At 59.9% G+C, this 53,820-nt stretch carries 67 protein-coding genes and 3 tRNA genes (2 of these 70 running past the window's edge); 51 read left to right on the top strand and 19 right to left on the bottom strand.

Annotated features, from left to right (window positions below; genetic code table 11):
* From dnaK to FBX99_RS16890, 7 genes are all read left to right on the top strand, one after another.
* Positions 1-1,240 carry the 3' portion of a molecular chaperone DnaK gene (dnaK, locus tag FBX99_RS16920; protein WP_144930228.1) on the top strand. It extends 677 nt beyond the left edge of the window, so the window shows 1,240 of its 1,917 coding nt (coding positions 678-1,917); its start codon lies beyond the left edge, outside the window; it ends in the stop codon at positions 1,238-1,240.
* A 284-nt stretch (positions 1,241-1,524) separates the two neighbouring features.
* A complete protein-coding gene (gene dnaJ, locus FBX99_RS16915) occupies positions 1,525-2,649 on the top strand; it encodes a molecular chaperone DnaJ (protein ID WP_047699393.1) in 1,125 nt (374 codons plus the stop codon).
* Positions 2,650-2,658: 9 nt separating this feature from the next.
* Positions 2,659-3,465, top strand: coding sequence for a 4-hydroxy-tetrahydrodipicolinate reductase (dapB, locus tag FBX99_RS16910; RefSeq protein ID WP_144930229.1), 807 nt, complete (start codon positions 2,659-2,661; stop codon positions 3,463-3,465).
* A gap of 257 nt (positions 3,466-3,722) precedes the next feature.
* Entirely contained in the window at positions 3,723-4,859 is a 1,137-nt protein-coding gene (gene carA, locus FBX99_RS16905) for a glutamine-hydrolyzing carbamoyl-phosphate synthase small subunit (protein WP_047699397.1), read from the top strand.
* A gap of 105 nt (positions 4,860-4,964) precedes the next feature.
* Positions 4,965-8,186 (top strand): carbamoyl-phosphate synthase large subunit, encoded by a 3,222-nt coding sequence (gene carB, locus FBX99_RS16900; RefSeq protein ID WP_144930230.1) that lies wholly within the window; start codon positions 4,965-4,967, stop codon positions 8,184-8,186.
* Positions 8,187-8,188: 2 nt separating this feature from the next.
* The gene (gene greA, locus FBX99_RS16895; protein ID WP_047699695.1) at positions 8,189-8,665 is read left to right on the top strand and encodes a transcription elongation factor GreA; all 477 of its coding nucleotides are present in this window, start codon (positions 8,189-8,191) and stop codon (positions 8,663-8,665) included.
* Positions 8,666-8,693: 28 nt separating this feature from the next.
* A complete protein-coding gene (locus tag FBX99_RS16890; protein ID WP_047699402.1) occupies positions 8,694-9,098 on the top strand; it encodes a hypothetical protein in 405 nt (134 codons plus the stop codon).
* Positions 9,099-9,108: 10 nt separating this feature from the next.
* Here FBX99_RS16890 and FBX99_RS16885 read toward each other — a convergent pair whose 3' ends face one another.
* Entirely contained in the window at positions 9,109-9,417 is a 309-nt protein-coding gene (locus FBX99_RS16885; protein ID WP_024779952.1) for a YhbY family RNA-binding protein, read from the bottom strand.
* Between the two features lie 105 nt (positions 9,418-9,522).
* On the opposite strand from FBX99_RS16885, the gene rlmE reads away from it, so the two are divergent.
* The 17 genes from rlmE to FBX99_RS16800 all read left to right on the top strand — a co-directional run bounded on the left by rlmE (position 9,523) and on the right by FBX99_RS16800 (position 26,420).
* Positions 9,523-10,173, top strand: coding sequence for a 23S rRNA (uridine(2552)-2'-O)-methyltransferase RlmE (gene rlmE, locus FBX99_RS16880; protein WP_144930231.1), 651 nt, complete (start codon positions 9,523-9,525; stop codon positions 10,171-10,173).
* A 192-nt stretch (positions 10,174-10,365) separates the two neighbouring features.
* Positions 10,366-12,276: an ATP-dependent zinc metalloprotease FtsH gene (ftsH, locus tag FBX99_RS16875; RefSeq protein ID WP_144930232.1), complete on the top strand. Its 1,911-nt coding sequence runs from the start codon at positions 10,366-10,368 to the stop codon at positions 12,274-12,276.
* An 8-nt stretch (positions 12,277-12,284) separates the two neighbouring features.
* On the top strand, positions 12,285-13,136 hold the full coding sequence (folP, locus tag FBX99_RS16870) for a dihydropteroate synthase (protein WP_144930233.1): 852 nt from the start codon (positions 12,285-12,287) through the stop codon (positions 13,134-13,136).
* 16 nt (positions 13,137-13,152) lie between these two features.
* Positions 13,153-14,490: a phosphoglucosamine mutase gene (gene glmM, locus FBX99_RS16865; protein ID WP_144930234.1), complete on the top strand. Its 1,338-nt coding sequence runs from the start codon at positions 13,153-13,155 to the stop codon at positions 14,488-14,490.
* A 66-nt stretch (positions 14,491-14,556) separates the two neighbouring features.
* Positions 14,557-15,312 carry a triose-phosphate isomerase gene (tpiA, locus tag FBX99_RS16860; protein WP_144930235.1) on the top strand — a complete coding sequence of 252 codons (756 nt, stop codon included), beginning with the start codon at positions 14,557-14,559 and terminating at the stop codon, positions 15,310-15,312.
* Between the two features lie 4 nt (positions 15,313-15,316).
* Positions 15,317-15,700 (top strand): preprotein translocase subunit SecG, encoded by a 384-nt coding sequence (gene secG / locus FBX99_RS16855; protein ID WP_055127902.1) that lies wholly within the window; start codon positions 15,317-15,319, stop codon positions 15,698-15,700.
* A gap of 21 nt (positions 15,701-15,721) precedes the next feature.
* Positions 15,722-15,807: transfer RNA gene (locus FBX99_RS16850), tRNA-Leu, on the top strand.
* Between the two features lie 99 nt (positions 15,808-15,906).
* Positions 15,907-15,983: transfer RNA gene (locus tag FBX99_RS16845), tRNA-Met, on the top strand.
* 139 nt (positions 15,984-16,122) lie between these two features.
* Entirely contained in the window at positions 16,123-16,581 is a 459-nt protein-coding gene (gene rimP / locus FBX99_RS16840) for a ribosome maturation factor RimP (RefSeq protein ID WP_047699697.1), read from the top strand.
* A gap of 59 nt (positions 16,582-16,640) precedes the next feature.
* Positions 16,641-18,122 carry a transcription termination factor NusA gene (nusA, locus tag FBX99_RS16835; RefSeq protein ID WP_144930236.1) on the top strand — a complete coding sequence of 494 codons (1,482 nt, stop codon included), beginning with the start codon at positions 16,641-16,643 and terminating at the stop codon, positions 18,120-18,122.
* A 27-nt stretch (positions 18,123-18,149) separates the two neighbouring features.
* The gene (gene infB, locus FBX99_RS16830) at positions 18,150-20,675 is read left to right on the top strand and encodes a translation initiation factor IF-2 (protein ID WP_144930237.1); all 2,526 of its coding nucleotides are present in this window, start codon (positions 18,150-18,152) and stop codon (positions 20,673-20,675) included.
* A 159-nt stretch (positions 20,676-20,834) separates the two neighbouring features.
* Entirely contained in the window at positions 20,835-21,230 is a 396-nt protein-coding gene (gene rbfA / locus FBX99_RS16825; RefSeq protein ID WP_041024990.1) for a 30S ribosome-binding factor RbfA, read from the top strand.
* 3 nt (positions 21,231-21,233) lie between these two features.
* Complete coding sequence (truB, locus tag FBX99_RS16820; protein WP_144930238.1) at positions 21,234-22,151, top strand: tRNA pseudouridine(55) synthase TruB; 918 nt, start codon at positions 21,234-21,236, stop codon at positions 22,149-22,151.
* Between the two features lie 142 nt (positions 22,152-22,293).
* Positions 22,294-22,563, top strand: a complete 270-nt coding sequence (rpsO, locus tag FBX99_RS16815) for a 30S ribosomal protein S15 (protein ID WP_039592311.1) — start codon at positions 22,294-22,296, stop codon at positions 22,561-22,563.
* Positions 22,564-22,738: 175 nt separating this feature from the next.
* Entirely contained in the window at positions 22,739-24,844 is a 2,106-nt protein-coding gene (gene pnp / locus FBX99_RS16810) for a polyribonucleotide nucleotidyltransferase (RefSeq protein WP_144930239.1), read from the top strand.
* Between the two features lie 125 nt (positions 24,845-24,969).
* A tRNA-Thr gene (locus FBX99_RS16805) sits at positions 24,970-25,045 on the top strand.
* Between the two features lie 163 nt (positions 25,046-25,208).
* Positions 25,209-26,420, top strand: a complete 1,212-nt coding sequence (locus FBX99_RS16800) for an integrase arm-type DNA-binding domain-containing protein (RefSeq protein ID WP_145132214.1) — start codon at positions 25,209-25,211, stop codon at positions 26,418-26,420.
* On the opposite strand, the gene FBX99_RS16795 is transcribed toward FBX99_RS16800, so the two are convergent.
* The 17 genes from FBX99_RS16795 to FBX99_RS28900 all read right to left on the bottom strand — a co-directional run bounded on the left by FBX99_RS16795 (position 26,390) and on the right by FBX99_RS28900 (position 35,469).
* A complete protein-coding gene (locus tag FBX99_RS16795) occupies positions 26,390-26,635 on the bottom strand; it encodes an AlpA family transcriptional regulator (protein WP_256664080.1) in 246 nt (81 codons plus the stop codon). The genes FBX99_RS16800 and FBX99_RS16795 overlap by 31 nt on opposite strands.
* Positions 26,636-26,638: 3 nt before the next feature.
* Positions 26,639-27,250 carry a hypothetical protein gene (locus FBX99_RS16790; RefSeq protein WP_145132212.1) on the bottom strand — a complete coding sequence of 204 codons (612 nt, stop codon included), beginning with the start codon at positions 27,248-27,250 and terminating at the stop codon, positions 26,639-26,641.
* Positions 27,240-27,845: a hypothetical protein gene (locus tag FBX99_RS16785; RefSeq protein WP_145132210.1), complete on the bottom strand. Its 606-nt coding sequence runs from the start codon at positions 27,843-27,845 to the stop codon at positions 27,240-27,242. The genes FBX99_RS16790 and FBX99_RS16785 overlap by 11 nt, the downstream gene beginning before the upstream one ends.
* 85 nt (positions 27,846-27,930) lie before the next feature.
* Positions 27,931-28,104 (bottom strand): hypothetical protein, encoded by a 174-nt coding sequence (locus FBX99_RS28905; protein ID WP_178111967.1) that lies wholly within the window; start codon positions 28,102-28,104, stop codon positions 27,931-27,933.
* Positions 28,101-28,481 (bottom strand): hypothetical protein, encoded by a 381-nt coding sequence (locus FBX99_RS16780; protein ID WP_145132208.1) that lies wholly within the window; start codon positions 28,479-28,481, stop codon positions 28,101-28,103. Before FBX99_RS16780 ends, FBX99_RS28905 begins: the two co-directional genes overlap by 4 nt.
* Positions 28,478-28,696 carry a CopG family ribbon-helix-helix protein gene (locus FBX99_RS16775; RefSeq protein WP_145132206.1) on the bottom strand — a complete coding sequence of 73 codons (219 nt, stop codon included), beginning with the start codon at positions 28,694-28,696 and terminating at the stop codon, positions 28,478-28,480. Before FBX99_RS16775 ends, FBX99_RS16780 begins: the two co-directional genes overlap by 4 nt.
* The gene (locus FBX99_RS16770; RefSeq protein ID WP_145132204.1) at positions 28,693-28,899 is read right to left on the bottom strand and encodes a hypothetical protein; all 207 of its coding nucleotides are present in this window, start codon (positions 28,897-28,899) and stop codon (positions 28,693-28,695) included. Before FBX99_RS16770 ends, FBX99_RS16775 begins: the two co-directional genes overlap by 4 nt.
* 39 nt (positions 28,900-28,938) lie before the next feature.
* Positions 28,939-29,793, bottom strand: a complete 855-nt coding sequence (locus FBX99_RS16765; RefSeq protein ID WP_145132202.1) for an SPFH domain-containing protein — start codon at positions 29,791-29,793, stop codon at positions 28,939-28,941.
* 115 nt (positions 29,794-29,908) lie between these two features.
* A complete protein-coding gene (locus FBX99_RS16760; protein ID WP_145132200.1) occupies positions 29,909-30,520 on the bottom strand; it encodes a 3'-5' exonuclease in 612 nt (203 codons plus the stop codon).
* Between the two features lie 64 nt (positions 30,521-30,584).
* Positions 30,585-31,616 (bottom strand): DNA translocase FtsK, encoded by a 1,032-nt coding sequence (locus FBX99_RS29610; protein ID WP_145132198.1) that lies wholly within the window; start codon positions 31,614-31,616, stop codon positions 30,585-30,587.
* Positions 31,617-31,625: 9 nt separating this feature from the next.
* On the bottom strand, positions 31,626-31,826 hold the full coding sequence (locus FBX99_RS16750) for a hypothetical protein (protein WP_145132196.1): 201 nt from the start codon (positions 31,824-31,826) through the stop codon (positions 31,626-31,628).
* A gap of 15 nt (positions 31,827-31,841) precedes the next feature.
* Entirely contained in the window at positions 31,842-33,464 is a 1,623-nt protein-coding gene (locus tag FBX99_RS16745) for a YqaJ viral recombinase family protein (protein WP_145132194.1), read from the bottom strand.
* Positions 33,461-34,204 (bottom strand): recombinase RecT, encoded by a 744-nt coding sequence (locus FBX99_RS16740; RefSeq protein ID WP_145132192.1) that lies wholly within the window; start codon positions 34,202-34,204, stop codon positions 33,461-33,463. Before FBX99_RS16740 ends, FBX99_RS16745 begins: the two co-directional genes overlap by 4 nt.
* Positions 34,205-34,248: 44 nt before the next feature.
* Positions 34,249-34,533 (bottom strand): hypothetical protein, encoded by a 285-nt coding sequence (locus FBX99_RS16735; protein WP_145132190.1) that lies wholly within the window; start codon positions 34,531-34,533, stop codon positions 34,249-34,251.
* Complete coding sequence (locus FBX99_RS16730; RefSeq protein ID WP_145132188.1) at positions 34,530-34,787, bottom strand: hypothetical protein; 258 nt, start codon at positions 34,785-34,787, stop codon at positions 34,530-34,532. The genes FBX99_RS16735 and FBX99_RS16730 overlap by 4 nt, the downstream gene beginning before the upstream one ends.
* Positions 34,788-34,911: 124 nt before the next feature.
* A complete protein-coding gene (locus FBX99_RS16725; RefSeq protein ID WP_145132186.1) occupies positions 34,912-35,184 on the bottom strand; it encodes a hypothetical protein in 273 nt (90 codons plus the stop codon).
* A 135-nt stretch (positions 35,185-35,319) separates the two neighbouring features.
* On the bottom strand, positions 35,320-35,469 hold the full coding sequence (locus FBX99_RS28900; protein ID WP_178111965.1) for a hypothetical protein: 150 nt from the start codon (positions 35,467-35,469) through the stop codon (positions 35,320-35,322).
* Between the two features lie 89 nt (positions 35,470-35,558).
* On the opposite strand from FBX99_RS28900, the gene FBX99_RS16720 reads away from it, so the two are divergent.
* The gene (locus FBX99_RS16720) at positions 35,559-36,242 is read left to right on the top strand and encodes a hypothetical protein (protein ID WP_145132184.1); all 684 of its coding nucleotides are present in this window, start codon (positions 35,559-35,561) and stop codon (positions 36,240-36,242) included.
* A gap of 324 nt (positions 36,243-36,566) precedes the next feature.
* On the opposite strand, the gene FBX99_RS16715 is transcribed toward FBX99_RS16720, so the two are convergent.
* Complete coding sequence (locus FBX99_RS16715) at positions 36,567-37,313, bottom strand: helix-turn-helix transcriptional regulator (RefSeq protein WP_178111963.1); 747 nt, start codon at positions 37,311-37,313, stop codon at positions 36,567-36,569.
* Positions 37,314-37,348: 35 nt separating this feature from the next.
* Between FBX99_RS16715 and FBX99_RS16710 the strand changes: the two genes are divergently transcribed.
* The 26 genes from FBX99_RS16710 to FBX99_RS16585 form a co-directional block, all read left to right on the top strand.
* The gene (locus FBX99_RS16710; protein ID WP_145132182.1) at positions 37,349-37,522 is read left to right on the top strand and encodes a Cro/CI family transcriptional regulator; all 174 of its coding nucleotides are present in this window, start codon (positions 37,349-37,351) and stop codon (positions 37,520-37,522) included.
* 2 nt (positions 37,523-37,524) lie between these two features.
* Complete coding sequence (locus FBX99_RS16705; protein ID WP_256664079.1) at positions 37,525-37,830, top strand: CII family transcriptional regulator; 306 nt, start codon at positions 37,525-37,527, stop codon at positions 37,828-37,830.
* 2 nt (positions 37,831-37,832) lie between these two features.
* Positions 37,833-38,615 carry a DUF1376 domain-containing protein gene (locus tag FBX99_RS16700; RefSeq protein WP_145132180.1) on the top strand — a complete coding sequence of 261 codons (783 nt, stop codon included), beginning with the start codon at positions 37,833-37,835 and terminating at the stop codon, positions 38,613-38,615.
* Positions 38,612-39,331: a replication protein P gene (locus FBX99_RS16695; protein WP_256664078.1), complete on the top strand. Its 720-nt coding sequence runs from the start codon at positions 38,612-38,614 to the stop codon at positions 39,329-39,331. Before FBX99_RS16700 ends, FBX99_RS16695 begins: the two co-directional genes overlap by 4 nt.
* Positions 39,324-39,560: a hypothetical protein gene (locus tag FBX99_RS16690; protein ID WP_145132176.1), complete on the top strand. Its 237-nt coding sequence runs from the start codon at positions 39,324-39,326 to the stop codon at positions 39,558-39,560. The genes FBX99_RS16695 and FBX99_RS16690 overlap by 8 nt, the downstream gene beginning before the upstream one ends.
* Positions 39,557-40,000, top strand: coding sequence for a RusA family crossover junction endodeoxyribonuclease (locus FBX99_RS16685; RefSeq protein ID WP_145132174.1), 444 nt, complete (start codon positions 39,557-39,559; stop codon positions 39,998-40,000). The genes FBX99_RS16690 and FBX99_RS16685 overlap by 4 nt, the downstream gene beginning before the upstream one ends.
* Positions 39,997-40,272, top strand: coding sequence for a hypothetical protein (locus FBX99_RS16680; protein WP_145132172.1), 276 nt, complete (start codon positions 39,997-39,999; stop codon positions 40,270-40,272). The genes FBX99_RS16685 and FBX99_RS16680 overlap by 4 nt, the downstream gene beginning before the upstream one ends.
* A 2-nt stretch (positions 40,273-40,274) precedes the next feature.
* The gene (locus FBX99_RS16675; RefSeq protein ID WP_145132170.1) at positions 40,275-40,535 is read left to right on the top strand and encodes a hypothetical protein; all 261 of its coding nucleotides are present in this window, start codon (positions 40,275-40,277) and stop codon (positions 40,533-40,535) included.
* Between the two features lie 11 nt (positions 40,536-40,546).
* A complete protein-coding gene (locus FBX99_RS16670; protein ID WP_145132168.1) occupies positions 40,547-40,918 on the top strand; it encodes a hypothetical protein in 372 nt (123 codons plus the stop codon).
* A 123-nt stretch (positions 40,919-41,041) separates the two neighbouring features.
* A complete protein-coding gene (locus FBX99_RS16665) occupies positions 41,042-41,293 on the top strand; it encodes a holin (RefSeq protein WP_145132166.1) in 252 nt (83 codons plus the stop codon).
* Positions 41,290-41,799: a glycoside hydrolase family protein gene (locus tag FBX99_RS16660; RefSeq protein WP_145132164.1), complete on the top strand. Its 510-nt coding sequence runs from the start codon at positions 41,290-41,292 to the stop codon at positions 41,797-41,799. The genes FBX99_RS16665 and FBX99_RS16660 overlap by 4 nt, the downstream gene beginning before the upstream one ends.
* A gap of 23 nt (positions 41,800-41,822) precedes the next feature.
* Positions 41,823-42,008, top strand: a complete 186-nt coding sequence (locus tag FBX99_RS16655) for a hypothetical protein (RefSeq protein WP_178111957.1) — start codon at positions 41,823-41,825, stop codon at positions 42,006-42,008.
* A 3-nt stretch (positions 42,009-42,011) separates the two neighbouring features.
* Positions 42,012-42,464 carry a lysis system i-spanin subunit Rz gene (locus tag FBX99_RS16650; protein ID WP_178111961.1) on the top strand — a complete coding sequence of 151 codons (453 nt, stop codon included), beginning with the start codon at positions 42,012-42,014 and terminating at the stop codon, positions 42,462-42,464.
* 70 nt (positions 42,465-42,534) lie between these two features.
* Positions 42,535-42,981, top strand: a complete 447-nt coding sequence (locus FBX99_RS16645) for a hypothetical protein (RefSeq protein ID WP_145132162.1) — start codon at positions 42,535-42,537, stop codon at positions 42,979-42,981.
* Positions 42,982-42,985: 4 nt separating this feature from the next.
* Positions 42,986-43,189 (top strand): hypothetical protein, encoded by a 204-nt coding sequence (locus tag FBX99_RS16640; RefSeq protein WP_145132160.1) that lies wholly within the window; start codon positions 42,986-42,988, stop codon positions 43,187-43,189.
* Positions 43,186-44,787: a portal protein gene (locus FBX99_RS16635; protein WP_145132158.1), complete on the top strand. Its 1,602-nt coding sequence runs from the start codon at positions 43,186-43,188 to the stop codon at positions 44,785-44,787. The genes FBX99_RS16640 and FBX99_RS16635 overlap by 4 nt, the downstream gene beginning before the upstream one ends.
* Positions 44,784-45,032, top strand: a complete 249-nt coding sequence (locus tag FBX99_RS16630) for a hypothetical protein (RefSeq protein WP_145132156.1) — start codon at positions 44,784-44,786, stop codon at positions 45,030-45,032. Before FBX99_RS16635 ends, FBX99_RS16630 begins: the two co-directional genes overlap by 4 nt.
* The gene (locus tag FBX99_RS16625; protein ID WP_145132154.1) at positions 45,029-45,868 is read left to right on the top strand and encodes a hypothetical protein; all 840 of its coding nucleotides are present in this window, start codon (positions 45,029-45,031) and stop codon (positions 45,866-45,868) included. The genes FBX99_RS16630 and FBX99_RS16625 overlap by 4 nt, the downstream gene beginning before the upstream one ends.
* Positions 45,869-46,049: 181 nt before the next feature.
* The gene (locus tag FBX99_RS16620; RefSeq protein WP_256664077.1) at positions 46,050-46,913 is read left to right on the top strand and encodes a phage capsid protein; all 864 of its coding nucleotides are present in this window, start codon (positions 46,050-46,052) and stop codon (positions 46,911-46,913) included.
* A gap of 44 nt (positions 46,914-46,957) precedes the next feature.
* Positions 46,958-47,482: a hypothetical protein gene (locus FBX99_RS16615; RefSeq protein ID WP_145132150.1), complete on the top strand. Its 525-nt coding sequence runs from the start codon at positions 46,958-46,960 to the stop codon at positions 47,480-47,482.
* 77 nt (positions 47,483-47,559) lie between these two features.
* The gene (locus FBX99_RS16610; protein WP_218570869.1) at positions 47,560-48,147 is read left to right on the top strand and encodes a hypothetical protein; all 588 of its coding nucleotides are present in this window, start codon (positions 47,560-47,562) and stop codon (positions 48,145-48,147) included.
* Positions 48,147-50,297, top strand: coding sequence for a hypothetical protein (locus tag FBX99_RS16605; RefSeq protein WP_145132148.1), 2,151 nt, complete (start codon positions 48,147-48,149; stop codon positions 50,295-50,297). The genes FBX99_RS16610 and FBX99_RS16605 overlap by 1 nt, the downstream gene beginning before the upstream one ends.
* An 11-nt stretch (positions 50,298-50,308) precedes the next feature.
* Positions 50,309-50,752, top strand: coding sequence for a GNAT family N-acetyltransferase (locus tag FBX99_RS16600; RefSeq protein ID WP_145132146.1), 444 nt, complete (start codon positions 50,309-50,311; stop codon positions 50,750-50,752).
* Position 50,753: 1 nt separating this feature from the next.
* Positions 50,754-51,278, top strand: a complete 525-nt coding sequence (locus FBX99_RS16595; protein WP_256664076.1) for a hypothetical protein — start codon at positions 50,754-50,756, stop codon at positions 51,276-51,278.
* A complete protein-coding gene (locus FBX99_RS16590; protein ID WP_145132144.1) occupies positions 51,278-53,296 on the top strand; it encodes a hypothetical protein in 2,019 nt (672 codons plus the stop codon). Before FBX99_RS16595 ends, FBX99_RS16590 begins: the two co-directional genes overlap by 1 nt.
* A protein-coding gene (locus FBX99_RS16585) for a hypothetical protein (protein ID WP_145132142.1) crosses the window boundary here: on the top strand, positions 53,293-53,820 show its beginning. Its footprint extends 1,404 nt past the window's final position; 528 of the gene's 1,932 nt are visible here — the first part of the coding sequence; the start codon lies at positions 53,293-53,295; the stop codon falls past the right edge of the window. Before FBX99_RS16590 ends, FBX99_RS16585 begins: the two co-directional genes overlap by 4 nt.

Below are 53,820 nucleotides of genomic sequence, written 5' to 3'. Positions count from 1 at the left end.
CCTCGGTGGTGAAGACTTCGACATCCGCTTGATCGACTACCTCGTCGACGAGTTCAAGAAAGAAACCGGCATGAACCTCAAGGGCGATCCGCTGGCGATGCAGCGCCTGAAAGAAGCCGCTGAGAAAGCCAAGATCGAACTGTCCTCGAGCCAGTCGACCGATGTGAACCTGCCGTACATCACTGCAGACGCCACCGGTCCTAAGCACCTGAACGTAAAAATCTCCCGCGCCAAGCTCGAAGCGCTGGTGGAAGACCTGGTTCAACGCACCATCGAACCTTGCCGTATCGCGATGAAAGACGCCGGTATCGACGTTGGCTCGATCAATGACGTGATCCTGGTAGGCGGTCAGACCCGTATGCCGCTGGTGCAGAAGCTGGTGACCGATTTCTTCGGTAAAGAAGCCCGTAAAGACGTGAACCCGGACGAAGCCGTTGCCATGGGTGCTGCCATCCAGGGCGCCGTTCTGGCCGGTGATGTGAAGGACGTTCTGCTGCTCGACGTCAGCCCGCTGACCCTGGGTATCGAAACCATGGGTGGCGTGATGACCGCGCTGATCGAGAAGAATACCACGATTCCTACCAAGAAATCCCAGGTGTTCTCGACCGCTGATGACAATCAGAGCGCCGTGACCATCCACGTCCTGCAAGGCGAGCGCAAGCAGGCTGCCCAGAACAAGTCCCTGGGCAAGTTCGACCTGGCCGAGATTCCGCCAGCGCCACGTGGCGTGCCGCAAATCGAAGTGACCTTCGACATCGACGCCAACGGCATCCTGCACGTCGGCGCGAAAGACAAGGCCACCGGCAAGACCCAGTCGATCGTGATCAAGGCCAACTCCGGCCTGTCCGAGGAAGAAATTCAGCAGATGGTTCGCGATGCTGAAGTCAACGCCGAGGAAGACCGCAAGTTCGAAGAGCTGGCCAGTGCCCGCAACCAGGGTGATGCTCTGGTGCACTCGACTCGCAAGATGATCGCTGACGCCGGCGAAAAAGTGACCGCTGAAGAGAAAACTGCCATCGAAGCGGCCGTGGTTGCCCTGGAAGCTGCCGTCAAAGGCGACGACAAGGCTGCCATCGAAGCGAAGATCGAAGAGCTGTCCAAGGTCTCCGCGCCAGTGGCCCAGAAGATGTACGCCGAGCAGGCTCAGCCAGCTGAAGGCGCCGCGCAGCAAGGCGAATCGGCCGAAAAAGCCGACGACGTCGTCGACGCCGAGTTCGAAGAAGTGAAAGAGCACAAGTAATCGCTTGTTGGTTGGCCGGTTGACTGCGTTTGTGCGGTGGCTGGTAGGATGTCGCCGCGCGGGAGCTTGCTCCCGCGTTGGCGTGTCTGGAACCCATGAATTTTTACAGCATGCGACAACGTTCGGGTGCTGATGGCGTAATCGGGAAAGCTCCTGCTTTTCGTTTTGGGCCTGAGACCGGGATCGCTGAATCGACGTGGTTGGGTCCGGGCCTGTAGGGGCTCAACGAGTTGGGCGAGGCTCAGGAGAGCTTTGCCGGACGTCCTAAAAGAGTGCAAAGACTAATGGCAAAGCGTGATTTCTACGAAGTATTGGGTGTCGAGCGGGGGGCCAGCGAGGCGGATCTGAAAAAGGCCTATCGTCGCCTGGCGATGAAGCACCACCCGGATCGTAATCCAGGCGATAAAGCGTCGGAAGAGCTGTTCAAGGAAGCCAACGAGGCTTACGAAGTGCTGTCCGACTCCAGCAAGCGCGCGGCTTACGACCAGTACGGGCATGCCGGTGTCGACCCGAGCATGGGGGGCGGCGGTGCCGGTTTTGGCGGGCAGAACTTCTCCGACATCTTCGGCGACGTGTTCAGCGATTTCTTCGGTGGTGGTCGCGGCGGTGCCCGTGGTGGCGCCCAGCGTGGCAGCGACTTGCGCTACACGCTGGAGTTGAACCTGGAAGAGGCGGTGCGTGGCACGACCGTCAATATCCGCGTGCCGACGCTGGTCAATTGCAAGCCGTGCGATGGTTCGGGCGCCAAGAAGGGCTCCTCGCCTGTCACTTGCCCGACCTGTGGCGGTATCGGCCAGGTTCGCATGCAACAGGGCTTCTTCTCGGTGCAGCAGACCTGCCCGCGTTGCCATGGTCAGGGCAAGATCATTTCCGACCCATGCGATTCCTGCCATGGCGAAGGGCGCGTCGAGGAATACAAGACCCTGTCGGTGAAAGTGCCGGCCGGCGTCGATACCGGTGACCGCATTCGCCTGTCCGGCGAAGGCGAGGCGGGTGCCCAGGGCGGCCCGACCGGTGACCTCTATGTCGTCATCAACGTGCGTGAGCACTCGATTTTCCAGCGCGACGGCAAACACCTGTTCTGCGAAGTGCCGATCGGTTTCGTCGATGCCGCGTTGGGTGGCGAACTCGAGATTCCAACGCTCGACGGTCGCGTGAAGCTGAAAATCCCCGAGGGCACACAGACCGGCAAGCAGTTCCGGATCCGCGGCAAGGGTGTTGCGCCTGTGCGCGGCGGCGGTGCGGGCGACCTGATGTGTCGTGTTGCGGTCGAGACGCCGGTCAACCTCAGCCGGCGCCAGCGCGAATTGCTGGAAGAGTTCCGCAGCTCGCTGGCGGACGACAACAGCCACTCGCCAAAAACCACCGGTTGGTTCGAAGGCGTGAAGCGCTTCTTCGGCGATCTGTAAGGAGGTCGCATGCGACGTATAGCTGTGATGGGCGCCGCTGGGCGCATGGGCAAGGCGTTGGTGGAGGCGGTGCAGCAGCGTTCGCCGCTCTCCGGCCTGACGGCTGCCATCGTTCGGCCCGACAGCACGTTGGTCGGTGCCGATGCGGGTGAGCTGGCGTCGCTGGGGCGCATCGGTGTGCCGATGTCTGGTGGCCTGGAAAAAGTGCTCGACGAGTTCGATGTGCTGATCGATTTCACCTTGCCGGAGGTAATGCTGAAGAACCTCGCCATCTGCCGCAAGAATGGCAAGGCGATGGTCATCGGTACCACAGGGCTGGACGCTGCGCAGAAGCAGTTGCTGGCCGATGCAGGCAAGGACATTCCGATCGTGTTCGCGGCGAACTTCAGCGTCGGAGTGAACCTGTCGTTGAAGTTGCTGGACCTGACTGCCCGAGTCCTGGGGGATGACGCCGATATCGAGATCATCGAGGCGCATCACCGGCACAAGATCGATGCGCCTTCGGGAACCGCCCTGCGCATGGGCGAAGTGATTGCCGAGGCGCTGGGGCGCGACCTGCAGGCCGTGGCCGTCTATGGGCGCGAAGGGCATACCGGCGCCCGTGAGCGGGAAACCATCGGTTTCGCTACGGTGCGCGGTGGTGATGTAGTGGGGGATCATACGGTGCTGTTCGCCACCGAGGGCGAGCGCCTGGAGATCACCCACAAGGCTTCCAGCCGGATGACCTTCGCCAAGGGTGCTGTCCGGGCCGCGCTGTGGCTGGATAGTCGCGAGCCTGGTTTGTACGATATGCAGGACGTACTCGACCTGCGTTGATGCCAATGAAAGCGGGGTTCAGTGTATACTGCGGCCCCGTTTGACACCGCTTCGCGACGCCCTGTCGCATTCCTCTGCCTTTAAGGCTCATTAGCGGTGGACCAAAAAAGCCTTTTTCTGTAAGCTACAGCTTTAGTGTGTCCACTAAAAGCGCGCAGAATAATTCAGTGAAAAAAGCGGGGTGACGTGTCCATACGTCACTCCGCTTTTTTACAACCTGCGATCGCCCTTTCAGGCTTTATTTACGGGAGGTCTTCTTGACTAAGCCAGCCATACTCGCCCTTGCTGATGGCAGCATTTTTCGCGGCGAAGCCATTGGAGCCGACGGTCAGACCGTTGGTGAGGTGGTGTTTAACACCGCAATGACCGGCTATCAGGAAATTCTTACCGATCCTTCCTACGCCCAGCAAATCGTTACCCTGACTTACCCGCACATTGGCAACACCGGCACCACGCCGGAAGATGCCGAGTCCGATCGCGTCTGGTCTGCCGGCCTGGTCATCCGTGACCTGCCGCTGGTTGCGAGCAACTGGCGTAATACGATGTCCTTGTCCGATTACCTGAAAGCCAACAACGTCGTGGCAATCGCAGGGATCGACACCCGTCGCCTGACCCGTATCCTCCGGGAGAAAGGCGCGCAGAACGGTTGCATCATGGCCGGCGACAATATCTCCGAAGCCGCCGCCATCGCCGCCGCCCAGGGCTTCCCGGGTCTCAAGGGCATGGACCTGGCGAAAGTCGTCAGCACTCAGAAGCAGTACGAGTGGCGTTCCTCGGTCTGGAGCCTGAAGACCGACAGCCACCCGACGATCGAAGCGTCCGAGCTGCCGTACCACGTGGTCGCCTACGACTACGGCGTCAAAGTGAACATCCTGCGCATGCTGGTCGAGCGCGGTTGCCGCGTGACCGTGGTGCCGGCGCAGACCCCGGCGGCTGACGTTCTGGCCCTCAACCCCGATGGTGTGTTCCTGTCCAACGGCCCGGGTGACCCTGAGCCTTGCGACTACGCGATCCAGGCGATCAAGGATGTGCTGGAAACCGAGATCCCGGTGTTCGGTATCTGCCTCGGTCACCAGCTGCTGGCCCTGGCGTCGGGTGCCAAGACCCTGAAAATGGGTCATGGTCACCACGGTGCCAACCACCCGGTCCAGGACCTGGACACTGGTGTGGTGATGATTACCAGCCAGAACCACGGCTTCGCGGTGGATGAAGCGACCCTGCCGGCCAACGTGCGTGCGATCCATAAGTCGCTGTTCGACGGTACGCTGCAAGGCATCGAGCGCACCGACAAGAGCGCGTTCAGCTTCCAGGGCCACCCTGAAGCGAGCCCGGGCCCGAACGATGTGGCGCCGCTGTTCGATCGCTTCATCAATGAGATGGCCAAGCGACGCTGACCGCGTGAAGCCCGAGGGCGGCCCCGAGTGCGGCGGCCCCCGCGGGCGCTTCAAAGATTGTTCGACGGCCTAGCCGACTGACCTGCGGATTTGAGTGACAAACCCATGCCAAAACGTACAGACATAAAAAGCATCCTGATTCTCGGCGCTGGCCCGATCGTGATCGGCCAGGCCTGCGAATTCGACTACTCCGGCGCCCAGGCTTGCAAAGCCCTGCGCGAAGAGGGTTATCGCGTCATCCTGGTGAACTCCAACCCGGCCACCATCATGACCGACCCGGCCATGGCCGACGCCACCTACATCGAGCCGATCAAATGGCAGACCGTTGCCAAGATCATCGAGAAAGAGCGTCCCGATGCGCTGTTGCCGACCATGGGCGGCCAGACGGCGCTGAACTGCGCCCTGGACCTGGAACGCGAAGGCGTCCTGGAAAAATTCGGTGTGGAAATGATCGGCGCCAACGCCGACACCATTGACAAGGCCGAAGATCGTTCGCGCTTTGACAAGGCAATGAAAGCCATCGGCCTGGAATGCCCACGCTCGGGCATCGCCCACAGCATGGAAGAGGCCAACGCGGTCCTCGAGAAGCTCGGCTTCCCATGCATCATCCGTCCGTCCTTCACCATGGGCGGCACCGGTGGTGGCATCGCCTACAACCGTGAAGAGTTCGAAGAAATCTGCGCCCGTGGCCTGGACCTGTCGCCGACCAAGGAACTGCTGATCGACGAATCCCTGATCGGCTGGAAAGAATACGAGATGGAGGTTGTCCGCGACAAAAAGGACAACTGCATCATCGTCTGCTCCATCGAAAACTTCGACCCGATGGGCGTGCACACCGGCGACTCGATCACCGTCGCACCGGCCCAGACCCTGACCGACAAGGAATACCAGATCCTGCGTAACGCCTCCCTGGCGGTATTGCGTGAGATCGGCGTGGAAACCGGCGGCTCTAACGTCCAGTTCGGCATCTGCCCGAATACTGGCCGCATGGTGGTCATCGAGATGAACCCGCGGGTTTCCCGTTCGTCGGCCCTGGCTTCGAAAGCCACCGGCTTCCCGATTGCCAAGGTCGCTGCCAAGCTGGCCGTGGGTTATACCCTGGACGAACTGTCGAACGACATCACCGGCGGCAAGACCCCGGCGTCCTTCGAGCCGTCCATCGACTACGTCGTGACCAAGCTGCCACGCTTCGCCTTCGAGAAGTTCGCCAAGGCCGATGCCCGCCTGACCACTCAGATGAAGTCGGTCGGTGAAGTCATGGCCATCGGCCGGACCTTCCAGGAGTCCCTGCAGAAAGCCCTTCGCGGCCTGGAAGTGGGTGTCTGCGGCCTCGATCCGAAACTGGACCTGAGCAACCCGGAAAGCATGAGCGAGCTCAAGCGCGAGCTGACCGTGCCGGGCGCCGAGCGTATCTGGTACGTGGCCGATGCCTTCCGTGCCGGCATGACCGTCGAGCAGATCTTCGGCATGAACATGATCGACCCTTGGTTCCTGGTGCAGATCGAAGATCTGATCAAGGAAGAAGAGAAGGTCAAGACCCTGGGCATGTCCAGCATCGACCGCGACACGATGTTCCGCCTCAAGCGCAAGGGTTTCTCCGACATGCGCCTGGCCAAGCTGCTGGGTGTGACCGAGAAGAGCCTGCGGGCCCATCGCCACAAGCTGGAAGTGTTCCCGGTCTACAAGCGCGTCGACACTTGCGCGGCCGAGTTCGCCACCGATACCGCCTACCTGTACTCCACGTACGAAGAAGAGTGCGAAGCCGCGCCATCGACCCGGGACAAGATCATGATCCTGGGTGGCGGTCCTAACCGGATCGGCCAGGGTATCGAGTTCGACTACTGCTGCGTACACGCGGCGCTGGCCCTGCGCGACGACGGGTACGAGACCATCATGGTCAACTGCAACCCGGAAACCGTGTCCACCGACTACGACACCTCCGATCGCCTGTACTTCGAGCCAGTGACCCTGGAAGACGTGCTGGAAATCGTCCGTGTCGAGAAGCCGAAAGGCGTGATCGTTCAGTATGGCGGCCAGACTCCACTGAAACTGGCTCGCGCCCTGGAAGCTGCTGGCGTACCGATCATCGGTACCAGCCCGGATGCCATCGACCGCGCCGAAGATCGTGAGCGCTTTCAGCAGATGGTCGAGCGCCTGAACCTGCGTCAGCCGCCAAACGCCACCGTGCGCAGCGAAGACGAAGCGATTCGCGCCGCCGCCAGGATCGGTTATCCGCTGGTGGTGCGCCCGTCCTATGTACTGGGCGGCCGTGCGATGGAAATCGTCTACCAAGAAGAAGAGCTCAAGCGCTACCTGCGCGAAGCGGTCCAGGTGTCCAACGACAGCCCGGTGCTGCTGGACCACTTTCTCAACTGCGCCATTGAAATGGACGTGGACGCGGTCAGTGACGGCAAGGACGTGGTGATCGGCGCGATCATGCAGCACATCGAGCAGGCCGGCGTTCACTCCGGTGACTCCGCCTGTTCGCTGCCGCCTTACTCGCTGCCGGCGCACATCCAGGACGAGATGCGCGAGCAGGTCAAGAAAATGGCCCTGGAGCTGGGCGTCGTCGGCCTGATGAACGTGCAACTGGCCCTGCAGGGCGAAGACATCTATGTCATCGAAGTCAACCCGCGCGCTTCCCGGACCGTGCCGTTCGTCTCCAAGTGCATCGGTGTTTCCCTGGCGATGATCGCGGCGCGAGTCATGGCTGGCAAGACCCTGAAAGAACTCGGTTTCACCAAGGAAATCATTCCGAACTTCTACAGCGTGAAAGAGGCGGTGTTCCCGTTCGCCAAGTTCCCAGGCGTGGACCCGATCCTCGGCCCGGAAATGAAGTCCACCGGTGAAGTGATGGGCGTGGGCGATACCTTCGGCGAAGCCTTTGCCAAGGCCCAGATGGGTGCCAGCGAAGTGTTGCCGACTGGCGGCACGGCGTTCATCAGCGTACGTGATGACGACAAGCCACTGGTTGCAGGCGTGGCCCGTGATCTGATCAACTTGGGCTTCGAAGTGGTTGCCACTGCCGGTACCGCCAGGCTGATCGAGGCGGCGGGGCTGAAAGTGCGCCGCGTGAACAAGGTGACTGAAGGGCGTCCGCATGTGGTCGACATGATCAAGAATGACGAGGTCACGCTGATCATCAACACCACCGAAGGCCGTCAGTCGATCGCCGACTCCTACTCCATTCGTCGCAATGCGCTGCAGCACAAAATCTATTGCACCACCACGATTGCTGCGGGCGAAGCGATCTGCGAAGCGCTCAAGTTCGGTCCCGAGAAGACCGTCCGTCGCTTGCAGGATCTACATGCAGGATTGAAGGCATGAGCATAACCAAGTACCCCATGACTGTTCAGGGCGCTCGCGCCCTGGAAGATGAGCTGGCGCACCTGACCAAGGTCGAGCGTCCGCGCTTGAGCCAGGCGATCGGTGAGGCCCGCGAACTGGGCGATCTCAAGGAAAACGCCGAATACCATGCAGCCCGTGAAGAGCAGGGTATGGTCGAGGCGCGGGTACGAGACATCGAAGGCCGCTTGCAGAATGCGGTGATCATCGATGTCACGACGATTCCGCATACCGGTAAGGTCATCTTCGGCACCACCGTGGAGATCGCCAACGTCGAGACCGATGAAAGCGTGACTTACCAGATCGTGGGTGAGGACGAGGCGGACATCAAACTCGGCAAGATTTCCGTTGGTTCGCCTATCGCTCGCGCCTTGATCGCCAAGGAAGAGGGGGATGTGGTGACGGTGAAGACGCCGGGTGGCGTCATCGAGTATGAGATTGTCGAAGTCCGTCACGTCTGAACGAAGGCGCCCGTTGCGTGCGGGCGCCATGCTTTGGCAGCTTGCCCAGATGCTGTGGGTTGGCGGCCTTTGGCTGCTGCACATCGGTCTGCTGCCGGTGCTGGGACGAATCGGCCTGGCACCGCTGCTGATCGACGAAATTGTGGGCATGCTGACGGCACTGATGGTGGCGTTCTCAGCAGTCTGTGTAATATTCCAGGCTTTGGTGCTGGTTCAGGCTGAGGGCCGTGCCAGCCTATGGCGCGACATTCGTGGGCAATTGCTGCTCATGTCGTTGTATGCCTGTGGAATGTTTCTGGCGGTGAGTCTCGGCTGGCCGGACGCAAGCCAGTGGCGGGTGTTCAGCTACGTAGTGTTGGGGCTTTCCGGATTGGTGCTGGTGTTGCAGCCGGTGCCTGGATGGAGTGGCAGGGTGCGCGAAGCGCACCCTTGACCCTTTGTCGTTACTTGAAGCGGTGAACGTTCGACAGTTGCTTGTTGACGCTGAAGTTCTTGCGGTAAAGCAATGCCATCTTACCGATGACCTGTACCAGGTCTGCCTTGCCGGTCTTGCACAGTTCTGCAATGGCAGCCAGGCGGGCTTCGCGGTCGAGGATGTTGAGCTTGATCTTGATCAGCTCGTGATCGCTCAATGCGCGTTCCAGCTCGGCCAGTACACCTTCAGTCAAGCCGTTGTCCGCCACAATCAGAACCGGTTTCAGGTGGTGGCCAATGGATTTGTATTGTTTCTTCTGCTCTTGAGTGAGCGGCATAATCTGACCCCTGCGTCTGATCTTGTAAAAAAGCGGCGGCCAGTTTACCCGAGCGAGTCCGGGACCGCCCACTTAATCACGACCCGTTTTATGTAGAGGTGGCCTGTGGCCCGTTCCAAGACTAGCCTGAACTGGCTCAAAGAGCATTTCAACGATCCATACGTCAAGATGGCGCAGAAGGACGGCTATCGTTCTCGTGCCAGCTATAAATTGCTGGAGATCCAGGAAAAGGATCGTTTGATCCGTCCTGGCATGACCGTGATCGACCTCGGCGCCGCGCCGGGCGGGTGGTCCCAGGTGACCAGTCGTCTGATCGGCGGTCAAGGACGATTGATCGCTTCCGACATCCTGGAAATGGACAGCATCCCTGATGTGACCTTCATCCAGGGCGATTTCACGGAAGACGCCGTCCTGGCAAAAATCCTGGAGGCCGTCGGAAATACGCAGGTCGACCTTGTGATTTCCGATATGGCCCCCAATATGAGTGGATTAGCGGCTGTCGACATGCCTCGTGCAATGTTTCTCAGCGAACTGGCCCTGGATCTTGCCGGGCGGGTTCTGCGTCCGGGCGGTGATTTTCTGATCAAGGTCTTCCAGGGTGAAGGTTTCGACGAATACCACAAGGGCATCCGCAAACTGTTCGACAAGGTGCAGATGCGCAAGCCATTGTCGTCCCGTGACCGCTCTCGCGAGCAGTATCTGCTGGCGCGGGGCTTTCGCGGAATTGAAGGCGCAGCCAGCGATGAGCGTCTTTAATACGGGTCGATAGTTTTTTTTGTCTCGCATTGCGAAAGTCGTGTAACGAAAATTACGCGGTCAAAGTTTCACAAAGGGTTACAGACGGCGCCTGCCAGAGTCGTAGGTAATGTAGTAAGTTAGGCCGGTGAATATCATGCGAAGCGCGCGCCAATAGCGGAGCTTGCTTCAGAGGGTAGTTAATTGAACGATATGGCAAAGAATCTGATCCTGTGGTTGATCATCGCCGCTGTCCTTGTGACCGTGATGAACAACTTCTCCAGCCCTAACGAGCCGCAGACCCTCAACTATTCCGACTTCATTCAACAGGTCAAGGATGGCAAGGTCGAGCGCGTTGCCGTCGATGGCTATGTCATCACCGGCAAGCGTACCGATGGCGACAGCTTCAAGACCATTCGTCCGGCCATCCAGGACAACGGCCTGATCGGTGATCTGGTGGACAACCATGTCGTGGTCGAAGGCAAGCAGCCTGAGCAACAAAGCATCTGGACCCAGCTCCTCGTGGCCAGCTTCCCGATCCTGGTGATCATCGCGGTGTTCATGTTCTTCATGCGCCAGATGCAGGGTGGTGCCGGCGGCAAGGGAGGGCCGATGAGTTTCGGCAAGAGCAAGGCAAGGCTGCTTTCCGAAGACCAGGTTAAAACCACCCTGGCAGACGTCGCTGGCTGTGACGAAGCCAAGGAAGAAGTGGGTGAGCTGGTCGAATTCCTGCGTGATCCGGGTAAATTCCAGCGCCTGGGCGGTCGTATCCCTCGCGGCGTGCTGATGGTCGGCCCGCCGGGTACCGGTAAAACCTTGCTGGCCAAGGCCATCGCCGGCGAAGCCAAGGTGCCGTTCTTCACCATTTCCGGTTCCGACTTCGTTGAAATGTTCGTGGGTGTGGGTGCCAGCCGTGTTCGCGACATGTTCGAACAGGCCAAGAAGCACGCGCCCTGCATCATCTTCATCGACGAGATCGACGCCGTCGGTCGCCACCGTGGCGCCGGCATGGGCGGCGGTCACGACGAGCGTGAGCAGACCCTCAACCAGTTGCTGGTGGAGATGGACGGCTTCGAAATGAACGACGGCATCATCGTCATTGCTGCCACCAACCGTCCAGACGTGCTCGACCCTGCGTTGCTGCGTCCGGGGCGCTTCGACCGCCAGGTCGTGGTGGGGTTGCCGGATATTCGCGGTCGTGAGCAGATCCTCAAGGTCCACATGCGTAAAGTCCCGATGGGTGACGATGTGGCTGCGGCGGTTATCGCCCGTGGTACACCGGGCTTCTCTGGTGCCGACCTGGCCAACCTGGTCAACGAAGCCTCGTTGTTCGCCGCTCGCGCCGGCAAACGCGTGGTGGAGATGAAAGAGTTCGAACTGGCCAAAGACAAGATCATGATGGGCGCCGAGCGCAAATCCATGGTCATGTCGGAAAAAGAAAAGCAGAACACGGCTTACCACGAGGCGGGCCATGCCATCGTCGGTCGCGTCGTGCCTGAGCACGATCCGGTCTACAAGGTTTCTATCATCCCCCGCGGTCGTGCGCTGGGTGTGACCATGTTCCTGCCGGAAGAAGATCGCTACAGCTTGTCCAAGCGGGCGCTGATCAGCCAGATCTGTTCGCTCTACGGTGGCCGTATCGCCGAAGAGATGACATTGGGCTTCGATGGTGTAACCACTGGTGCATCGAACGACATCATGCGTGCCAGCCAGATCGCACGGAACATGGTGACCAAGTGGGGCCTTTCCGAGAAGCTCGGTCCGCTGATGTATGCCGAGGAAGAAGGCGAAGTGTTCCTGGGTCGTGGCGGCAGTGGCCAGCATGCAAGCTTCTCCGGTGAGACGGCCAAGCTGATCGACTCCGAAGTGCGCAGCATCATTGACCAGTGCTACGGCACGGCGAAGCAGATCCTCACGGATAACCGTGACAAGCTCGACGCCATGGCTGATGCCTTGATGAAGTATGAAACCATCGATGCCGAGCAGATCGATGACATCATGGCGGGTCGTCCGCCCCGTGAGCCACGGGATTGGACCGGTGGTACGGGTACTCCTGGTACGCCTCCGGCGGTGCAGGGCGAGCGTCCGGAAGCACCGATCGGCGGTCCAGCTGCTGATGTCTAAGGCTTGAAATGACTTCTGTTCAGTCCTCGACCCGGTTGCCTTGTGGCAACCGGGTTCTTGATTTGGCCCATGTGCATGTCATGGGTATCCTCAATGTCACTCCCGATTCCTTTTCCGATGGCGGCCGGTTTGGTCAGCTCGATGCCGCGCTACGGCATGCCGAGGCCATGGTGGCAGCTGGTGCGACGCTGATCGATGTCGGCGGCGAGTCGACCCGGCCGGGTGCGCGTGCTGTCTCGCCTGTCGAGGAGCTGGAAAGAGTGGCCCCGGTGGTCGAGCGTATACGCCGTGAACTGGATGTCATAATCTCGGTCGATACGTCCACGCCGGCGGTCATGCGTGAAACGGCTCGGTTGGGAGCGGGCTTGATCAACGATGTCCGCTCCCTGCAGCGCGATGGAGCCCTGGATGCCGCGGCGGCTACCGGATTGCCGGTGTGTCTGATGCATATGCTCGGCGAGCCGGGAACCATGCAGAACGACCCTCGCTATGACGATGTAACCAGGGAAGTCGGCAAGTTCCTGGCCGAACGCATGAATCAGTGCGCGTTGGCGGGTATTCCTGCCGAGCGGGTGGTGCTGGATCCCGGTTTCGGCTTTGCCAAGACCCTGGATCATAATCTTAGCCTGTTCAAGCATATGGACGCCTTGCATGCCCTGGGTCGACCGCTGTTGGTCGGAGTGTCCCGGAAAAGCATGATAGGCAATGCCTTGGGGCGCCCGGTGGGCGAGCGACTGTTTGGTGGTCTCGCTCTTGCGGCCCTGGCTATTACAAAAGGTGCGCGCATATTACGTGTGCACGATGTGGCCGAAACGATGGATGTCGTGCGGATGATCGCAGCGGTAGATTCAGCCGAATAAGAATGACGGAGCGCTTATGAGCAAGAAATATTTTGGCACCGACGGTATCCGTGGTCGGGTCGGCGAATACCCTATTACCCCTGATTTCATGCTCAAACTCGGTTGGGCTGCCGGCATGGCGTTCCGCAAGATGGGCGCCTGTAAGGTGCTGGTCGGCAAGGACACGAGAATTTCGGGCTATATGTTCGAGTCGGCTCTCGAAGCTGGCCTGACCTCGGCGGGCGCCGATGTGATGTTGCTGGGGCCAATGCCGACACCAGCCATCGCCTACTTGACGCGCACCTTCCATGCGCAGGCGGGTATCGTGATCAGCGCCTCCCATAACCCCCATGATGACAATGGCATCAAGTTTTTCTCCGGCAAGGGCACCAAGTTGCCTGACGAAGTCGAGCTGATGATCGAAGAGCTGCTGGATACGCCGATGACAGTTGTTGAGTCGAGCAAGATCGGCAAGGTATCGCGGATCAACGATGCGTCGGGTCGTTACATCGAGTTCTGCAAAGGCAGCGTGCCCACCGGTACCAGCTTCGCGGGCTTGAAGGTCGTCGTCGATTGCGCCCACGGTGCAACCTATAAAGTCGCACCGAGTGTATTTCGCGAGTTGGGCGCCGAGGTAGTGGTGCTGTCCGCCCAGCCTAACGGGCTGAACATCAACCACAACTGTGGTTCCACTCATACCGACGCGTTGCAGGCGGCGGTCCTGGCCGAACAGGCCGATCTCGGGATCGCCTTCGATGGCGACGGTGACCGGGTTCTGATGGTGGATCACACTGGGGCTGTCGTTGATGGCGATGAGCTGCTGTTCATCATCGCGCGGGATCTGCATGAGCGCGGCAAGCTGCAGGGGGGCGTGGTCGGCACGCTGATGAGCAATCTCGGGCTCGAGCTGGCGCTTGCCGACCTGGATATCCCATTCGTGCGGGCCAACGTGGGTGATCGCTATGTCATCTCGGAGCTGCTGGAACGCAATTGGGTCATCGGGGGCGAAAACTCCGGTCACATCGTGTGCTTCGATCACACCACCACCGGTGATGCGATCATTGCCGCATTGCAGGTACTGATGGCGCTCAAGGCCCGCAACGAGAGCCTCGCGCTGTCGCGCCAGACGTTGCGCAAATGTCCGCAGGTGCTGATCAATGTGCGTTTTGGTGGCGGGGCGAACCCCATCGAGCACGCCACTGTCCAGCAAGCCAGCGAGCGGGTGACCCAGGCGATGGCGGGGCGTGGGCGGGTGCTGCTGCGCAAGTCCGGCACGGAGCCCCTCGTGCGTGTCATGGTCGAGGGCGAGGACGAAGCCCAGGTTCGCGGTTATGCCGAAGAACTGGCGAAGCTTGTTACTGAAGTTTCTGCCTGAATTCGGCTTGCCAGTCATGAAACGGTTGGGTAACATCTGCGCCCACTTTGACCGACGAGGTACAGCATGCGTCGCCCTATGGTAGCTGGTAACTGGAAGATGCACGGTACCCGCGCCAGCGTCGCTGAGCTGATCAATGGCCTTCGTCATCTGGCCTTGCCAAGCGGTGTTGATGTCGCGGTATTCCCGCCTTGCTTGTATATCAATCAAGTGATTGATGGCTTGAAGGGCAAGTCGATTTCGATCGGTGCGCAGAATTCTGCGGTGGAATCCATGCAAGGTGCGCTGACCGGTGAAATTGCGCCAAGTCAGCTGGTGGATGCAGGATGTTCTCTGGTTCTTGTCGGGCACTCCGAGCGCCGCATGATCATGGGTGAGCAAGATAAGGCCCTGATTCGCAAGTTTGCAGCGGCTCAGGCCTGCGGTCTGGTTCCGGTGTTGTGCGTAGGGGAAACCCTTGAGCAGCGTGAAGCCGGCAAGACCCTTGAAGTTGTCGGGCGTCAGCTGGGCAGCATCATCGAAGACCTGGGTGTCGGTGCTTTTGCAAAGGCAGTCATAGCTTACGAGCCGGTCTGGGCCATTGGCACCGGGCTGACTGCTTCGCCGCAACAGGCGCAGGATGTGCACGCCGCCATCCGCGCCCAGTTGGCGGCAGAGAATTCTGAAGTGGCACGAGGTGTGCGGCTTCTATACGGCGGCAGCGTGAAGGCGGCCAATGCGGTCGAACTGTTCGGCATGCCGGATATCGATGGGGGGCTCATTGGTGGAGCTTCCCTGAATGCAGATGAGTTCGGTGCGATCTGTCGCGCCGCGGGAAACTGAAAAAATGCTGGAAACAGTCGTAGTCGTTTTTCATCTGCTGGGTGCATTGGGCGTAGTTGCTCTGGTATTGCTGCAGCAGGGTAAAGGTGCGGATGCTGGTGCGTCTTTCGGTGCAGGTGCTTCAAATACTGTATTCGGAAGCCAAGGTTCCTCTACCTTTCTTAGTAAGTTTACTGCTATACTTGCCGCCGGTTTCTTCATGACCAGCTTAGGGTTAGGTTACTTTGCTAAAGAGAAAGCTCATGAGCTGACTCAAGTAGGTTTGCCAAGCCCGGCGGTATTGGAAGCGCCAAAGCAACAACCGGCTTCTGATGATGTCCCGGTGCTTCAAGAGCAAAAGTCGGCCAACCCGGCGACTGACGTGCCTCCAGCTCAAGAGCAGAAGTAAGAAGATTTCAAACGCTGTATTGCCGAGGTGGTGGAATTGGTAGACACGCAACCTTGAGGTGGTTGTGCCCATAGGGTGTAGGGGTTCGAGTCCCCTTCTCGGTACCAATTGAATCAGGAAAGCCCGCAATAGCGGGCTTTCCTGTAGGTGGAAGGGTTACATTGACCCTGTAAAGGATCGGTCGTATACTTCCGCCCCAGCTTTGTCGCGGGATGGAGCAGCCTGGTAGCTCGTCGGGCTCATAACCCGAAGGTCGTCGGTTCAAATCCGGCTCCCGCAACCAGTTTTAGGGCCCCTTCCAAGGGGCTTTTTGTTAGCTGGACACTTTATAACGCCGCTGTTCAACGGCGTTTCAGGGATGGGCGATTCGCCCATTTTTTTTTATTTGCACAGCATGCACAAACATGCACGAGGGGGTTCAGGTGTCGAGCAAGCTAGAACAGTTGCAGGCCTTGTTGGCCCCGGTGGTCGTGGCCCTTGGCTATGAATGCTGGGGTATTGAGTTTTCGGCTCAAGGTCGCCACTCACTGTTGCGCGTTTATATCGATAAGGAAGGCGGCGTGTTGGTGGATGATTGCGCCATCGTCAGCCGTCAGATCAGCGGTGTGTTGGATGTTGAAGATCCAATCAGCACCGAATACACCCTTGAGGTTTCCTCGCCCGGCATGGAACGCCCACTGTTCAACCTTGAACAGTTCGCTTCGTTTGCCGGTGAACAAGTGAAGATCAAGCTGCGCTCGCCCTTCGAGGGTCGACGCAACTTTCAAGGCCTTCTGCGCGGTGTAGAAGAACAGGATGTCGTGGTGCAGGTAGATGACCATGAGTTCCTGTTGCCGATCGATATGATCGACAAGGCCAACATTATTCCCAGTTTTGACTGATACGTGCCAGATACTGCGGATCCCGCGGATCCAATGGCTTGCGAAAGGCGAGGCGTACGATGAGCAAAGAAGTACTGCTGGTTGTTGAGTCGGTATCCAATGAAAAGGGCGTACCGGCTAACGTTATTTTTGAAGCGCTGGAGCTGGCTCTGGCCACTGCTACCAAGAAGCGGTTTGAAGACGAAGTTGATTTGCGTGTGGAAATCAACCGCCACACCGGTTCCTATGAGACTTTCCGTCGCTGGACGGTAGTAGAGGAAGCCGATCTGGATGATCCGGCTATCGAGACCTGGCCGAGCAAGGTTGCGCAAACGCATCCTGGTGCCAAGGTCGGTGATGTCGTCGAAGAAAAGATCGAGTCCATCGAGTTTGGTCGCATCGCTGCACAGACTGCCAAGCAGGTCATCGTGCAGAAGGTCCGCGAAGCCGAGCGCGCGCAAGTGGTTGACGCTTATCGCGAGAAGCTGGGTGAGATCATCTCCGGTACCGTGAAAAAGGTCACCCGCGACAACGTGATCGTCGACCTGGGCAACAACGCCGAGGCGCTGTTGGCTCGTGAAGACATCATTTCTCGCGAAACCTTCCGGGTGGGCGTGCGACTGCGCGCGCTGCTCAAGGAAATCCGCACCGAGAACCGCGGCCCGCAGCTGATCCTGTCGCGTACCGCGCCGGAAATGCTGATCGAGCTGTTCCGCATCGAAGTGCCGGAAATCGCCGAAGGCCTGATCGAAGTCATGGCTGCCTCCCGTGATCCGGGATCGCGTGCCAAGATCGCGGTCCGCTCCAAGGACAAGCGCATCGACCCGCAAGGTGCCTGCATCGGCATGCGCGGTTCGCGTGTCCAGGCCGTATCCGGCGAGTTGGGCGGTGAGCGTGTGGACATCGTTCTCTGGGACGATAACCCGGCTCAGTTCGTGATCAACGCAATGTCGCCAGCCGAAGTGGCGGCCATTATCGTTGACGAAGATGCCCACGCCATGGACATCGCCGTTGGCGCAGACAATCTGGCTCAGGCCATCGGCCGCGGTGGTCAGAACGTGCGTCTGGCCAGCCAGTTGACTGGCTGGACCCTGAACGTGATGACCGAATCGGACATCCAGGCCAAGCAGCAAGCTGAAACCGGTGACATCCTGCGCAACTTTATCGAAGAGCTCGAAGTCGATGAAGAACTGGCGCAGGTGCTGGTGGATGAAGGCTTTACCAGCCTGGAAGAGATTGCCTACGTGCCGGTGGAGGAGATGCTCAACATCGACGGCTTTGACGAAGATATCGTCAACGAGCTTCGTGCTCGGGCCAAGGATCGTTTGTTGACCAAAGCCATCGCTACTGAGGAAAAGCTGGCAGACGCCCATCCGGCCGAAGACCTGCTCTCGCTTGAGGGTATGGACAAGGATTTGGCGATGGAACTGGCGGTGCGCGGCGTAATTACCCGCGAAGACCTGGCCGAGCAGTCTATTGACGACCTGCTCGACATCGACGGCATTGACGATGATCGTGCCGGCAAGTTGATCATGGCCGCCCGAGCCCACTGGTTCGAGTAATTAGGCGCGGCCTGAGGAGAGAAGTGCATGACGCAAGTCACGGTGAAACAACTGGCCGATGAGGTCAAAACACCGGTAGAGCGCCTGTTGCAGCAGATGCGTGAGGCAGGTCTGCCGCACACCGCCGCCGAGGAACATGTGACCGACAGTGAGAAGCAGTCCCTGCTGACCCACTTGAAGAGCAGTCACAAGGCGAAAGTGGAAGAACCGCGCAAGATTACTCTGCAGCGTAAAACCACCAGCACCCTGCGTGTTGCCGGTAGCAAAAGCATCAGCGTAGAAGTACGCAAGAAGAAAGTTTTCGTGCAGCGCAGCCCGGAAGAAATCGAAGCCGAGCGCAAGCGCGAGCTGGATGAACGTCGCGCAATAGAGAATGCCGCGCGCCAGAAGGCTGAAGAAGAAGCCAAACGCCGCGCCGAAGAAGAAGCGCGTCGTCAGCCTGCCCCAGTCGCTGCGCAATCCGTTCCGGCGGAAGTCGTCGCGGAGCCTGCCCAGGTGGCTGAGCCCGTACGTGAAAGCGCGCCGGTCCTGGAGGCAGTACCTGCTCCTGTGGCTGATCGCAAGCGCGACGAGCCGCGTCGTCCGGACAAGCCGCGCGCCGACGAAAACCGTCGTGGCGGTGGCGATGGCGAGCGCAAGAACGCTCCACATCGTGCTTCGGTCAAGGAAAAGGCGCCGGCACCACGCGTCGCTCCGCGCACCACCGACGAAGAAAGCGACGGCTTCCGTCGTGGCGGTCGCGGCAAGGCCAAGCTGAAGAAGCGCAACGCCCACGGTTTCCAGAGCCCGACCGGCCCTGTCGTGCGTGAAGTGAAGATCGGCGAGACCATCACTGTGGGCGATCTGGCCCAGCAGATGTCGGTCAAGGCTGCCGAGATCATCAAGTTCATGTTCAAACTGGGTACCCCGGCCACCATCAACCAGGTACTGGATCAGGAAACTGCCCAACTGGTTGCCGAAGAGCTGGGCCACAAAGTGACCCTGATCAGCGACACCGCCCTGGAAGATTCCCTGGCCGAGTCCCTGAAGTTCGAAGGTGAAGCGGTTCCTCGTGCGCCGGTCGTGACCGTCATGGGCCACGTCGACCACGGTAAGACCTCGCTGCTCGACTATATCCGTCGTGCCAAGGTAGCGGCTGGCGAAGCCGGCGGTATCACCCAGCATATCGGTGCATACCACGTTGAAACCGACCGTGGCATGGTCACCTTCCTCGATACCCCGGGTCACGCCGCGTTTACCGCGATGCGTGCCCGTGGTGCCAAGGCGACCGACATCGTGATCCTGGTGGTCGCGGCCGATGACGGCGTGATGCCACAGACCGTCGAAGCCGTTCAGCATGCCCAGGCCGCTGGCGTGCCGCTGGTAGTGGCGGTGAACAAGATCGACAAGCCGGGCGCCGATCTCGATCGTATCCGCAGCGAGCTGTCGGTGCACGGCGTGACCTCGGAAGATTGGGGCGGCGACACTCCATTCGTACCGGTTTCGGCGAAGATGGGTACCGGCGTCGACGAATTGCTCGAAGCGGTATTGCTGCAGGCCGAAGTGCTCGAACTGACCGCCACCCCATCGGCCCCTGGTCGTGGTGTTGTGGTTGAATCGCGCCTGGACAAGGGCCGCGGTCCGGTCGCCACGGTCCTGGTTCAGGACGGTACACTGCGTCAGGGCGACATGGTACTGGTCGGCTCGAACTATGGTCGCGTTCGCGCCATGCTCGACGAGAACGGCAAGCCGATCAAGGAAGCCGGTCCGGCTATCCCGGTCGAGATCCTCGGCCTGGACGGTACACCGGATGCCGGTGACGAGATGAGCGTTGTGGCTGACGAGAAGAAAGCCCGTGAAGTGGCTCTGTTCCGTCAAGGCAAGTTCCGCGAAGTCAAACTGGCTCGCGCTCACGCCGGTAAGCTGGAAAACATCTTCGAGAACATGGGCCAGGAAGAGAAGAAGACGCTCAACATCGTCCTCAAATCCGACGTCCGTGGTTCGCTGGAAGCTTTGCAGGGCGCTCTGAACGGCCTGGGCAACGACGAAGTGCAAGTGCGTGTGGTCGGCGGTGGCGTCGGTGGTATCACCGAAAGCGACGCCAACCTGGCACTGGCTTCCAATGCGGTACTGTTCGGCTTCAACGTGCGTGCCGATGCCGGTGCGCGCAAGATCGTCGAGCAGGAAGGTCTGGATATGCGTTACTACAACGTGATCTACGACATCATCGAAGACGTCAAGAAGGCCCTGACCGGTATGTTGGGCAGCGACGTGCGGGAGAACATCCTGGGCGTGGCCGAAGTTCGCGACGTGTTCCGTTCGCCGAAATTCGGTGCAATCGCCGGTTGCATGGTGATCGAAGGTGTTGTTCACCGTAACCGTCCGATCCGTGTACTGCGTGAAGACATCGTGATCTTCGAAGGCGAGCTGGAATCCCTGCGTCGCTTCAAGGATGACGCTTCGGAAGTACGTGCCGGCATGGAATGCGGTATCGGCGTCAAGAGCTACAACGACGTCAAGGTCGGCGACAAGATCGAAGTCTTCGAGAAGGTTCAGGTTGCTCGCAGCCTCTGACTCGCGTACTTCAAGAGCCGCATCGGGTAGCCGCATGAACATGCGCTGCTTCGCTGGCGGGCTCTAAACGCAACGCCCGGTCTGGCTTTTGTCAGGCCGGGCGTTTGCCGCTTTCAGACCTCGCGGGTTTCACCGTGGGGCAGTAACAGGTAGCAAGACATGGCAAAAGAATATAGCCGTACCCAACGAATCGGCGATCAGATGCAGCGCGAGCTGGCCCAGCTGATCCGTCGCGAAGTCAAGGACCCGCGTGTCGGCCTGGTCACCATTACCGCTGTGGAAGTCAGCCGTGACGTCGGTCATGCAAAGATTTTCATCACGGTGATGGGGCAGGACGGCGCCGATGACGTCGCCCAGAGCATCAAGGTGCTCAACTCGGCCGCCGGTTTCCTGCGCATGCAGTTGGCCAGGGAAATGAAGCTGCGCAGTGTTCCACAGCTGCATTTCCATTACGACGAAAGCGTTGCCCGGGGCGCGCATCTGTCGGCGTTGATCGAGCGTGCCGTGGCTGAAGACAGTCAGCACGCGGCTGAACCCGAAGACACCAAGGAGTAACCGGTGGCTCAGGTCAAACGTATTCGTCGTAACGTCAGCGGTATCATCCTGCTCGACAAGCCGTTGGGGTTCACCTCCAACGCAGCCTTGCAGAAGGTTCGCTGGCTGCTCAATGCCGAGAAGGCCGGGCATACCGGCAGCCTCGATCCGCTGGCCACCGGTGTGCTGCCGCTGTGCTTCGGCGAGGCGACCAAGTTCTCCCAATACCTGCTCGACTCCGACAAGGGTTATGAAACCCTGGCGCAACTGGGCAAGACCACCACCACGGCGGACGCCGAAGGTGAGGTTCTGCGTGAGCGGCCGGTGACCGTTGGTCAGGCTGATATCGAAGCAGTGCTGCCCGGATTTCGTGGGCAAATCAGTCAGATACCGCCGATGTACTCCGCCCTGAAGCGGGATGGGCAGCCATTGTATAAACTGGCCCGTGCAGGCGAAGTAGTGGAGCGTGAACCGCGTTCTGTTACTATTGCGCGCTTGGAATTGCTGGCCTTTGACGGTAATACTGTACGGCTCGCCGTGGATTGCAGCAAAGGCACTTATATCCGCACCCTGGTGGAGGATATTGGTGAGCAACTGGGCTGTGGTGCGTACGTGGCAGAGTTGCGACGGACCCAGGCCGGGCCTTTCACGCTGGCCCAGACGGTTACGCTGGAAGAGCTTGAAGCGGTACATGCCGAAGGTGGCAACGAAGCGGTCGACCGTTTCCTGATGCCATCGGACAGTGGGCTGCTGGACTGGCCGCTGTTGCAGTTCTCGGAACACAGCGCATTTTACTGGCTCAATGGCCAGCCGGTGCGTGCCCCGGATGCGCCGAAATTCGGTATGGTCCGGGTACAGGATCACAACGGTCGCTTCATCGGTATCGGTGAAGTGAGCGAAGACGGGCGCATTGCGCCGCGTCGACTGATTCGGTCGGAATGACCGGAACCCGTCTGTGTAACAGCAGGCGGGCGAGTGTGGCTGTTAACAGGCACGGTCACTACTCATTTATAGATACAGGGATCTGTCCCTGGCCTGTTGGTACGGTTTCCCCGGAAACGGTACCTCACAAGAGGAAAGCCACATGGCACTCAGCGTTGAAGAAAAAGCTCAGATCGTGACCGACTACCAGCAAGCTGTTGGTGATACTGGTTCGCCAGAAGTGCAAGTTGCACTGCTGACCGCCAACATCAACAAACTGCAAGGTCACTTCAAGGCCAACGGTAAAGATCACCACTCCCGTCGTGGTCTGATCCGCATGGTAAACCAGCGTCGTAAGCTGCTGGACTACCTCAAGGGCAAGGACGTTAATCGTTACAGCACCTTGATCGGCCGCCTGGGTCTGCGTCGCTAATAAGCGATTGCGCTATGAGGTTGGTGGTCTGTCAGTTGCCAGCGCTTTGCGTCGGCAGCCGGCAGGCTCCCAGCCTCAAGTTTTATCTGGACAGTCGTTGGGCCGATTCCCCGCACTGCCCAAGAATTTCGCAAGAAGACAAGTTCCCCAAGAGCCACAAAGAAGGTAGGACACCGTGAACCCGGTAATCAAAAAATTCCAGTTCGGTCAGTCGACCGTTACCCTCGAGACTGGCCGTATCGCCCGTCAGGCCTCCGGCGCAGTGCTGGTCACCGTTGACGACGACGTCAGCGTATTGGTGACCGTTGTCGGTGCCAAGCAGGCCGATCCAGGCAAGGGCTTCTTCCCTCTGTCTGTTCACTACCAGGAAAAGACTTACGCTGCCGGTAAGATCCCTGGCGGTTTCTTCAAGCGTGAAGGCCGTCCTTCCGAAAAAGAAACCCTGACTTCCCGACTGATCGACCGTCCGATCCGTCCGCTGTTCCCAGAAGGCTTCATGAACGAAGTGCAGGTTGTCTGCACCGTCGTTTCCACCAGCAAGAAGACCGATCCGGACATCGCTGCGATGATCGGTACCTCGGCTGCGCTGGCTATCTCCGGCATTCCTTTCGATGGCCCCATCGGCGCTGCCCGCGTTGCGTTCCACGAAAGCACCGGCTACCTGCTGAACCCGACCTACGAGCAACTGAAGGCTTCGAGCCTGGACATGGTCGTTGCCGGTACTTCCGAAGCCGTGCTGATGGTTGAATCCGAAGCCAAGGAACTGACCGAAGACCAGATGCTGGGCGCCGTGCTGTTCGCCCACGACGAGTTCCAGGTGGTGATCAACGCCGTCAAGGAACTGGCCGCCGAAGCCGCCAAGCCAACCTGGACCTGGGCTCCGCAAGCCGAAGCCACCGAGCTGCTGGGTACGATCCGTGCCGAGTTCGGCGAAGCGATCTCCCAGGCTTACACCATCACCGTCAAGGCCGACCGTTATGCACGCCTGGGCGAGTTGAAGGATCAGGTCGTTGCCAAGCTGTCCGGCGAAGAAGGCCAGCCATCGGCCGCCGACGTGAAGGCTGCTTTCGGTGAAATCGAATACCGCACGGTTCGCGAGAACATCGTCAACGGCAAACCACGTATCGACGGTCGCGACACCCGCACCGTACGTCCGCTGAATATTGAAGTCGGCGTACTGCCGAAGACCCACGGTTCGGCGCTGTTCACCCGTGGCGAAACCCAGGCCCTGGTCGTTGCCACACTGGGCACCGCCCGTGACGCGCAACTGCTGGACACCCTGGAAGGCGAGAAGAAAGACCCGTTCATGCTGCACTACAACTTCCCTCCGTTCTCGGTGGGCGAGTGTGGTCGCATGGGTGGTGCCGGTCGTCGCGAAATCGGTCACGGCCGTCTGGCCCGTCGTTCGGTCCAGGCCATGCTGCCGGACGCCGATGTGTTCCCGTACACCATCCGCGTGGTATCGGAAATCACCGAGTCCAACGGTTCGAGTTCCATGGCTTCGGTCTGCGGCGCTTCCCTGGCCTTGATGGACGCTGGCGTGCCGATGAAGGCGCCGGTTGCCGGTATCGCCATGGGCCTGGTGAAGGAAGGCGAGAAATTCGCCGTCCTGACCGACATCCTGGGTGACGAAGACCATTTGGGCGACATGGACTTCAAAGTGGCCGGTACCGCCAAAGGCGTGACCGCACTGCAGATGGACATCAAGATCAAGGGCATCACCGAAGAGATCATGGAAATCGCCCTGGGCCAAGCCCTGGAAGCGCGCCTGAACATCCTCGGCCAGATGAACCAGGTGATCGGTCAGTCCCGTACCGAGCTGTCGGAAAACGCTCCGACCATGATCGCGATGAAGATCGACACCGACAAGATCCGTGACGTCATCGGTAAAGGCGGCGCGACCATCCGTGCGATCTGCGAAGAAACCAAGGCCTCGATCGACATCGAAGACGACGGTTCGATCAAGATCTTCGGCGAAACCAAGGAAGCGGCAGAGGCAGCTCGCCAGCGCGTCCTGGGCATCACCGCAGAAGCCGAGATCGGCAAGATCTACGTCGGCAAGGTCGAGCGCATCGTCGACTTCGGCGCCTTCGTCAACATCCTGCCAGGCAAGGACGGTCTGGTTCACATCTCCATGTTGAGCGATGCTCGCGTCGAGAAAGTGACCGACATCCTGAAAGAAGGCCAGGAAGTTGAAGTGCTGGTACTGGACGTGGACAACCGCGGCCGTATCAAGCTGTCCATCAAGGACGTGGCGGCGGCCAAGGCATCGGGCGTTTAATCACCCCTTCGCCTGACTGCTGAACAGCAAAACGCCCCGACTGGTTCGGGGCGTTTTGCTGTGTGGGGAAAATCCTTGCGTAGCTGGTTGCCTGGCCACAGGTGACGATGCTAGGTTTAGCCACCGCCCGTGTAGCTCAGTCGGTAGAGCAGCGCACTCGTAACGCGAAGGTCGCAGGTTCGATTCCTGTCTCGGGCACCAGATCAACTTTTCAACGGCTTTCAGCTCTTCTCATAAGCCCGAGCTACCAGCGTAGACCTGGGCTTTTTCCTTCTCAAGCTTTCTCATTTGTGCCCATTGCTTCTCATGATAAATAGTACATCATCCAGCACATCTTAAATTCGAGTGACTAGGTGATGTACTAATGCCCCTCACGGACACAGCGGTACGCCAGGCAAAGCCCACGGAAAAGGCCTACACCATCACGGATGGCAGCGGTCTTGCCCTGCACATCGCGCCCAACGGCACCAAGTCGTGGCACTTCCGGTTCACATGGCACGGCAAGCAGGTGCGGATATCCCTCGGAACTTACCCAGAGATCGGTCTGCGTGATGCTCGAGAGCGGCGGGACCAGGCCCGAGCCCTGGTAGCCAAGGGCATAGACCCGCGCATTGAGCGCCGGCAGGCGAAGGCCGAAGCCGCCATCCGTCAAGAGAACACGTTTGAGGCGGTTGCCAACCGCTGGCACGACTTCAAGCTGCCGCGCTGGTCGAAGGCTCGCAAGGGGGCCGCCGTGCAGGCGCGGCTCTACTTGGACAAGGACCTGATCCCCGAGCTGGGGAAGTACCCGTTGGACCAGCTCAAGCGCGCCGACGTGCTGAGGGCGATGCGCCGGGTTGAGAAGCGCGGGGCCCTGAATTCGGCCAAGAAGTGCCGGTCATGGCTCAATGAGATATTCCGGTACGGTATGGCTGAAGGGCTGATAGATATCAACCCTGCCGCTGATCTGGATATCGTGGCCCAGCCAGAGCCGCCAGTGCAGCATAACCCATTCTTGAAGCGGGACGAGCTGAAAGGCTTTCTCAGGACACTGCGCGCTTGCCGGTGCGCGGAGTATGTGCGCAGTGCTATCCGGTTACTGTTGCTGACCGGAGTGCGAACTATCGAACTGCGCAGCGCAACCGCTGATCAGTTTGATTTCGAGAATGCGTTGTGGACGATACCGCCGGGGATTGTGAAACAACTTCAGAAGAGGGTTAGAACGCAAAGCGGGGAGATTCCACCGTACCTGGTCCCGCTTTCGCGGCAGGCAGTAGAAGAGGCGAAGCGTGTGCACCAGCTAACTGGTGGCTATCGCTTGCTTATCGCGGGTCGCAATGACCCGCGCAAGCCGATAAGCGATGGCACAGTCAATTCAGCCGTTTCACGGATGGGATACAAGGGCAAGCTCACGGGGCACGGGATCCGCGCCACGATATCAACTGCCTTGAATGAGATGGGATACAACGAGAGATGGATCGACGCTCAGCTATCCCACATTGGCGACGCGTACAACCATGCTGAGTTTGTTGAGCAGAGGCGGGGGATGATGCAGGACTGGGCTGATTACCTGGATTCGCTGGAGTCTGGCGACTGACCACGGGCCGACGCCTTGCTGGCTGCCCATTGGTCGACCTCGGCCTTGACCCAGGCTACAGCCGCGGCTCCCAACTTGACCTGTTTCGGGAACTCGCCTTTGACCGCCATCCGGTAAATGGTTGCGGTGCTCAGGCCGCAGATCCTCCGGACCTCGGGGAGTTTGATGTACTGGATCGGCGCTTCCTGCCGATCATCTGTGCGCATTGTGTTCATGGGTTATTCACCTTTCATGCATTTGAAGTAGTCGGGTGCCTGCACGAGCTTAATTTCACCGAGGGTCAGGGTTGGATCCTCGACGACGCTGAAGCCGAATGCCTTCGCGGCTGGCGCGGATTGGTGGGCGAGCAACGCTTTGGCGTTGCCGATCAAATCAGAAGGCATAGCAACCACCAGTCGCGGGTCGTTTAAAATAGCCTCGAACAACCCCCGCGCCTTGGTCAGCTCGGATTGCAGGGCGAGTTTTTCGTGCATTAATTTTTGGTAACTATCTCGGCTTCCCGCCCATCCCAATTTCAGTCGCGCGACCTCAGCCTGTAGCCGGGCGACGTGAGCATCGTGTGCGTCCGCCATCACCACCCACGGGCCATGCGGCTTATAGTCGATCTTATTGCCATCCTCGGAAAGCATTTTTACGACTTGATAGCGATGCACTTCCGGCTCCCCGCCAGCAGGCGGCACAGGCTCAGCCGCTAGCAGTTCGCGGATCTCGGCTTGCGCTCGGCCACGGGCAATGATGTCCGCGTTGTTTACCGCAAGGGATTCTTTGCCCGGACGCATGACAGCACGCTCCACCAGCTCCCGGTCCAGGGTTACGGTTTTATTCTTCATGGTCGCTGTACTCTGCTCGTTCCGCGTCATCTTTCATTTGAAGCCAACGGTCATCTTCTGCTCGTTCGCTTGCAGCCTCGGCGGTGGGGTTGAGGGCGGCGTCGATACAGTCGATCAACGCGGCATACTCTGGAGTCCAGTGCTCACGGTGCAGTCCGTCGGCGTACTTACCATCGCCCAGCCATTCGCGTGCTTTGGCAAGAGCGGCTTGCAACGCGACGATTGAGTTCTTCCTGTCCCTCAACTCTTCCACGCGTTGCTCTGCCGCCTGACACGCCTGCTGCTCTGCATGGCGACGCTGTTCCAGGTCGTGAATCGCTTCGTCGCGCTGGTTGAGCAGTTGTTGCAGGGCATCGCGCTCGGCGATGACGCGGGCACCAGTGCGCATCACAAGGCCTACCGTTTCCTGCATCTGCTTTTCGGACTGCTCAAGCTGGGCTATGCGGAGCTGCAGCTCATGCTCCCGCTCGCCGGCCTTCACGTAGGCTTCGCTCACGCGGTCGAAGTCGGCGGCCAGGTAAACCGTAATCCGCCCCAGGGCTTCACCCTCAACAAGCCCAGCATCGCCTACGTGGTAACTCTTCACGCTATCCATACATCCCCCTTACGCCTCATGCTGAGTTTGTAGGCCAGTACCGGGGCGGCTGTGTTCAGCACCAGCACGCCGATCAGAAACCAGATCATGATTGATTCTCCCGCGCCCGCCGCTCTGCTGCCTCGGCCTGGCGCTGCTTGCTGCATTTGTCGTGGTTGCCATGGGCGCGGGACTTGTTGCAGATGTCGCACATGACGTTGAGATCGAGCGGCTTCATGGGCCGCCCGCGAATGGTGGTCTTTCGGCGGAGGGCGGTCATGGGACTGACCTCGATATCTGGTCGCCGATTCTGGTCAGGGCGGCGCGGATCCGAGAGGCCTCGCGCTTGATGTCCCGGCGCTGGTCCATCAGCCTTGCGGTTGCCCGGTAGCCGCAGTCTTCGCCGTAATAGTTGTCCGGGTCGCACGTCTCGACGGCGTGCAGCCAGCCATGCCAGACGATGCAGCCGCCCAGCGGCAGGTCATGAACATCAGGGTCGTTGTAGTAGCGTTCGCGGTACGGTTTCAAATCGAAGTAGGCGCCATCGGCTTCGCTCTGCACCTGCTTGATTGCTGCGCCGTTTTCGCGCAGATCCCTGCGATTCTGTGCGTATGCGACTGCCAACTCAGATAGGCGTTGCGCGATACGATGGTTCATGGCTGATCCACCTTCTTCACCGCCGCCGCAGCCAGGGCGCCCAGCAGCAGTTCCTGGCGCTGCTGGTTGTCCAGGTACTGACGCATGGCCTGAACGAAGACGCTGTTCATGCTGCGATCATCGGCGGTTGCCCGGGCGTCTATTTCGTCGCGCATGCCATCGGGCAGTCGGACCACGAATTTGTCGGCCAGCCGGGAATCGAATTGCTTGTTCATGACGGAACCTCCAGCAGTTCAATGACTTCGTTGATGCCCTGCGCGTAGCTGTACGGCTGCGCGGCGGCGTTGCGTTTCAGGTCGGTGACGATCTTGAGCGCCACCTTGGGGTTTCGGATCGACGTGCCGGCGGCCTGGGCCACCTCCAGGGCAAAGCGCTTGCCTTCCAGCAGCATCACGCGGTTGATGGGTTGGGTGCTCATGGGAACCTCGAAAGGCGCCCACGCGGGGCGCCTGTGAAATTACTTGGCGTCGATAAAGGGAAGTGCGCCGTTAGGCAGTACGGTGGTTGGCAATACGCCATTCCAGCGCTCAGCCTTGGTCAGTTCGACGAGGTTTTGATTGCTTGCCAGCGCCTGGGCACGGGCTTTGATGGCTTCGGCCTCTGCCTTACCACGCAGCTCGGTGGCCTGGGCGTCGGCCTTGGCTTGCGCGACTTTCGAGTCAGCTTCCGCCTGGGCCTGGGTGACCCTGATTTGAGCCTGTACTTGCTCGGTTGCCAGTTGCTGCTCGCGGGTCTTTACCTGGACCTCGGCGGCCATCCGCGCCTCGATGGCCTTTTCGTAGGCATCGCTGAAGTCGATGTTCTCGACCTGCACGCTGTCGATGATGACCGGGCCATTGATGGTGGCCTTGATGGCTGACGATATGTCGTTGACCAGTTGGACACGGTTCTGCACGGCTGCAACCGCGTTGAATCTGCCAAAAACGTTTTCAACTTGCGTCGGCACCTGACGACTGATCAGTCGATCACGGATACCCTCGATGTCCTTGAACTGCGTGTAAACCTTCGCGACGTCCGAGGGGGCGATGTGCCAGGACACCGACACCTTTAGCTGCGCGGACTGCTGATCCTTGCTATACGCCTGTAGCCCGTCATACGAAGTGACCTGGCTCTGCGTGCTGATGAACCGCACGGATTCAATGAATGGGGTTTTGAATGAGAGGCCGGGGTCCACAACACCAACCAGGGCGCCGTTGCGCAGCAGTACGCCGCGCTCTGTTTCGTCGACTGTGTACCAACTGCCGAAGAACACGCACAGCAGGACGATAGCGACGACAGCGCCGATGATGCTGCCGATAATCTTACTGGTCATTTTTTCTTTCCTTTGATGAAGTAGTAGGCGGAGATGGCTCCGTACATCACCAGCGCGATCAGTACGATTGCGCCGATAAGCATTGCCAGGGCTTTCATTGGTTGCCTCGAAAAGGTCAAGCCACCTGAGCAGGCGGGTTCATGGCGAAGTAGATGCGGGCGCAGGCCTCTGCGTCTGGCCTGGCGCGGTGGCCGCCCACCAGCTCTTCCCCGGTGAAGTGCATCAGCGCCTCGGCCACTGACGGCTGCTTAAACTGCTTTCCGAAGCCGGCGCGGATCATCTTTTCCGTAGGCGGACACTGGACGATGTTCTTGCTGGTCTGGCAGGTGCAGTAGCCGGGCGTGGCCTTGAAGGCGTCCGCCGCTTCCTTGCCCCGGTACCGCGACAGCGCAATGCGCATGATCCGGTCATCGAAGCTGATGTTGTGGGCGATGCGCAGGCCGGAACGGTCATGAATCGCCATGAAGCCGTCCAGCGCTTCGGCCTCGGGTATACCCATGTCCATCGCCATTTCGTTGGTGATGCCGTGGATGACGGACACTTCGTTGGGGATCACCCAGCCATCAGGGCGGACCATGGCTTCGAAGGAGTCAACCAGGGAGCCGTCCGGGCTGTAGGCCAGGATGCAGATGTCCACCAGGTGGGGCTGGCGCGGATCATCGCTCGGCTCTTTGAACAGCGGGAGACCGGTGGTTTCGGTGTCGTATGGAGTACGCAGGATATTCATGGGCGCTTTCCTTTGTGCAAGAAGAAGGCGCCCGGAGGCGCCTTGCTGTGTTGTGGTGGGTGGGTTACGCGACGTCGTTCAGCTTCGCGATGACCTTGAACTTGTGCTCCAGCGCGGTGGCTCCTTCGCTCTCCAACTCGATCACCTTGTTTTCGAGCAGGCGCATCAGCAGCACGGCGGCCTTGTCGCTGTCGATGGCGAGACGGCTTTGAATCCATGCTGCGTCCAGGGTGCTGGTGACCTTGAGCACGACCAGTTGGGCCGCGTCGTCATAGGTGAACTCTCCGAACTCTTTTCCGGTGTGGAAGCCGTCGGGATGGCCTGGGTCGACAATGTCGTCTTGCTGGTCGGCTGCTTTCACGTCCGCGGACTTCGCAGGTGCCAGCACTTCACGGGTGCCGGTGCTGCTCAAGGCGGTGACAATGCCCTGGGTTTCCATCCATTCCAGCATTCGAGCGGCGCGGTTGTAGCCGATCTTCAGTTTGCGTTGCACCGCGCTGATGCTCGGGCGGCGCGACTCAATCACGAACTCGACCGCCTCGGCGTACAGCGGGTCCTGGTCATCGCCGACAAACGTCGGCTCGCCATCCGGCTCATCTGGCCCGGTGGGCGCCTGCGCGAACAGGTTCCCGGTGATGTCGCTCACGTGCAGCGGCAGGTCTGGCTGGTCGCGTTCGGCCTTGATGCCGTCCAGGCCCTCGGCATAGTCATTCGGGGCCAGTACCAGCAGGCACAGCCTGCCGGCAACATCAATAAGGCCGTGCCGGTTTGGGTCCTGAGCATCGATTGCTGCTGTGACCGTGATCGCCTTGGCCTTGAACTTCGCGTCAACGATCGTTACCGGGATGGTGTCGACGTTGCGGGAGCTGATGATGCTGATCGCGTTGTAAACAGACTTTTCAGCCGCTTCGGTAACGCGGTCGATAACTTCCTGCTGCTGGCCTTCGTTCAGGCTGTGAAACGGCGCACGCACATTGCGGAATTCAAACAGCGCGGCCTGCACCAGGTCATGCACCAACAGCTCATGCGCAATCATGGACGGCTCATATCCACCCAGTTTTGCGCGTTCGATAATTGCATTGTGTTCGGCTTTCATGGGCATTCCTCAGTGTTTGGCGATGCGTTCGAGCTTCGACTGCTGCGCCGGGCTCAGGTTGGTGTGTGCGCCGTAACGCTGGAAGCTGGCGCGGATGTTTTCGACGAATTCAAGCTCCCACTCGCCGCTGGCATGCAGCTCAGCGGCGGCAAGGACACCAATGAATTCTTCAAGGCTGTCGTAGGCCTCAAGGACAGATTGGGCGGCCATGGCTGGCCCTCCTGATCAGGCGGCAGCCTGGCTGTTTTGAACTGCCTGGATGTGGTTGATGAGAGCTGCGCAGATGGCTGGGAAATCGATTGCCCGGTACAGGCAAGCGCCTTGCTTGCGCTCTACCGCTTCGAAGCCCAGGGAGCGCAGGAAATCGGCCGACAGAGTGAAACCCAGCATTGAAGCGAGTTCGCCAAGCTTGAGCCGCTGGCCGTCGTCGGCGCCCGTCGCCGGCGTTTCCGCTGCCTTGATCGGCGTCACCGCGACCGGTGCTGGCTGCTCAACAACTGTCTCAATGACTTGCGGTTGCTGCTGATCTGCGGCCTCCTGCGCCTTTTCCGCTACCTGTCGCTTGAGCTCTGCTTGCTCCTGGTCGTGCTCGTTGATGCGCACCTTGATCAGCGCCACCAAGTCATCGTTGGCCTTCAAAACCAGTTCTTGGGCATCGTGAAACAGGAAGGCATGGTTGGCGGCCAGATCGCGCAGGCTGGCGAGGTTCAGGCGGATCTTGTCAGCGATGTTGTTGGCTTCCAGCATGGCCCGGTTCAGCTCGTTGGCGGCCGCTTCTTTGAGGCTGGAAATGTTCTTTTTGCCCTTGATGGCGCCGGCGAAGTCAGCCAGAACCTTCGGCATGCGGATCCTGCCGCCCAACGTCGCGTTGATCTTGTCGATGTGGACCTGCAAATCCTTGGCGGCGTCCATAACGATTTCACTGCGGATGAATTCCTTGCGGGCCGCTATCAGCTTCGTCAGTTCCAGCCGCTTGCGCCGCGTTTCCGCCGCGATGTCATCGATAGCCTTGAACAGCACGTCGATGCTTTCGGTTTGGCTCAGGGCGTGTTCCTTTGCGGCCTTGAGCTTGTCTTCCACCTCACCGCACCACTTCACAGTTTCGTCAGCGTCGGCGAAGTCCTTGTCGGTCGAGAGCTGGGTGTTGATGTTGCTGATGACCTTCAGAGCGTGCGACTTGAAGGCATCCAGGTTGCTGGCAGTCACCATGCCGGTTACGTCGATGCGCAGCGCTGGCAGTTGGTCAGGGGCAGAGCCGACCACTTCAGGTTTGACCTCCTGCACTTCGAAGGCGCCCAAGTCCTCTTCGAACTTGGCCCAGCCGGCAATCAGCTGTTCAGCGCGGCCATCGACAGGTCTGTATTCCATATCGACGGACCTTTCGTCGGTGCCATCTGATACGGTGAAAATCACACGCTCGGCGCCGCTCACCAGCAGTTGTTGCTCAAGCTGCCAGTAATAGTGTGGGTCCAGCTCGCCGGCCCGGACCTGGGCGGCCAAGGCTTCGTTCCACAGCTTGTGCTCCCACAGCGTATCGCCAAGCATCGTCAGGCCGTCCATGGACGCCAGAAGATTGCCTTCGGTACCAACGACCGGGTAAAGCTCTTCGCCGATCCTGGCTTCAACCAGTGGGCGCGCCAGCTCTTCGGCGGCGTGCCCCTTATCGAAGATGCGTTGCTGCTGGGGCGTTACTTCCGGCGTGATGCCGGTTTTCTTCATCGCGAGCAGTTCGGAACGGGTCTGATACTTCGAAGCGCCCATCATGGCTGGGGCCTCGGACGCGGTGAAGTGATTGCCGCGCAAGGCCAGCCACTCGGCAGAACCCTGGGCTACGTTGTGAATGATCATGCGGTTACTCCTTCGAGAGGCTTCAGCTGATTGATGGTTTCGGTCTGCTCAGGCGTTAGCGTGTATTTGCTGGTGATGGTGGCGATCACATCGGCCGGGGACTTCTTGTTCGCCTCGATAGCCTTGCGCCAAGTCGGCAGGTTCTCGGTCAACTTGGCATCGGGGTAGGCGGACAAAGCTTTCGGCGCCTCTGGCTCGCGGGCCGGACCAATCTCGCGTTCGGTTGGGATGTCCTGCACCTCTTCGGCAACCGGCATCCCCCGCAGCACGTCGGGGAACACGTCGCGCAGGGCGAAGGCCCGGGCCCGCATCTGGCGCATACGCTTGGGGTACTGGCTCCAGGGACCTTGCTTGCCCTTGAGACCGGCCTGTGCTGCATCAGTCATGCTGAACGTGCGCACTTGCTCTTCTTCGTCACGGCGCTTAACTCGGCACGTTGCCGTCTCGCCGTCGTCGGTCTCGTAGATGTACTCACACAGCGGCGAGCTGCGCACCAGGGCGATAACAGCGTCACCCCACAGGGCCGGGCGGCCATTGATGACCGCGATGTTCTGCATCGCCTGCATCGGTTGCAGGCCAAGCTCCATACCCCACTGGATCGCCACCAGGATGTTGCCGGGGTTGTTGGCGAAGTCCTTCGGCACAATGGTCGACTTGGCGAGGTAGTCGGCGAACTTCAATGCCTCTTCGATGTTCTGCGGGGCCAGGCTGAAGGTTGGTTTGATGGTTAATTCAGACATGAGAGTTCCTTGCCGCGCAGGTCGCAGCGTTGAGAGAGGTTCGATTATTGGGTGGCTTTGGCGATGGCCTTCTCGACCTGTTCGAGCAGGCCGTGCAGCTCAAGGGTGCCTTTGAGGGCCAGACATTTTGTGAGCGCTTCTAGCATTTCCGGCGCGGCGGCGATCAGCTTTGCATCTTCAGCCGCGCAAGACTCCGCAATGAGATATCCGCCGTAATGCTTCACACAGTTTTCCGTCATCCCCCGAAACGGCGGATCGGCGGGCATTTCGGCTATAACCTCGGAACTGTGATTCCCGATGCGCCAAGGCCCTGGCGTGTGCTTACTCATGATTCACCCCGGGCGGCCAGCATGGCGTCGGCCTCTATAAAGCGAATTTCAGCGATTAATGCGGCTAGCTCAGTTGCGTCTGGGTTTCGGCCATAGGTCCTATAGAAAATGTCACCAGGCGCGTACATGGCTATTTCGCACTTGGCCGCGAAGTAATCGCGAAGCGTCATGCCATAGCCGCCGGCGCCGTTCGTGCGCACGTCGTTGTCCGGCGTGACCGGGAAAGCCGGCCCGCCACCTTTCTGTTGGTCCATGGGGTTACCTATTGAGTGATGAGGCCCGCGATTGCCGGACCCAGGAAGATGGTGATGAGGAACAGCGCGCCGGTGATCGCCGAGGCCAGGCGGATAGCGCGGCGGCGGGAGCGTTGGGTGGTGGTCATGAAGTCAGCTCCCTGACCCGCTTCTGCTCGCGGGTGAAGTCGCCTCGCAAGGGAATCAGCCACTCCGGACGTTTGAAGGTTGCCGACTTGTCGCAACCAACGACCCAGCAGCTCTTCCAGTCTTCGGGAGCGAACTGGAAAGCTATTCCCTTTGAGTTTGTCCACGATTCCCCAGCCTTCAGGTGCGCCAGAACCGTTACTTGCCGTCCTAGGAAAAGAACACCTCCCACGACAAGTGCAGGATCACCGACCTTGAATTGATGGCTCATGGGAACCTCACAACAAGCATGTTCCGGCGAACCTCGATGCTGATGCGTTGGGGAAGATCGGTGATCAGAAAAAAGCCCTGCGATTGCAGGGCCCTGATCAGTCCGGGGATGGTTGGGGCGATGAACGCCCGGCACTTACCGTTCATAGCTTTGTTCCAGCAGGGTTTCGCGCTCATCGGCGCGCCAGTCGCCGGCCTCGAATGGGTAATCGTTCGGTTCGGCATCGTCTTCGAAGGGGTCGTCAGGCTCGTCTGGCGGTTCAAGCCAGATGTCATAGGCAGTCATGCCCGTGCCATCCGATCATCACGGCACAACCTGGCTACGCGGTTGCTGCGCACCGCACTTATCCGGTGGTGAAGCAAGGTCGATTCGGTGTGGTCGATGTCGCCGCACAGCAGGGCATAGGAGATAAAGCCCGCCGCGTAACAGAGTTCGGATTCGGAGGCGACCAGGTCGCCCGGGTCAAGGTTTCGAGCCTTTTCAAGCTGTTCCTCGAAAATCACTCGCGCTGTCTTGTTGAACATGGTCGCCTCCAATTTGGCGGGTGGTTGCATCCGTCTGCCCACGCGTGGGAATGGGCAGAGGTGATGCCGTCAGCCTTCTCGGCTCATCTGTTCGTGGCTGTAGTGCTCTTCGCTGCAGAACGGCAGGTTCTGGGTGCGCACGTATTTCTTGCGTCGGACCGGGTCGAAAGCCTGATCAATGATGTTTCGATAGATCGGCTTCTCTACTGGCTGGCGGCATCGAACGCATTTAACGGCTGTGTCTGTTTGTGCTTCGGTCATCGGGTGTTCCTCCGGTTGTCATCCCAAAGCCCGCTCAAGGAACGGGCTTCAGTGATGCTTTCCGCCGGGACCCGCTACTGGCGTCGGTCACCGGCCCACTTCGAGTTGTTGACTCCAGCCGCGGCCCTGCCCGCTGGAAAACTGATTACGGTGCTTTACGCTGCACACCCGGGACAGTTGCCATCCCTCTGGACCGTTGAGGCCGGACCATCGCTGCCGTTTGATGGATGGAATTTAAGCAAGCTGAAATTACAAGTCAAGCATGCTGAATAAAATAATTTCAGCATCCTGAATTTATTGGGCGCGCGGACACAAAAAAGCCCGCGCAGTGGCGGGCTTCATTGAGAAAGTATGAGAAGGGTTATTTGTTCGGAATTATCCAGGGCAAGACAGGGTCGGGGGTGGATGGCCTGGCCCCGCTTATGAGGTCCCTGGTTTTCCTGGCCTCCTCCTCAATCGCCGAAACGACGTCGTCGTTCCCCGATGTCCGATAGATCTTCTGCAAGGTTCGGTCGAGTACGAATGTGCAGCCAATCAAGGTGGCTATCACGGCCGCGAAGCCCAATCCAACGACCACAGAAAGCGATGGTTCACGCTTCATATTCCGCCCCCTCGCCAAACCACCCTGCCGATTATTTCAACACCTTCGATGCCGTGATCGCTGATCGGCATGTCTGGATATCGGATTTTATCCTGGTTGTCGGATCGGATTATCCAGCCACCTGACATGTCTCTGATCAGGCGCTTGATGATGACCGCGCCGTCTGGATCATACATCGCGTACATGTTCCCGTTGCTCGGTTCCCGATTCGAAACGTCGATCAGAAGGACCTCACCATCACTCAGGGTCGGCCAATTACTGTCGCCGTTGTTGTAAAGGGCGCGGAGGTTTTCCTCCCTCAGCGACATCCGATGTAGCCAGTCGCGCTTGAATGCAAGGCCGCCCTTGACCTCTACGTGGTCGTTCAAATAGCCGGCGCCGGATGAACCCTTGGCGCTGTACTGCGGGATCAAGGCATAGTCCTTTTCAGATGGTGGTTGCGGGCCTTCCTCGATATCCCGCTCTGGCTCTGTCCCTATTGCCAGCCACTCAGCCCTAAAGCCTGTTGCGGTAGCCAGGGCATAAAGGTTTTCAGGCTTCAGGCTTTTGCTATCCCCTGAAATCCACTGAGTAACGGCCGACGGCGCAACGCTGCATTCGGCTGCGATCTGGCCTTTCTTTTTGCCGCTCAGGGCTATTGCCCTTGCGATTCGTTCGTGTCGTTCCATGCCGACAATGTTAAGGCTGCTTAATTTAAGCATGCAGTATGCTGAATTCACGTCTTGACCTTCAAAATTAAGCATGCTGAAATCGTCGCATTACCACAGAGGTGTCTGCGATGAAAACCAAGCAAGCCGCCGATTTTTTCGGCTCGAAAAAGAAGCTCGCAGCCGCTTTGGGCATCAGTCCAAGCGCTGTGACCATGTGGGGCGAAGACGTTCCCGAGTTGCGCCAGTACCAGATTGAGCAGCTAACCAAAGGCAAGGTGAAGCACACCGCCAGGGCTGCTTGATCATGTCCAGCCTATTGAACCAAGAGCAGACCGTAAGGGCCCGCAAGAACTATTGCGTTCTCATGCAGCACCTTGCGTCTGTCGGCAATGCGCCCGTGGCGCTTGCAGTCGGTTGCGACGAGGCGACGATCAGCCGCATGAAGCCGGAGAAGTTTGAACAGTTCTGCCAGATCCTGGCCGTGCTGGGGCTCAAGGTCGTGCCCAATGAAATGCGTTGCTTCAACCAGCGCGACATCGAAGCGATCTTCCATCAGGCTAAGCGCTGGATGGAACACGTTCAAAACGTCGATCAGCTTGAGGAGGAATAGCCATGGCAGCCCTCCCATACATGCAGCTATACGTCGCTGATTACCTGGCCGACACCATGCATCTAACCACTGAAGAGCACGGCGCCTATCTGCTGCTGATCTTCAACTACTGGCAGACCGGAAAGCCCATCCCAGTGTCTCGACTCGCCCGTATTACAAGGCTCTCGAACGAGCGTTGGACGGACGTTGAACGGTCGTTGGGGGAGTTCTTCAACGAGCGTGATAACGAGTGGGTTCACGACCGAATTGAGCGAGATTTGGAAGCTGTACGCGCATCGCAAGAACAGCGAATAGCAGCCGGAAAAGCCTCGGCAGAGGCAAGAAAGCAAGCCGCTAAGCCGCGCCCTAGAGCCTCTGGCAACGCCCGTTCAACGACCGTTGAGATACCGTTGAACGAGAAGGCAACGAATATAGAAGAGAAGAGAAGAGAAGATATAAAGCAAATACCCCCTTTATCCCCCCTTTCTGAAAAATCGACTCCAGAAACACCAGAGCCGAAGCCCAAGCGCAAATCCCGATTGCCTGAGCCGTTCAACGTCACCGGCGACATGCGCAAGTGGGCAGCCGAACGCGCCCCGGCCGTAAGCCTGACCAATGAAACCGAGAAGTTCGTGAACTACTGGCGTGGCAACGGCGGCACCAAGGCCGACTGGGCAGCCACTTGGCGCACGTGGTTCCTCAAGGCTCAGGAGGACGCTAACCGCCGCATGAGCGGACCAACACGCAATGGCCAACAGCCGCTCGACATGACCAGCACCGCCTGGGCCAAGGAGCCGATCCTGTGAAGCACGTCACCGACATCACCAGCCAGCTCAACCCGCAGCAGACTCTTGCACAGATCCCAGTCGCCAAGCCGATTAAGGTTGACCAGCGCACGGCCGAAATCGTGAACACCGTGTTCGACAAGCTCCAAGGGATTTTCCCGGCTTGGCGCCAGACATGGGCAGACGACAAGGCGCTGTTTAACGCCAAGCGCGAGTGGATCGCAGGTTTCATCCAGGGCGGCATCAACAGCGACGAACAACTGGCTTTCGGTTTTCAGCAGGCCCGCAAGTCCTCCAGTCCGTTTCTGCCCAACGTCGGCCAGTTCGTGGCCTGGTGCAAGCCAACAGCAGAACAGATGGGCCTGCCGCATGAGGCAGACGCATGGATTCAAGCGCTCGAAGGCAAGTACAGCCATGACGCCGTGCGGATCGCTGCAGAGGCCACAAGCACGTTTGACCTGCGCACCGCCAGGGCCGACAACAAGCCACTGCGCCAACGCTTCGAACGCAATTACGCCATCGTCATGCGCCGCGCACAGACCGGCCAGCCCCTGGAAGGGCGCATCGCCAAGGGCCTGGGCCACGACAGCATGCGACCGCGGGAGCAGGTTCAGCTCGAACACAGCCGCAAGCAGGCGGACGAGCTGGTAGCCATCCTCGAAATCCCAAAAGACCCCAAGGCCGCACGCGCCATGCTGCTGGCAAAGCTCAATATCCGGAGAGACGACCATGCCTAAATTCGAGTGCGGTCTATGCCGTCATCGGACGGCGATCATCACGTTCACGCCAGCCGGCACAGCGGCCTGTCCGGCATGCCAGGGCATCGACGTAAGCGCACCCTTACAGGTTCTGCGTGCGCTGGGCTTCCTGTTGCGAGCCAAGTGCGCTACCTGGCCGGTGGGCCAGCTCAAGGCGAAAGCCAAGGCGCTGATCACACACGACAGAGCCTTGCGAGGTGAAGCGTGAGCGATTTCAAACCCGTGTCGTTCGTTGTGCCAGGCGAGCCCATCGGCAAGGGCAGGCCAAAGATCGGTCGCGTAGGCGGCCATGCCCGCATGTTCACGCCGACCAAAACCGCCAATTACGAATCCCTGATCGCCGTGGTCGCCCATGAAGCCATGCGAGGCCGTGAGCTGATCGCCGGCCCCGTGCTGCTGGAAATGAAAATCCTTGTGCCCGTCGCCGCGTCTTGGTCGAAGAAAAAATCGGCAGAGGCTCTGCAAGGCATCGTCATGCCAACCAAGAAGCCCGACGCCGACAACGTGCTCAAAGCCATCTGCGACGGCATCAACGGGATCGTTTTCAAGGATGACGTCCAGGTCGTCAACGTCTCGCTCAGCAAGCGATTCAGCGAAACCCCGGGCGTCTCCGTTCGCATCGTTCCGCTGGAGGGGAAAACATCATGACCATGCCAACACTGGTTTGGACCACTCACAAGCTCGCTGACGGCTGGGTGCTGCTCTGCGTCGATGCCAACCTCGAACAGCAGGGCGAGCCCGAGGCCATGCTCGGCGTGCGCCGGGCCGTTCATCCGTTTGAATTCGACGAAATGAATGATCCGGTTATGGGTTTTACGCTGGTTATCGCTGAAATGACTAACGCGATTACGTGGGGGTTGAGAGGGGCCGAGTTCGCTCAATCGATGTATGCCTCGCGCGCGGGCGCGTTTGGGGGCTGACCATGCTTGCCTTGGTCGAACAGCGGGTTGACTGGTTTGCAGTCATCACCGCGCTGTCACGCTCCGGCTACTCCCCGCAGTCGGTTGCGGATGCCATCGGCGTGGCTCGCACCACGCTGCTGGGTTGGAAGCAGGGCGCTGAACCTCGCTACACCGAGGGCGAGCGCCTTGTGTCGTTCTGGTGCCAGATCACCGGGAATGACCGTACAAGACTGCCCATGGTCGCCGTCGGTGACTGGTGGGCTTATCACTCCAAAGCTTGAGGACAACACCAATGAACTTCCCATCCACAACCGAATTGCTTGATTTCCTGAGCAGCCCCGAAGCCAGGGAAAGCGCAGAGAAATACCAGGCCAATATCGACCGTCTCCGGTCAAAGTCGAAAGATGCACAGCTTGCGCAGGCGGCTGAGCGTGTGAAGCCGGCGGCTGTCTGCCCTGAGCGCGGCGTGTCGGTGACGATGTCGGCAGAGCCATGCCCTTCGCATGTTGCATTCGAAGCATGGGCTCAAGCACGTGGCGTGAATATCGACAAGATCCATCTTGGCAAGGAGTACCAGTCGAAGAGCACGCGTGAGCTGTGGTGGTGCTGGCAGGCATCGCGCGAGGCGCTGGGCGCAACGCTGGCACGTCAGAGGGGCGCGTGAAATAGTCGGGATCCCGACACCTCTCCCCGATGATCCTTGCCGTCATCGCTGCCCCGCCACAGTGCGGGGCTTTTTTTTGACCCTGGAGGCCAGAGCATGAAAGCCCCAGTCAGGAGTACGAACATGGCAAACCCTGCACCTGAGGGAATCGTTGAGGCTGTCGGGGCATCGGTTGCCAGCAAGGGCATGCTTGCTGGTGCAGGCACTGGCCTTGTGGGTTTCCTCTCCCAAGCCAACTGGCTGGGCATAGTCGGAGTGGTCGTCGCGGTGCTGGGTTTCCTGGTCAACACATACTTCCAGGTGCGCCGGGATCGCAGGGAGGACGCGGAGAGCGCCGCCCGCATCCAGGCCCTGCGCGAGCGCGCCCGCTCATGAACAACCGCAACCGCGTGGCGGTCGGCCTGCTCACCATCAGCGTGGGCGGCTTCAGCGCCTGGCAGGTGAACGAGGGCTTCACCGATCACGCCGTCATCCCCACCCAGGGCGACGTCCCCACCATCGGCCACGGCTCGACACGGTACGAGGACGGCCGGCCAGTCCAGATGGGCGACACCATCACCCGGCCACGGGCTGAGCTGCTGGCCCGCAACCTGATGACCCAGGACGCAAAGCAGTTCGCCGCATCCCTGCCGGGCGTGAAGCTGCACCAGGCCGAGTTCGATCTGTACATGGACTTCACAGGTCAATACGGCATTGGCACCTGGCGCAAGTCCTCGATGCGCACAAAGCTGCTCGCCGGCCAATACGCCCAGGCTTGCGCCTCGCTGCTCAAGTACCGCTATGCGGCCGGCTTCGACTGCTCCACCCCAGGCAACAAGCGTTGCCCAGGCGTGTGGACGCGGCAGCTCAAGCGCTACAGCCAGTGCATGGCTGCTCAGTAATTCCACCACCCGAGGCAATACCCATGACCCCGATCATGAAGTACTTCGAATACGCACACCTGCCGCCGCACTTGCAGGAAGTCAGCAAGCCCATTGGTGAGCTTGCGCACCTGATGAACGATCAGCTTCCGGACGGCCCCGAGAAGTCGGCAGGCCTGCGCAAATTGCTCGAAGCCAAGGATTGCTTGGTTCGCGCGAAGCTGGCCTGACCCATGGGCGCCGTGACTCGCTACCTCGTCGCAGGGCTTGCCATGGCGCTGATCCTGGCGTTCTGGCGCCTTGACCATGTCACCACCAGCCTGAGCACAGCCACGGAGCGTGTGAGCACGCTGGAGGCTGCTGCCAAGTCCCGCCGCAACACCCAGAAGCTGCTGCTGCAGCTCGACATCGACAACACCAAGGTACTCACCGATGCACAAGCCAGGAACAAAGCTCTTGTTGCTCGCGTCGGCGCTGGCACTCAGCGCCTGTCAGTCCCGGCCCGCTGCCCAGTTGTGCGAGCCAGCCCAGGCCCCGGCAGCGTGGATGATGCAGAAGCGCGAGCCGAACTTGACCCAGCGCATGGTCAACGAGTTCTCGCCATCACCAACGACGGAGACGAAGCAATCATCGCCCTGAATGCGCTGATCGACTATGTCAACGCAGGTTGTGTTCCACGCGAATAGTCGGGAAACCGACAGCGCGCCCCCACGATGCTGGGGCCTCTTTGATGATCTATCACCGAGGCCAACCAGCATGCCAGCTCCAGACCTTACCACTCAGACCCCAGGCGAACCCCTCGCCACCATGTCGCCGATTGCGTTCGCCGTCACTGGCGCAGCCGGCGCAACTCCAGATGCAGGCGAGACGACCACCATCCAGGCTCAGGCCCCGCAGTACAGCGCCAAGCACAACGGCGGTGGCCGCTGGAAAGTCTGGTGCACACCAGTCGAAGGCGATGCCGACTGGTTCAGCGACTTCATGGCCGTTGGCGACGGCGCCAAGGAGAAGGCCGAAGCCGAGGCCCAGCGCCTGAACGACGGCGGCGAACCCCTCGTCATCGATGCCGAGCGCAACGCCGACCGGGAAGCGCTGGCAGCAGCAAGGCCCGCGGCTGCCGGTGTCGTGGACCCAACCACCCTCAAACAGGCAGTCATGACCCCTGACGGATGGCTGTGCCCTGAACCAAAGGTCAAGGAGTAACGACATGAGCAGCAAACCATCGAAACCGAAAGTCGTCGCAGCGCCAGACCCGCAGGTTGAGGCGCAGAAGGCCGCCGACCTGGCAGCGAAGAAGGCCAACGACGAGACCGCAATCCGCAAGAAGCGCAAGCAGGAGAGCAGCTTGCTGTCATCCGCCGGCGCAGCCGGCAGTGTGCTGGATCAAGGTAAGAGGACTCTTGGAGCATGAACGCAGACCAGATCGCCAAAACGCTGAGCACCCTGAAGTCTCTTCGCTCGCCGCATGAGACGGTCTGGCGCGATTGCTTTGATCACAGCTACCCGATCCGGGGTAGTGGTTTCTGCACTGAGCAGATCACGGCCATGGAGGCGCAGATGCGCAAGGCCAGGCTCATCGACGGGACTACCACTGACGCGGCCCGCATCCTGTCGTCCGGCATCATGTCCGGCCTGACACCGGCCAATTCCCTGTGGTTTGGCCTGGATGTCGGGCAAGAAACCGATGAGGAGCGGCGGTGGCTGGACGACTCGGCCGACATCCTCTGGCAGAACATCCACGCATCCAACTTCGACGCGGCCGCCTTTGAGGGGCTTATCGACGTTGTGTGCGCTGGTTGGTTTGCCCTGTATATCGACCAGGACAAGGAGAAAGGCGGGTTTACCTTTGATCTGTGGCCCATCGCGAGCGTGTACGCCTCGGCGTCCAAGGCCGGCGGCAAGATCGACACCGTGTATCGGGAATACAGGCTCACGGCAGAGCAGGCGGTAAACGAGTTCGGCGAAGCCAACGTCAGCGAGAACACCCGCAAGCTGGCGAAGGATAAGCCTCAAGAGCTGGTGCGCTTTGTCCACGCCATCTACCCGCGTAGCACGTACATGGTGGGCGCCAAGCTGGCGAAGAACATGCCTATCGCGTCGTGCAAGGTCGAAGTCGAGGCCAAGTACCTGGTCAGCGAGTCGGGCTACCACGAAATGCCGGTGGTCGTGCCGCGCTGGATGATGATCCCGGACAGCGTGTATGCCGTGGGCCCAGTGTTCGACGCGCTGCCAGATTCCCGCACCCTGAACGAACTGTGCCGCATGGACCTCGCAGCCGGTGACCTGGCTATCGCCGGCATGTGGATTGCCGAAGACGACGGCGTGCTCAACCCGCGCACCGTCAAGGTTGGGCCGCGCAAGATCATCGTTGCGAACTCCGTGGACAGCATGAAGCCGCTTCAAAGCGGTTCGAACTTCCAGTACGCGGAAACGAAGATCGCCCGTTTGCAGGCCTCAATCCGCAAGATCCTGATGGCCGACCAGCTCCAGGCCCAGGATGGCCCGGCGATGACCGCCACCGAGGTGCATGTGCGGGTGAACCTGATCCGCCAGTTGCTGGGGCCGGTGTATGGCCGACTCCAGACCGAATACCTGCAACCCCTGGTTGAGCGTTGCTTTGGCATCGCCTACCGCGCTGGCGTGCTGGGTGCTGCGCCTGAGTCGCTGGCCGGCCGCAACTTCACAGTGCGCTACCTGTCGCCGCTCGCCCGGTCGCAGAAGCTTGAGGAAGTCACTGCCATTGACCAGTTCGTGGCCGGGGCTATCGGTGTGTTCCAGGGGACGCAGGACCCCTCCATTCTGGACAACATCGACATGGACGAGGCCCAGCGCTTTAAGGGTGAAGCCTTGGGCGTGCCGTCGTCTGTCATCCGCAGCAAGGCCGACCGCGACAAGATCCGCGACGACCGCGCTGCAGCCATGCAGGCCCAACAGGAGCAGGCACAGCAGCAAATGGTGCAGCAGCAGGCCACTGAGGCCGCGCTCAAACAGCAAGGAGCGGCAGCATGAACCTGACGCCGGAACAGACCGACGCGCTGTTCAAGCGTGTGTTTGAGGATCACCACGAAGGCCGTATCGCACTGGATCTGCTGATTCAGCGCTTCGCCAAGAACGCCTGCACTGTGGGCGGCATTGACGCAATCCTCAAGACCTACAAGCAGGCCGGCGCCCGCGAGGTGCTCGACGCAATCATGAACCACATCAATCGTGCCAACGGTGTTCAAGACGCCAACGACCAAGAGGAATCGCAATGAACTGGTTTATCCATGCCCGGTTGGGTCACTTTCTAATGGCTGAGGCTGGAGAAGGTGGAGAGGGCGGAGGTGGCGATCCAGCACCAGCTCTAGCGCCTGGCTCTGTGCTGGGCAACGCCGCAGCCGCGGACTTCATTCCCGAGAAGTACCGGACCAACAAGGAGGACGGCAGCCTTGACCTGGAAGCATCGTCGCGCAAGCTGGCCGAGTCCTACAAAAACCTTGAAACCCGCATGGGCTCGGGTGATGCCCCGCCAAAGACCTTTGAGGAATACGCGCCCAAGATCGAAGCGGAAGGCTTCAACTGGGAAGAGTTCAAGGCCGACGAGAGCACGCAATCTTTTCTCAAGGGCGCCCACGCCAAGGGCATGACCAACGCCCAGGTAGAGTACGCCATCAGCGAGTACCTGAAGGCTGCGCCTGCTCTGGTCGAGGGTGGTGTGCAATTGACCGTGCAGGACTGCACGGCGGCGCTCAAGGCCGTTTGGACTGATGATGCGGCCATGACGACCAACATCACCGCGTCCTACAGGGCGGCCGAAGCTTTCGCCAGTGAGGCCGGGAAGCCCGGCAACTTCGATGCGCTCATGGCTAAGTATGGCAATGACCCGGACTTCATTGCGTTCACTGCCAACATCGGCAAGGAGCTGAAAGAGGACAGCGCCATCAGCGGCGGCAGCGTGGTCAGCGACGGTGACTTCAAGGTCAAGACCGCCGAGTTGCGTCAGCAACTGCAAGACCTGCCGTTGCACGATCCGAAGCGCGCAGGCATCCAGGCTCAACTGGATACCCTCTACAACAACCGCTACACCCCATCCTCGTCCCGCCTCAAATAGTCGGGAAACCGACACCCCCCATGCACAAACATCGCAGGCATCCCAGCAATGGGCCGGCCTGCGATGGCACGCAGACAACCGGAAAGCCCCGAGGCGCAGCAGAGCCGATGCACGCCAGGAATACCGGCCCGCACAGCGGACAACCGGCAGGCAATCCCTTATCTGCATTGGAGTGCATCAAATGTCCTTTCAAATCACTGAAGCCTTTGCTCAGCAGTTCGGTGACAACTTCCGTCACTTGGCACAGCAAATGACCTCGCGGCTTGAAAACCGCGTGAGCATCGAGCCGAACATCGTCGGCATGTCCAAGTCCATCAACCGCCTGGGCCAGCGTACTGCCAAGCGCCGTACCACTCGCCACGGTGACACCCCGATCAACGATCAACCACACAGCACGCGCTTTGTGGACCTGTTCGACTGGGAAGATGGCGACATGATCGACGACCAGGACAAGATCCGTATGTTGGTTGACCCAACCTCGGACTACGTCAAGGCGATGGTGTCCTCGCTCAACCGCGCCAAGGATGACGTAATTATTGCATCCATGGGCGGCAACTCTCGCGCAACCACCGGCAACATCATCTTGCCGACCGCGCAGAAGATTGCCGTAGGCGGCACCGGCTTGACCAAAGCAAAGATCATCCAGGCCCGTAAGTTGTTCCGCCGCAACGAAGCGGACAACCACAACGGTGAGGAGCTGTACATCACTTACACCGCTTCGGCGGCAGCCGACATCCTGGCCGACCCAACCTTGACCAGCCAGGACTATCTGGCGGGCAAGTTCCTTCAGGACGGCGACGTTGAAGGCAAGTGGATGGGCTTCACCTGGATTCCGTCCGAGCGTACCCCGCTGTCCGGCAGCACGCGCCTGCTCTACGCCTGGGCTAAGTCTGGCGTAACGCTGGGCAAGGGCGCCGATATCACCACCAAGGTCGGCGAAGATCCTGGCAAGGGCTTCAACGTGCGTATCTACGCCAAAATGTCCATCGGTTCCGTGCGGGTGGAAGAAGAGAAGGTTGTGGAAATCGCGGCGCTTGAGTCGTAAGGCTCAGGCATCGCCTCCACCCACTGAATCAGGAGCAATGAATCATGGCTGTAGTAACCACCAAATCCACCGCCGTCACGAATGCTGACGCGCTCCCACAAACCCTGTCGCCCCAGCGTATCGACGGTGGCCGCATTCGTGAGCGTGTAGGCGTGATCGAGGCCGGCGCCGCCGATTCCATCGGTTCGGTCTACCGGATGATGCGCATCAACTCCGTGGACCGCGTGTCCCGGCTGTTGCTGTCGTGCGATGCCATCACCACCGCCGTGGGCGATATCGGCCTGTATGACGTTTCGGCAGTCAATGCCGGCGCCGTCGTGGACGTCGATTTCTTCGCCTCGGCTCAAGCCCTCACCGCTGCCCTGGTCAACCAGGACGTGACCCATGAAGCGGACGCGGCAGACGCTGGTGCAGGTTTCGGCCTGGCCGACGTTGAGAAACCTCTGTGGCAAGCGCTGGGCCTCGCTGCTGACCCGGGCAAGCAGTACGACGTGGCAATCACGCTGACCGCTGCTGCAACCGGCGCAGGAACCGTTGTCCTGCGTTTGCAGTACATCGACGGCAACTGATCATCGTGGCGGATGCCATGGATGGCAAATAACTTACCGGGGCCATGTGCCCCGGTCTTTTTATCTGGAGGTTGGAGATGAGCATGGCCACCGGTGTATCGATCTGTTCCAACGCGCTGCTGATGCTCGGCGCACAGACCATCAACGATTTCAACGACCAGTTGAACCTGGACCGGGCCAAGCTTTGCGCCAACCTGTATCCGACCGTAAGGGATGACATGCTGCGTCAACACCCCTGGAATTGCTGCATCAAGCGCATCGTTCTTGCGCCTGATGCCGCAGCGCCGGCTTTCGGATATGAGCATGCCTTCGAGCTGCCTGCCGACTTCCTGCGTGTGCTGGAGGTTGGAAGCGGCGGCCAGCAAATCGACTATCGGGTTGAAGGGCGAACCATCCAGGCGGATACCACCGCCCTGGAGCTGCGTTACATCTTTCGCAATGAGGTGGAAAACACCTGGGATGTGAACCTAATCAAGCTGGTTACGCTGGCTATGGCGTCAGTGCTGGCTTACCCCGTGACCCAATCCACGGCCTTGCAGCAGGCGCTGGAGCAGCAGCTCGAAATGGAGAAGCGTAGGGCCCGAGCCGTGGATGGGCAGGAAGATCCGCCGCAGACGCTGGGCGATGAGCGCCTGCTTGCCGCCCGCTTTGGGGGTGGCTGGTAATGGCCCGCCTATCGCTGATCCAAACCAACTTCACCGCCGGTGAGGTTTCGCCGAGAATGCTCGGGCGCGTGGATCTGTCCCGGTACCAGAACGGCGCCGAGACAATTGAGAACGCATGGCCAGTCATCCATGGTGGTGCGGTGCGCCGGGACGGCACCCTGTTCGTCGCGGCTGCCAAGTTCCCCGACAAGAAGTGCCGGCTTATCCCCTACGTCTTCAACACCGAGCAGGCCTACATGTGCGAGTTCGGTGACCTTTACGTGCGGATCTACTACCCGAACGGCACCTATACCGGCGTTGAGCTGGTCAGTCCCTACAGTCACACGATGCTTGACCGGGTTGATTATGTTCAGGGCGCCGACACCATGTTTATCTTCAACACATCGGTCCCGGTCTATCGCCTACGTCGGCTGGCAGATACCGAGTGGAGCCTTGCCCCGGCGCCTTTCGTGACGAAGCCATTCGATGAGAAGGGCATCGACTTCACAACCTCGATCACGTTCAGCGACCCAACGGTGGGCACTGGGCGCACGGCCACCTCGGCCGCTTCTGCGTTCCTGGCTTCTGACGTTGACCGCGAGATCTGGTCAGGCGGTGGCGTTGCGAAGATCACCGCCTACACCAGCGCCACAGTGGTGACTGTTGAAGTCCTCAACGCCTTTACCGCAGCCGTGCGTCCTACGTGGTCACTCAAGGGCTCACCGCAGACCACTAACACCCTGAGCGCCGCCACTCCCGTAGGCGGCGTTGTCACGATGACCCTGGGGGCCGCCGGCTGGCGCTCCAACGACGTCGGGAAGTTCGTCAAGATCAACGGCGGGCTTCTGGAAATCAGCGTTTACACCAGCGTTACGGTGGTATCCGGGATCATCCGTTCGGCGCCGACGTCTGCCGTTGCATCTCCGGCCAACGCCTGGTCGCTTGAGGCATCCGTTTGGAACGACATCGACGGTTATCCAGGGGCAGGCACGTTGTACGAGCAGCGTCTCGCTCTGGGCGGCTCTGTGAACTACCCGCAGACCATTTGGGAATCACGCACGGGTGAGTATCTGAACTTCGAACTCGGTACCAAGGACGATGACGCGCTGTCCTACAACCTGTCTTCTGACCAGATCAACCCCATTCTTCACATGGGCCAGATCAATGCCCTGGTTCCGCTGACCTACGGCGGTGAGTTCACCGTCAGCGGCGGTGTTGAGAAGGCAATCACCCCGACCAACATCCGGGCGAAGAACCCATCGGTCTACGGTTGCAACCGCGTGCGCCCGGTGCGGATCGGTAACGAACTGTATTTTGTCCAGCGCGCCAGCCGCAAGCTTCGGGCCATGGCCTACAAGTACGATTCGGATACGTTCGGCTCGCCTGACATGTCGATCCTGTCCGAGCACGCCACGAAATCAGGCATCGTGGACATGGCCTACCAGCAGGAGCCAGAGTCGATTCTGTACCTGGTACGTGCTGACGGCGTCATGGCGACCATGACCGTGGACCGGGATCAGGACGTCATCGGCTGGGCCCGCCAGATCACCGATGGAGCGTTCGAGTCGGCCGCTTCAATCCCTGTGGCCAATGGGGATCAGGTGTGGTGTGTGGTCCGCCGGACTGTGAACGGCCAGAACGTCCGCTACATCGAGCGCTTCACCCAGGGCATCCGGGTGGATAGCGGTATATCCGCGACCAGCGTCCCAGGTGCATCGGTATGGGGAGGGCTCGGCCACCTTGAAGGAAAGACCGTAGACATCGTCGCTGACGGCATCGTCATGCAACAGCAGGTGGTCGCCGGCGGCCAGGTCACCATTCCCCGCAACGCCTTTGCCGTACAGATCGGCCTCAACTTCGTGACCAAGATCAAAACCTTGACGCCAGAAGTCCAGGGCAGCACCGGCAGCGTACAGGGCAACAGCATGCGCATCGGCGAGATAACGCTGCGCTTCCTGGAAACCACCGGCTGCAAGGTCAATGGACAGATCATCGCTTTCCGCTCAACCGGTGCCGGCACCCTGGATCAGCCCCCCGATCTCTTCACTGGTGTTCATCGCATGGAGAATCTTGGGTGGGATCGAGGGCAGGCGTCGATCACCATCACGCAGGAACAGCCTTTGCCCTTCCAGCTCTTGAGCGTCATCAAAAAAGCCACGTTCAACGATTGAGGTAACCCGCCATGATTCGGCCCGCAAAACACTCCGATGTACCGCGCCTGATTGAGCTGGGCACGCTGCTGCATGACACGACCAGTTATGCCTCGATGAACTTCAGTCCAGAGAAGTCGGCCACCTTCCTGCACAGTCTGATCAACGGCCTGGGGGTTGTTTTTGTTGCCGAGATAGACGGGCAGATCGTTGGCGGCATGGCTGGCGGCCTGACTGATCAATGGTTCAGTGATGACCTCATCGCCTACGACTACTCAATCTTCATTGAGCCCGGCCGGCGCAGTGGCATCACAGCCGTTCGGCTGATCAAGACCTTTGAGCAGTGGGCAATCCTGAAGGGGGCCAAGCAACTGCACATGGGGATTGGAACCGGAGTAAACGTCGAGGGGACCGCGCGGCTGTATCAATCGTGCGGGTTGAACCACTTCGGACCACTGATGATGAAGGAGCTTTGACATGGCCGCGAACGCCGCTTATGCCGCCTATGCCGCTTATGCAGCAATGGCTGCAGCCACCGCTTATTCGGTGTATTCAACCCAGCAGTCTGGCAAGCAGGCGCAGCTCAACGCTAACGCGCAGAGCGAGCAAGCCAAGCTCGACGCGGATAACGCTGCCAGCGCCGCCGTGGTGCAGGCCGATCGCATCCGGCGCCTGGCGCGCAACCAGGCCAGCGAGGCGAACGCAGCGCTTGCGGCTTCTGGCGTAGAGGTTGGGGCCGGGACCGCGATCAACATCAACGAAGAGATCATTGGCAACGCTGAAGAGGATGCGGCGCTGACTATCTTCAATGGTCGCAACCAGCAATCCAGGCTCTACAACGACGCCAGCAATTACACGCTGGCCGGCCAGCAAGCCCGGTCGGCGGCCAACTCACAATCCATCGGCACCGTGCTGTCCGCTGGCGCTCAGACTGGCATGTCCTGGAAGGCGTCGGCATCGGGCAGAAACGGCACCGTCGCGCAGATCGGGGGTAATTCCTGATGCCACAGATCCCACTCGGCAGCTTTGGACGGGTCAACGTCCAGCCAGAAGCCCAACAAACGCGCGTGGTTACCGTCGATAACAGCGCACAGAACAGAGCCGCCCAAGGGGTGGCTTCTGCCGTTCAAGGCGCAGCCCTCGGCTACCTGGACCAGGTCAACAAGGAGGATCAGGCACTTGCCAGAGTAAAGGCGAGCAACGCGCTGATTGATCGCGAATCGCAGATCAAGACCATCGCGAATGACCTTGATGAGCAGATGCGCACCGGTAAGCTCAGTTATGACAAGTCGGAGGAAGCCTACAATGCGGCCGTGTCGCAATTGCCGGCACTGGAAACTCCAGGGCTTGACCAGGCGCAGCAGGGAGAAATAGGCAACTCCCTCAAGCGCATGCAGTTGGGTGGCCTGGAAAGGGTCCGAGAGGCTTCTGGCAAGGGCCGCATCATGGCGGCGCAAAGCGACATCACGTCCCGCATGGATATGTTGGGCAAGGACGCCGCTCTGCCAGGCGCCAACGTAGACCAGATCAACGCCCGGATGGATGCCGAAGACATCGACGTGGCCGGTCGTCTGGCATACGGCGAAGCCTGGGCCAGCAAGAAACAGGAATTCAAGGACGGTAACTGGACCACGCACGCGACCCAGCGTGTCATCGAGTCCCGCGAGAACATCGGCAGCTTGCAAAAGCTGGAGCATGATCTCACCGCCGAGGATGGCTTCTACGCCAAGAAGCTGGACCCCGAGAAGCGCAACCAGCTATTGAACACAGTCAGCGGCCGCATATTCCAGGTGAAGGAGCAGCAACAGCGCCAGGCAGAAATGCGGGAGATGAAGGCTGAGCGGATCCTCGCCCAGATGGACCGGCAGGCCGCCACGGGCATTCCGCCAACACCGGCGGATCAACAGCGGTGGAGGGCGGCTTTATCTGGCACCTCAATGGCTGGCGAGTTCAACGCGCGCATGGGCGAAATGAACGAAGTCCAGTCCCTGCTACGCCAGCCCATCGCCGTGCAACAACAATACGTCGACCAGAAGCGCCTCCAGATGGCGAAGTCTGGCGCCAGTGTGGTCGAGCAGACCAACATCGCCCGGCTACAAACTGCCATCGACAACAACACCAAGCTTCTGCGCGAAAACCCGCTGACCTTCAATGCCATGCGTACCGGCCAGGACGTTGCGCCTCTGGACGTTTCGGGCATCACCACGCCAGAAGGCCAGGCCAAGCTGGGTGAACAGATCGCTGAGCGCTTCGACGTGGTCAACTCAGTGCGCAAGGCCTACGGCCCTGAGGTGGCTCGCGTGCCGTTCAAGCCAGAAGAGACCGCGTTGCTGACCTCTGTCATGGCTCAGGCAGATGACGCCACCAAGCTTCAGGTCTTGGGTTCAATTGCCGCCGCTTCGCCGTCTGGTGCTGACTATGCAGCAGCCATCAAGCCTCTGGTAGCCGATCAACCCATCACGGTACTGGCCGGCATGGCGCAGTTCCGCAGGCTCAAGGGGCAGGACGGCACCGACGTGCCCAAGATGTTGTTGGCCGGCGGCAAGGTGCTGAAGGACAAATCGGTGCCGCTGCCCAAAGACAACATCTTTCGCGAGGCCTTCGAAGAGCACATCGGCACTGCCATGGCTCCAGGAACACCGCAGCGGGAGCAAGCATTCCTGGCTTTCAAGTCCCTGTATGCAGGCACAGCGGCGGCGAAGGGGGTTGTCTACGGAGAAGGTGAAGACTTGGACAGCGATACCGCAAAGGCTGCTATCGAAATGGCTACCGGCGGTATCAGCGAGCGTGGCGGGGCGAAGGTCATCAAACCGTATGGCATGACGGATGATGACTTTGACAGGGTTGTTGACCTAGAGCTGCAAGGCATGGCCGAGCGCACCAAGTTCCCGTTGGGGCAACTGGAGGACATGCCTCTGTCGCCAGTGCCAGGGCGCGAGGGCTCGTATTACCTGATGAACGCGGGTCGTGTGCAGATCGACCCAGCAACCCAGCAACCAATGGTGGTGAAAGTAAAATGAGCTGGCTCGACGGATTGGTTGAAGAAAACGAGGCTCTGAGCCAGGATCAGCGCTTCGAGCGCACTGAGGAAAGGCCGAAGCCGGGTGTCTTCACTGGGGCCCTTGAAACGCTGGGGCCCAACCTGTTGCGCGGCGGGCTGGAGGCCGGCGGTGCCATTGAATCCGGGTTCAGTTCGTTGTGGCAGGGCGGCCTCGATCTGGCTGCCAGCGCTTTGCTGCCTGAGCCGAAGTTTGGCGGATCGCCAGACGTCACCAGCGCCGAGCGCTCCAGCCAGGAAACTCTGGGGCAGGGCACGGCTCAAGCGGTCATGGACCTGCGTCCAGATCCGGCCGAGGTTGGGGTGGTCGGGCAGATCCTGGGTGAAGCCGCCGCCGTCTTGCCGCGTACCGTGGTGGGCGCCGCGTTCGGTGGCCCTGTGGGAGCGGCGGTTGGTGCTGGTGCGCCTGCCGGCTATTCCGGCAAGCAGGTTGGCATGGCCGAAGGCCTGGACGAGGAAACCGCCACCTACAAGGGCACGATTGAT

Source organism: Pseudomonas sp. SJZ074 (assembly GCF_007828215.1).
Lineage (GTDB): Bacteria > Pseudomonadota > Gammaproteobacteria > Pseudomonadales > Pseudomonadaceae > Aquipseudomonas.
The sequence above is the reverse complement of the archived record's forward strand: the minus strand, read 5'-3'. Positions and strand labels throughout refer to the sequence as shown.

What these genes read in the sequence shown, in the direction of transcription:
- FBX99_RS16675 (WP_145132170.1), top strand. Translation starts at nt 40,275, where the DNA reads ATGCTTGCCTTGGTCGAACAGCGGGTTGACTGGTTTGCAGTCATCACC.
- tpiA (WP_144930235.1), top strand. Translation starts at nt 14,557, where the DNA reads ATGCGTCGCCCTATGGTAGCTGGTAACTGGAAGATGCACGGTACCCGC.
- nusA (WP_144930236.1), top strand. Translation starts at nt 16,641, where the DNA reads ATGAGCAAAGAAGTACTGCTGGTTGTTGAGTCGGTATCCAATGAAAAG.
- FBX99_RS16600 (WP_145132146.1), top strand. Translation starts at nt 50,309, where the DNA reads ATGATTCGGCCCGCAAAACACTCCGATGTACCGCGCCTGATTGAGCTG.
- FBX99_RS16665 (WP_145132166.1), top strand. Translation starts at nt 41,042, where the DNA reads ATGGCAAACCCTGCACCTGAGGGAATCGTTGAGGCTGTCGGGGCATCG.
- carB (WP_144930230.1), top strand. Translation starts at nt 4,965, where the DNA reads ATGCCAAAACGTACAGACATAAAAAGCATCCTGATTCTCGGCGCTGGC.
- dapB (WP_144930229.1), top strand. Translation starts at nt 2,659, where the DNA reads ATGCGACGTATAGCTGTGATGGGCGCCGCTGGGCGCATGGGCAAGGCG.
- FBX99_RS16785 (WP_145132210.1), bottom strand. Translation starts at nt 27,845, where the DNA reads ATGGATAGCGTGAAGAGTTACCACGTAGGCGATGCTGGGCTTGTTGAG.
- rpsO (WP_039592311.1), top strand. Translation starts at nt 22,294, where the DNA reads ATGGCACTCAGCGTTGAAGAAAAAGCTCAGATCGTGACCGACTACCAG.
- FBX99_RS28905 (WP_178111967.1), bottom strand. Translation starts at nt 28,104, where the DNA reads ATGACCGCCCTCCGCCGAAAGACCACCATTCGCGGGCGGCCCATGAAG.
- FBX99_RS16610 (WP_218570869.1), top strand. Translation starts at nt 47,560, where the DNA reads ATGAGCATGGCCACCGGTGTATCGATCTGTTCCAACGCGCTGCTGATG.
- FBX99_RS16775 (WP_145132206.1), bottom strand. Translation starts at nt 28,696, where the DNA reads ATGAACAAGCAATTCGATTCCCGGCTGGCCGACAAATTCGTGGTCCGA.
- FBX99_RS16655 (WP_178111957.1), top strand. Translation starts at nt 41,823, where the DNA reads ATGACCCCGATCATGAAGTACTTCGAATACGCACACCTGCCGCCGCAC.
- FBX99_RS16670 (WP_145132168.1), top strand. Translation starts at nt 40,547, where the DNA reads ATGAACTTCCCATCCACAACCGAATTGCTTGATTTCCTGAGCAGCCCC.
- FBX99_RS16595 (WP_256664076.1), top strand. Translation starts at nt 50,754, where the DNA reads ATGGCCGCGAACGCCGCTTATGCCGCCTATGCCGCTTATGCAGCAATG.
- FBX99_RS16705 (WP_256664079.1), top strand. Translation starts at nt 37,525, where the DNA reads ATGTCCAGCCTATTGAACCAAGAGCAGACCGTAAGGGCCCGCAAGAAC.
- FBX99_RS16635 (WP_145132158.1), top strand. Translation starts at nt 43,186, where the DNA reads ATGAACGCAGACCAGATCGCCAAAACGCTGAGCACCCTGAAGTCTCTT.
- FBX99_RS16625 (WP_145132154.1), top strand. Translation starts at nt 45,029, where the DNA reads ATGAACTGGTTTATCCATGCCCGGTTGGGTCACTTTCTAATGGCTGAG.
- FBX99_RS16725 (WP_145132186.1), bottom strand. Translation starts at nt 35,184, where the DNA reads ATGAGCCATCAATTCAAGGTCGGTGATCCTGCACTTGTCGTGGGAGGT.
- FBX99_RS16890 (WP_047699402.1), top strand. Translation starts at nt 8,694, where the DNA reads ATGCTTTGGCAGCTTGCCCAGATGCTGTGGGTTGGCGGCCTTTGGCTG.
- FBX99_RS16885 (WP_024779952.1), bottom strand. Translation starts at nt 9,417, where the DNA reads ATGCCGCTCACTCAAGAGCAGAAGAAACAATACAAATCCATTGGCCAC.
- FBX99_RS16710 (WP_145132182.1), top strand. Translation starts at nt 37,349, where the DNA reads ATGAAAACCAAGCAAGCCGCCGATTTTTTCGGCTCGAAAAAGAAGCTC.
- FBX99_RS16730 (WP_145132188.1), bottom strand. Translation starts at nt 34,787, where the DNA reads ATGGACCAACAGAAAGGTGGCGGGCCGGCTTTCCCGGTCACGCCGGAC.
- FBX99_RS16640 (WP_145132160.1), top strand. Translation starts at nt 42,986, where the DNA reads ATGAGCAGCAAACCATCGAAACCGAAAGTCGTCGCAGCGCCAGACCCG.
- FBX99_RS29610 (WP_145132198.1), bottom strand. Translation starts at nt 31,616, where the DNA reads ATGAAAGCCGAACACAATGCAATTATCGAACGCGCAAAACTGGGTGGA.
- FBX99_RS16780 (WP_145132208.1), bottom strand. Translation starts at nt 28,481, where the DNA reads ATGAACCATCGTATCGCGCAACGCCTATCTGAGTTGGCAGTCGCATAC.
- FBX99_RS16715 (WP_178111963.1), bottom strand. Translation starts at nt 37,313, where the DNA reads ATGCTTAATTTTGAAGGTCAAGACGTGAATTCAGCATACTGCATGCTT.
- FBX99_RS16650 (WP_178111961.1), top strand. Translation starts at nt 42,012, where the DNA reads ATGGGCGCCGTGACTCGCTACCTCGTCGCAGGGCTTGCCATGGCGCTG.
- FBX99_RS16630 (WP_145132156.1), top strand. Translation starts at nt 44,784, where the DNA reads ATGAACCTGACGCCGGAACAGACCGACGCGCTGTTCAAGCGTGTGTTT.
- rbfA (WP_041024990.1), top strand. Translation starts at nt 20,835, where the DNA reads ATGGCAAAAGAATATAGCCGTACCCAACGAATCGGCGATCAGATGCAG.
- FBX99_RS16660 (WP_145132164.1), top strand. Translation starts at nt 41,290, where the DNA reads ATGAACAACCGCAACCGCGTGGCGGTCGGCCTGCTCACCATCAGCGTG.
- FBX99_RS16590 (WP_145132144.1), top strand. Translation starts at nt 51,278, where the DNA reads ATGCCACAGATCCCACTCGGCAGCTTTGGACGGGTCAACGTCCAGCCA.
- ftsH (WP_144930232.1), top strand. Translation starts at nt 10,366, where the DNA reads ATGGCAAAGAATCTGATCCTGTGGTTGATCATCGCCGCTGTCCTTGTG.
- FBX99_RS16740 (WP_145132192.1), bottom strand. Translation starts at nt 34,204, where the DNA reads ATGTCTGAATTAACCATCAAACCAACCTTCAGCCTGGCCCCGCAGAAC.
- secG (WP_055127902.1), top strand. Translation starts at nt 15,317, where the DNA reads ATGCTGGAAACAGTCGTAGTCGTTTTTCATCTGCTGGGTGCATTGGGC.
- FBX99_RS16735 (WP_145132190.1), bottom strand. Translation starts at nt 34,533, where the DNA reads ATGAGTAAGCACACGCCAGGGCCTTGGCGCATCGGGAATCACAGTTCC.
- dnaJ (WP_047699393.1), top strand. Translation starts at nt 1,525, where the DNA reads ATGGCAAAGCGTGATTTCTACGAAGTATTGGGTGTCGAGCGGGGGGCC.
- FBX99_RS16615 (WP_145132150.1), top strand. Translation starts at nt 46,958, where the DNA reads ATGGCTGTAGTAACCACCAAATCCACCGCCGTCACGAATGCTGACGCG.
- FBX99_RS16795 (WP_256664080.1), bottom strand. Translation starts at nt 26,635, where the DNA reads ATGAACACAATGCGCACAGATGATCGGCAGGAAGCGCCGATCCAGTAC.
- FBX99_RS16800 (WP_145132214.1), top strand. Translation starts at nt 25,209, where the DNA reads ATGCCCCTCACGGACACAGCGGTACGCCAGGCAAAGCCCACGGAAAAG.
- glmM (WP_144930234.1), top strand. Translation starts at nt 13,153, where the DNA reads ATGAGCAAGAAATATTTTGGCACCGACGGTATCCGTGGTCGGGTCGGC.
- FBX99_RS16770 (WP_145132204.1), bottom strand. Translation starts at nt 28,899, where the DNA reads ATGAGCACCCAACCCATCAACCGCGTGATGCTGCTGGAAGGCAAGCGC.
- FBX99_RS16745 (WP_145132194.1), bottom strand. Translation starts at nt 33,464, where the DNA reads ATGATCATTCACAACGTAGCCCAGGGTTCTGCCGAGTGGCTGGCCTTG.
- infB (WP_144930237.1), top strand. Translation starts at nt 18,150, where the DNA reads ATGACGCAAGTCACGGTGAAACAACTGGCCGATGAGGTCAAAACACCG.
- FBX99_RS16790 (WP_145132212.1), bottom strand. Translation starts at nt 27,250, where the DNA reads ATGAAGAATAAAACCGTAACCCTGGACCGGGAGCTGGTGGAGCGTGCT.
- folP (WP_144930233.1), top strand. Translation starts at nt 12,285, where the DNA reads ATGACTTCTGTTCAGTCCTCGACCCGGTTGCCTTGTGGCAACCGGGTT.
- FBX99_RS16760 (WP_145132200.1), bottom strand. Translation starts at nt 30,520, where the DNA reads ATGAATATCCTGCGTACTCCATACGACACCGAAACCACCGGTCTCCCG.
- FBX99_RS16765 (WP_145132202.1), bottom strand. Translation starts at nt 29,793, where the DNA reads ATGACCAGTAAGATTATCGGCAGCATCATCGGCGCTGTCGTCGCTATC.
- FBX99_RS16645 (WP_145132162.1), top strand. Translation starts at nt 42,535, where the DNA reads ATGCCAGCTCCAGACCTTACCACTCAGACCCCAGGCGAACCCCTCGCC.
- FBX99_RS16620 (WP_256664077.1), top strand. Translation starts at nt 46,050, where the DNA reads ATGTCCTTTCAAATCACTGAAGCCTTTGCTCAGCAGTTCGGTGACAAC.
- FBX99_RS28900 (WP_178111965.1), bottom strand. Translation starts at nt 35,469, where the DNA reads ATGACTGCCTATGACATCTGGCTTGAACCGCCAGACGAGCCTGACGAC.
- FBX99_RS16750 (WP_145132196.1), bottom strand. Translation starts at nt 31,826, where the DNA reads ATGGCCGCCCAATCTGTCCTTGAGGCCTACGACAGCCTTGAAGAATTC.
- FBX99_RS16605 (WP_145132148.1), top strand. Translation starts at nt 48,147, where the DNA reads ATGGCCCGCCTATCGCTGATCCAAACCAACTTCACCGCCGGTGAGGTT.
- FBX99_RS16700 (WP_145132180.1), top strand. Translation starts at nt 37,833, where the DNA reads ATGGCAGCCCTCCCATACATGCAGCTATACGTCGCTGATTACCTGGCC.
- FBX99_RS16690 (WP_145132176.1), top strand. Translation starts at nt 39,324, where the DNA reads ATGCCTAAATTCGAGTGCGGTCTATGCCGTCATCGGACGGCGATCATC.
- FBX99_RS16680 (WP_145132172.1), top strand. Translation starts at nt 39,997, where the DNA reads ATGACCATGCCAACACTGGTTTGGACCACTCACAAGCTCGCTGACGGC.